The 57,671-nt window shown below is 39.4% G+C and carries 62 protein-coding genes and 1 riboswitch (2 of these 63 cut by a window edge); of the genes, 47 read left to right on the top strand and 15 right to left on the bottom strand.

What is annotated here, in order from left to right; translation table 11 throughout:
• Positions 1–32, top strand: partial view of a GntR family transcriptional regulator gene (locus J2S77_RS01170; RefSeq protein WP_306973879.1) — the final stretch only. It extends 703 nt beyond the left edge of the window; only the last 32 of its 735 coding nucleotides appear in the window; its start codon lies beyond the left edge, outside the window; the stop codon is at positions 30–32.
• Between the two features lie 45 nt (positions 33–77).
• On the opposite strand, the gene cshA is transcribed toward J2S77_RS01170, so the two are convergent.
• Positions 78–1,517, bottom strand: a complete 1,440-nt coding sequence (gene cshA, locus J2S77_RS01165; RefSeq protein WP_306974202.1) for a degradosome RNA helicase CshA — start codon at positions 1,515–1,517, stop codon at positions 78–80.
• A gap of 609 nt (positions 1,518–2,126) precedes the next feature.
• On the opposite strand from cshA, the gene J2S77_RS01160 reads away from it, so the two are divergent.
• On the top strand, positions 2,127–3,407 hold the full coding sequence (locus J2S77_RS01160) for a glucose-6-phosphate isomerase (protein WP_306973877.1): 1,281 nt from the start codon (positions 2,127–2,129) through the stop codon (positions 3,405–3,407).
• 2 nt (positions 3,408–3,409) lie between these two features.
• Here the strand turns inward: J2S77_RS01160 and J2S77_RS01155 are convergent, their stop codons facing one another.
• Positions 3,410–4,279, bottom strand: coding sequence for an ROK family protein (locus J2S77_RS01155; RefSeq protein ID WP_306973875.1), 870 nt, complete (start codon positions 4,277–4,279; stop codon positions 3,410–3,412).
• Positions 4,280–4,568: 289 nt separating this feature from the next.
• On the opposite strand from J2S77_RS01155, the gene J2S77_RS01150 reads away from it, so the two are divergent.
• From J2S77_RS01150 to J2S77_RS01130, 5 genes are all read left to right on the top strand, one after another.
• A complete protein-coding gene (locus tag J2S77_RS01150) occupies positions 4,569–4,988 on the top strand; it encodes a hypothetical protein (RefSeq protein ID WP_306973874.1) in 420 nt (139 codons plus the stop codon).
• Positions 4,989–5,066: 78 nt separating this feature from the next.
• Entirely contained in the window at positions 5,067–5,522 is a 456-nt protein-coding gene (locus tag J2S77_RS01145) for a GAF domain-containing protein (RefSeq protein WP_306973872.1), read from the top strand.
• 139 nt (positions 5,523–5,661) lie between these two features.
• Positions 5,662–7,173 (top strand): nitrate/nitrite transporter, encoded by a 1,512-nt coding sequence (locus J2S77_RS01140; RefSeq protein WP_306973870.1) that lies wholly within the window; start codon positions 5,662–5,664, stop codon positions 7,171–7,173.
• Positions 7,174–8,187, top strand: a complete 1,014-nt coding sequence (locus J2S77_RS01135) for a ThiF family adenylyltransferase (RefSeq protein ID WP_306973868.1) — start codon at positions 7,174–7,176, stop codon at positions 8,185–8,187.
• Positions 8,188–8,199: 12 nt separating this feature from the next.
• The gene (locus J2S77_RS01130; RefSeq protein ID WP_306973866.1) at positions 8,200–8,670 is read left to right on the top strand and encodes a MogA/MoaB family molybdenum cofactor biosynthesis protein; all 471 of its coding nucleotides are present in this window, start codon (positions 8,200–8,202) and stop codon (positions 8,668–8,670) included.
• Between the two features lie 6 nt (positions 8,671–8,676).
• Here J2S77_RS01130 and moaC read toward each other — a convergent pair whose 3' ends face one another.
• On the bottom strand, positions 8,677–9,165 hold the full coding sequence (gene moaC / locus J2S77_RS01125) for a cyclic pyranopterin monophosphate synthase MoaC (RefSeq protein ID WP_306973863.1): 489 nt from the start codon (positions 9,163–9,165) through the stop codon (positions 8,677–8,679).
• A gap of 70 nt (positions 9,166–9,235) precedes the next feature.
• Between moaC and J2S77_RS01120 the strand changes: the two genes are divergently transcribed.
• From J2S77_RS01120 to moaA, 6 genes are read left to right on the top strand one after another with little or no spacing between them, the layout of a single operon-like run.
• Positions 9,236–10,492, top strand: a complete 1,257-nt coding sequence (locus J2S77_RS01120) for a molybdopterin molybdotransferase MoeA (protein ID WP_306973861.1) — start codon at positions 9,236–9,238, stop codon at positions 10,490–10,492.
• Positions 10,480–10,974 (top strand): molybdopterin-guanine dinucleotide biosynthesis protein B, encoded by a 495-nt coding sequence (mobB, locus tag J2S77_RS01115; RefSeq protein WP_306973859.1) that lies wholly within the window; start codon positions 10,480–10,482, stop codon positions 10,972–10,974. Before J2S77_RS01120 ends, mobB begins: the two co-directional genes overlap by 13 nt.
• A complete protein-coding gene (locus tag J2S77_RS01110) occupies positions 10,961–11,407 on the top strand; it encodes a molybdenum cofactor biosynthesis protein MoaE (protein WP_306973857.1) in 447 nt (148 codons plus the stop codon). Before mobB ends, J2S77_RS01110 begins: the two co-directional genes overlap by 14 nt.
• On the top strand, positions 11,400–11,633 hold the full coding sequence (gene moaD / locus J2S77_RS01105; RefSeq protein ID WP_306973855.1) for a molybdopterin converting factor subunit 1: 234 nt from the start codon (positions 11,400–11,402) through the stop codon (positions 11,631–11,633). The genes J2S77_RS01110 and moaD overlap by 8 nt, the downstream gene beginning before the upstream one ends.
• Positions 11,633–12,208: a molybdenum cofactor guanylyltransferase gene (locus tag J2S77_RS01100; protein ID WP_306973853.1), complete on the top strand. Its 576-nt coding sequence runs from the start codon at positions 11,633–11,635 to the stop codon at positions 12,206–12,208. The genes moaD and J2S77_RS01100 overlap by 1 nt, the downstream gene beginning before the upstream one ends.
• On the top strand, positions 12,201–13,220 hold the full coding sequence (gene moaA / locus J2S77_RS01095) for a GTP 3',8-cyclase MoaA (RefSeq protein ID WP_306973851.1): 1,020 nt from the start codon (positions 12,201–12,203) through the stop codon (positions 13,218–13,220). The genes J2S77_RS01100 and moaA overlap by 8 nt, the downstream gene beginning before the upstream one ends.
• Before the next feature lie 62 nt (positions 13,221–13,282).
• Here moaA and J2S77_RS01090 read toward each other — a convergent pair whose 3' ends face one another.
• Together J2S77_RS01090 and J2S77_RS01085 are read right to left on the bottom strand one after the other, a co-directional pair.
• Positions 13,283–13,975 (bottom strand): Crp/Fnr family transcriptional regulator, encoded by a 693-nt coding sequence (locus J2S77_RS01090; protein ID WP_306973850.1) that lies wholly within the window; start codon positions 13,973–13,975, stop codon positions 13,283–13,285.
• Positions 13,976–14,039: 64 nt separating this feature from the next.
• Positions 14,040–14,327, bottom strand: coding sequence for a hypothetical protein (locus J2S77_RS01085; protein WP_306973848.1), 288 nt, complete (start codon positions 14,325–14,327; stop codon positions 14,040–14,042).
• Between the two features lie 216 nt (positions 14,328–14,543).
• On the opposite strand from J2S77_RS01085, the gene J2S77_RS01080 reads away from it, so the two are divergent.
• The 19 genes from J2S77_RS01080 (at position 14,544) to J2S77_RS00990 (ending at position 32,538) form a co-directional block, all read left to right on the top strand.
• Positions 14,544–15,029, top strand: coding sequence for a hypothetical protein (locus J2S77_RS01080; RefSeq protein ID WP_306973846.1), 486 nt, complete (start codon positions 14,544–14,546; stop codon positions 15,027–15,029).
• Between the two features lie 10 nt (positions 15,030–15,039).
• Positions 15,040–15,927, top strand: coding sequence for a prenyltransferase (locus tag J2S77_RS01075; protein ID WP_306973844.1), 888 nt, complete (start codon positions 15,040–15,042; stop codon positions 15,925–15,927).
• An 84-nt stretch (positions 15,928–16,011) separates the two neighbouring features.
• Positions 16,012–16,161: a cytochrome c oxidase subunit 2A gene (locus tag J2S77_RS01070; protein WP_306973842.1), complete on the top strand. Its 150-nt coding sequence runs from the start codon at positions 16,012–16,014 to the stop codon at positions 16,159–16,161.
• 31 nt (positions 16,162–16,192) lie between these two features.
• Complete coding sequence (locus J2S77_RS01065) at positions 16,193–16,657, top strand: cytochrome c oxidase subunit II (protein ID WP_306973841.1); 465 nt, start codon at positions 16,193–16,195, stop codon at positions 16,655–16,657.
• Between the two features lie 12 nt (positions 16,658–16,669).
• Positions 16,670–18,382, top strand: a complete 1,713-nt coding sequence (locus J2S77_RS01060; RefSeq protein ID WP_306973839.1) for a cbb3-type cytochrome c oxidase subunit I — start codon at positions 16,670–16,672, stop codon at positions 18,380–18,382.
• 24 nt (positions 18,383–18,406) lie between these two features.
• The gene (locus J2S77_RS01055; RefSeq protein ID WP_306973837.1) at positions 18,407–19,027 is read left to right on the top strand and encodes an SCO family protein; all 621 of its coding nucleotides are present in this window, start codon (positions 18,407–18,409) and stop codon (positions 19,025–19,027) included.
• The gene (locus tag J2S77_RS01050; RefSeq protein WP_306973835.1) at positions 19,027–19,581 is read left to right on the top strand and encodes a hypothetical protein; all 555 of its coding nucleotides are present in this window, start codon (positions 19,027–19,029) and stop codon (positions 19,579–19,581) included. The genes J2S77_RS01055 and J2S77_RS01050 overlap by 1 nt, the downstream gene beginning before the upstream one ends.
• Before the next feature lie 56 nt (positions 19,582–19,637).
• Positions 19,638–20,777 carry a TIGR04053 family radical SAM/SPASM domain-containing protein gene (locus J2S77_RS01045; RefSeq protein ID WP_306973833.1) on the top strand — a complete coding sequence of 380 codons (1,140 nt, stop codon included), beginning with the start codon at positions 19,638–19,640 and terminating at the stop codon, positions 20,775–20,777.
• Positions 20,778–20,839: 62 nt separating this feature from the next.
• The gene (gene ric, locus J2S77_RS01040) at positions 20,840–21,544 is read left to right on the top strand and encodes an iron-sulfur cluster repair di-iron protein (RefSeq protein ID WP_306973832.1); all 705 of its coding nucleotides are present in this window, start codon (positions 20,840–20,842) and stop codon (positions 21,542–21,544) included.
• 160 nt (positions 21,545–21,704) lie between these two features.
• The gene (gene modA / locus J2S77_RS01035; protein ID WP_306973830.1) at positions 21,705–22,436 is read left to right on the top strand and encodes a molybdate ABC transporter substrate-binding protein; all 732 of its coding nucleotides are present in this window, start codon (positions 21,705–21,707) and stop codon (positions 22,434–22,436) included.
• Positions 22,433–23,089, top strand: coding sequence for a molybdate ABC transporter permease subunit (modB, locus tag J2S77_RS01030; RefSeq protein WP_306973828.1), 657 nt, complete (start codon positions 22,433–22,435; stop codon positions 23,087–23,089). The genes modA and modB overlap by 4 nt, the downstream gene beginning before the upstream one ends.
• 221 nt (positions 23,090–23,310) lie before the next feature.
• Positions 23,311–26,991, top strand: coding sequence for a nitrate reductase subunit alpha (locus J2S77_RS01025; protein ID WP_306973826.1), 3,681 nt, complete (start codon positions 23,311–23,313; stop codon positions 26,989–26,991).
• Complete coding sequence (gene narH, locus J2S77_RS01020) at positions 26,981–28,525, top strand: nitrate reductase subunit beta (RefSeq protein ID WP_306973824.1); 1,545 nt, start codon at positions 26,981–26,983, stop codon at positions 28,523–28,525. The genes J2S77_RS01025 and narH overlap by 11 nt, the downstream gene beginning before the upstream one ends.
• Entirely contained in the window at positions 28,518–29,087 is a 570-nt protein-coding gene (narJ, locus tag J2S77_RS01015) for a nitrate reductase molybdenum cofactor assembly chaperone (protein ID WP_306973823.1), read from the top strand. Before narH ends, narJ begins: the two co-directional genes overlap by 8 nt.
• A complete protein-coding gene (gene narI / locus J2S77_RS01010; protein WP_306973822.1) occupies positions 29,084–29,764 on the top strand; it encodes a respiratory nitrate reductase subunit gamma in 681 nt (226 codons plus the stop codon). Before narJ ends, narI begins: the two co-directional genes overlap by 4 nt.
• A 34-nt stretch (positions 29,765–29,798) precedes the next feature.
• Entirely contained in the window at positions 29,799–30,248 is a 450-nt protein-coding gene (locus J2S77_RS01005; protein ID WP_306974200.1) for a GAF domain-containing protein, read from the top strand.
• A complete protein-coding gene (locus J2S77_RS01000; protein WP_306973821.1) occupies positions 30,248–31,309 on the top strand; it encodes a sensor histidine kinase in 1,062 nt (353 codons plus the stop codon). Before J2S77_RS01005 ends, J2S77_RS01000 begins: the two co-directional genes overlap by 1 nt.
• Before the next feature lie 12 nt (positions 31,310–31,321).
• The gene (locus tag J2S77_RS00995) at positions 31,322–31,969 is read left to right on the top strand and encodes a response regulator transcription factor (RefSeq protein WP_306973818.1); all 648 of its coding nucleotides are present in this window, start codon (positions 31,322–31,324) and stop codon (positions 31,967–31,969) included.
• 35 nt (positions 31,970–32,004) lie between these two features.
• Positions 32,005–32,538, top strand: a complete 534-nt coding sequence (locus J2S77_RS00990; protein WP_306973817.1) for a hemerythrin domain-containing protein — start codon at positions 32,005–32,007, stop codon at positions 32,536–32,538.
• A gap of 84 nt (positions 32,539–32,622) precedes the next feature.
• Here J2S77_RS00990 and J2S77_RS00985 read toward each other — a convergent pair whose 3' ends face one another.
• Complete coding sequence (locus tag J2S77_RS00985; RefSeq protein ID WP_306973816.1) at positions 32,623–33,756, bottom strand: tetratricopeptide repeat protein; 1,134 nt, start codon at positions 33,754–33,756, stop codon at positions 32,623–32,625.
• A gap of 196 nt (positions 33,757–33,952) precedes the next feature.
• Between J2S77_RS00985 and J2S77_RS00980 the strand changes: the two genes are divergently transcribed.
• The 3 genes from J2S77_RS00980 (at position 33,953) to rlmN (ending at position 37,689) form a co-directional block, all read left to right on the top strand.
• The gene (locus J2S77_RS00980) at positions 33,953–35,119 is read left to right on the top strand and encodes a TraB/GumN family protein (RefSeq protein ID WP_306973814.1); all 1,167 of its coding nucleotides are present in this window, start codon (positions 33,953–33,955) and stop codon (positions 35,117–35,119) included.
• A gap of 351 nt (positions 35,120–35,470) precedes the next feature.
• The gene (locus J2S77_RS00975; RefSeq protein ID WP_306973812.1) at positions 35,471–36,511 is read left to right on the top strand and encodes a hypothetical protein; all 1,041 of its coding nucleotides are present in this window, start codon (positions 35,471–35,473) and stop codon (positions 36,509–36,511) included.
• Positions 36,512–36,615: 104 nt separating this feature from the next.
• Positions 36,616–37,689: a dual-specificity RNA methyltransferase RlmN gene (rlmN, locus tag J2S77_RS00970; RefSeq protein WP_306973810.1), complete on the top strand. Its 1,074-nt coding sequence runs from the start codon at positions 36,616–36,618 to the stop codon at positions 37,687–37,689.
• A gap of 143 nt (positions 37,690–37,832) precedes the next feature.
• On the opposite strand, the gene cudC is transcribed toward rlmN, so the two are convergent.
• Positions 37,833–38,393 carry a choline uptake/conversion transcriptional regulator CudC gene (gene cudC, locus J2S77_RS00965; protein ID WP_306973808.1) on the bottom strand — a complete coding sequence of 187 codons (561 nt, stop codon included), beginning with the start codon at positions 38,391–38,393 and terminating at the stop codon, positions 37,833–37,835.
• Positions 38,394–38,630: 237 nt separating this feature from the next.
• Between cudC and J2S77_RS00960 the strand changes: the two genes are divergently transcribed.
• Positions 38,631–38,987 carry a hypothetical protein gene (locus tag J2S77_RS00960; RefSeq protein WP_306973806.1) on the top strand — a complete coding sequence of 119 codons (357 nt, stop codon included), beginning with the start codon at positions 38,631–38,633 and terminating at the stop codon, positions 38,985–38,987.
• 15 nt (positions 38,988–39,002) lie between these two features.
• Here J2S77_RS00960 and J2S77_RS00955 read toward each other — a convergent pair whose 3' ends face one another.
• The 7 genes from J2S77_RS00955 to J2S77_RS00925 all read right to left on the bottom strand — a co-directional run bounded on the left by J2S77_RS00955 (position 39,003) and on the right by J2S77_RS00925 (position 44,758).
• The gene (locus tag J2S77_RS00955) at positions 39,003–39,725 is read right to left on the bottom strand and encodes a C40 family peptidase (RefSeq protein ID WP_306973804.1); all 723 of its coding nucleotides are present in this window, start codon (positions 39,723–39,725) and stop codon (positions 39,003–39,005) included.
• A 64-nt stretch (positions 39,726–39,789) separates the two neighbouring features.
• Positions 39,790–40,509, bottom strand: coding sequence for a DUF421 domain-containing protein (locus J2S77_RS00950; RefSeq protein WP_370871758.1), 720 nt, complete (start codon positions 40,507–40,509; stop codon positions 39,790–39,792).
• A 94-nt stretch (positions 40,510–40,603) separates the two neighbouring features.
• Complete coding sequence (locus J2S77_RS00945; protein ID WP_306973802.1) at positions 40,604–41,842, bottom strand: ABC transporter permease; 1,239 nt, start codon at positions 41,840–41,842, stop codon at positions 40,604–40,606.
• Positions 41,835–42,767, bottom strand: coding sequence for an ABC transporter ATP-binding protein (locus J2S77_RS00940; protein ID WP_306973801.1), 933 nt, complete (start codon positions 42,765–42,767; stop codon positions 41,835–41,837). Before J2S77_RS00940 ends, J2S77_RS00945 begins: the two co-directional genes overlap by 8 nt.
• 16 nt (positions 42,768–42,783) lie before the next feature.
• On the bottom strand, positions 42,784–43,632 hold the full coding sequence (locus J2S77_RS00935; protein ID WP_306973798.1) for an ATP-binding cassette domain-containing protein: 849 nt from the start codon (positions 43,630–43,632) through the stop codon (positions 42,784–42,786).
• Complete coding sequence (locus J2S77_RS00930; RefSeq protein WP_306973796.1) at positions 43,629–44,018, bottom strand: GntR family transcriptional regulator; 390 nt, start codon at positions 44,016–44,018, stop codon at positions 43,629–43,631. The genes J2S77_RS00935 and J2S77_RS00930 overlap by 4 nt, the downstream gene beginning before the upstream one ends.
• 17 nt (positions 44,019–44,035) lie before the next feature.
• Positions 44,036–44,758, bottom strand: a complete 723-nt coding sequence (locus J2S77_RS00925; RefSeq protein ID WP_306973794.1) for a hypothetical protein — start codon at positions 44,756–44,758, stop codon at positions 44,036–44,038.
• A 145-nt stretch (positions 44,759–44,903) separates the two neighbouring features.
• Between J2S77_RS00925 and J2S77_RS00920 the strand changes: the two genes are divergently transcribed.
• The 3 genes from J2S77_RS00920 (at position 44,904) to J2S77_RS00910 (ending at position 48,187) form a co-directional block, all read left to right on the top strand.
• Positions 44,904–46,094, top strand: coding sequence for a multidrug effflux MFS transporter (locus J2S77_RS00920; RefSeq protein ID WP_306973790.1), 1,191 nt, complete (start codon positions 44,904–44,906; stop codon positions 46,092–46,094).
• A gap of 190 nt (positions 46,095–46,284) precedes the next feature.
• Positions 46,285–47,805 carry an acetaldehyde dehydrogenase ExaC gene (exaC, locus tag J2S77_RS00915; RefSeq protein WP_306973788.1) on the top strand — a complete coding sequence of 507 codons (1,521 nt, stop codon included), beginning with the start codon at positions 46,285–46,287 and terminating at the stop codon, positions 47,803–47,805.
• A 25-nt stretch (positions 47,806–47,830) separates the two neighbouring features.
• Positions 47,831–48,187, top strand: coding sequence for a DUF779 domain-containing protein (locus J2S77_RS00910; protein ID WP_306973786.1), 357 nt, complete (start codon positions 47,831–47,833; stop codon positions 48,185–48,187).
• A gap of 190 nt (positions 48,188–48,377) precedes the next feature.
• Here J2S77_RS00910 and J2S77_RS00905 read toward each other — a convergent pair whose 3' ends face one another.
• Positions 48,378–49,346: a sugar phosphate isomerase/epimerase family protein gene (locus tag J2S77_RS00905; RefSeq protein WP_306973784.1), complete on the bottom strand. Its 969-nt coding sequence runs from the start codon at positions 49,344–49,346 to the stop codon at positions 48,378–48,380.
• A 184-nt stretch (positions 49,347–49,530) separates the two neighbouring features.
• Here J2S77_RS00905 and J2S77_RS00900 point away from each other — a divergent pair, with 184 nt between their 5' ends.
• From J2S77_RS00900 to J2S77_RS00865, 8 genes are all read left to right on the top strand, one after another.
• Positions 49,531–50,514, top strand: a complete 984-nt coding sequence (locus J2S77_RS00900; RefSeq protein ID WP_306973782.1) for a LacI family DNA-binding transcriptional regulator — start codon at positions 49,531–49,533, stop codon at positions 50,512–50,514.
• A 129-nt stretch (positions 50,515–50,643) separates the two neighbouring features.
• Positions 50,644–51,624, top strand: a complete 981-nt coding sequence (locus J2S77_RS00895) for a substrate-binding domain-containing protein (protein WP_306973780.1) — start codon at positions 50,644–50,646, stop codon at positions 51,622–51,624.
• A gap of 72 nt (positions 51,625–51,696) precedes the next feature.
• Positions 51,697–53,202 (top strand): sugar ABC transporter ATP-binding protein, encoded by a 1,506-nt coding sequence (locus tag J2S77_RS00890; protein ID WP_306973778.1) that lies wholly within the window; start codon positions 51,697–51,699, stop codon positions 53,200–53,202.
• Positions 53,195–54,178, top strand: coding sequence for an ABC transporter permease (locus tag J2S77_RS00885; protein ID WP_306973776.1), 984 nt, complete (start codon positions 53,195–53,197; stop codon positions 54,176–54,178). Before J2S77_RS00890 ends, J2S77_RS00885 begins: the two co-directional genes overlap by 8 nt.
• 11 nt (positions 54,179–54,189) lie before the next feature.
• The gene (locus tag J2S77_RS00880) at positions 54,190–55,227 is read left to right on the top strand and encodes a Gfo/Idh/MocA family protein (protein ID WP_306974197.1); all 1,038 of its coding nucleotides are present in this window, start codon (positions 54,190–54,192) and stop codon (positions 55,225–55,227) included.
• 117 nt (positions 55,228–55,344) lie between these two features.
• Positions 55,345–55,459: riboswitch (SAM riboswitch) on the top strand.
• Between the two features lie 106 nt (positions 55,460–55,565).
• Positions 55,566–56,594: a methionine ABC transporter ATP-binding protein gene (locus J2S77_RS00875; protein ID WP_306973775.1), complete on the top strand. Its 1,029-nt coding sequence runs from the start codon at positions 55,566–55,568 to the stop codon at positions 56,592–56,594.
• Positions 56,584–57,246, top strand: a complete 663-nt coding sequence (locus J2S77_RS00870; protein ID WP_306973773.1) for a methionine ABC transporter permease — start codon at positions 56,584–56,586, stop codon at positions 57,244–57,246. The genes J2S77_RS00875 and J2S77_RS00870 overlap by 11 nt, the downstream gene beginning before the upstream one ends.
• A gap of 27 nt (positions 57,247–57,273) precedes the next feature.
• Positions 57,274–57,671: the beginning of a MetQ/NlpA family ABC transporter substrate-binding protein gene (locus J2S77_RS00865; protein ID WP_306973770.1), read on the top strand. 421 nt of this gene lie beyond the right edge of the window; only the first 398 of its 819 coding nucleotides appear in the window; its start codon is at positions 57,274–57,276; the stop codon falls past the right edge of the window.

Raw genomic sequence — 57,671 nt, 5'->3', positions numbered from 1 at the left:
AATATGAATTGACATCTGTTTTAAAACGTTAAAAAAGGTCACCTCATCTAAGTTAATTAGACGAGGTGACCTTTTTGTTATGAAGAGTGATTTTGGTTTTTACGTTGTTGGCGTTTCTGGCCGCCTTGTTTGTTGTGTTGTTTATTGCGATTGTTGCGGTTATTACGGTTTTGATTATAGTTTCGGTTGCGATTGCCACCTTTATAATTTTGACCGCGATTACGGTTGTTGTGTTGACCTTTGGCTTTCTTCGCGCGTAATGGTTCAACAGCCGTTAATTTAACCGGCGTTTGGCTTGGTTCTTTTGTAAGAAGTTTAATGGCTGATGCAACAACATCAACGGCTTCTTCTTCTGATAATAGGCGCTTCGCTGCTTCTTGATAGCTTTCGCCTTCATTAGCCCAAATCGCTTGGCGTAACTGTTCAACTGCACCTTCTTGCAGTCCTTCTAACACTGCTTCATAAGATGGAATTGGCTTTTTATCAATCTGACGCTTAGTCAGTTTTTCGATTGATTTCAAATGATCCATTTCACGAGGTGTGACGAATGTATAAGCATTCCCTTTTTCACCTGCGCGTCCTGTACGTCCTATACGGTGAACGTAACTCTCAGGATCTTGTGGTAAGTCAAAATTATAAACGTGTGTCACACCTGAAATATCTAAACCACGTGCAGCAACATCTGTTGCTACGAGGATATCAGTTGCTTGTTCTTTAAACCGACGAATGACTTTTTCACGCTTAGCTTGTTGGATATCACCATGAATCCCTTCTGCTGAATAACCACGTTTCATTAAACCTTCTACGAGTTCATCAACACGTTTCTTCGTACGACCAAAGACAATCGCTAGCTCTGGTGATTCGATGTCTAATGAACGGCATAAGACGTCGAATTTTTGGTTTTCTTTAACGTCGTAATAATACTGGTCAATATGGTCAACGGTTAATTCTTTTGATTTCACGCGTACAATCTCAGGTTGTTGCATGAATTTCTCTGCTAGAAGTTGAATGCGTTTTGGCATTGTGGCTGAGAATAATAATGTTTGGTGTTCAGCTGGGATCTCCGCCAAAATCGCTTCGATATCTTCGATGAAGCCCATATTAAGCATTTCATCAGCTTCGTCAAGAACGGCTGTATGAATGTTTTGTAGTTTAATCGTTTTGCGACGAATATGGTCGAGTAAACGACCAGGTGTAGCTGCAATAATTTGTGGGCGACGTTTTAACGCTTTGATTTGTCGATTAATATCTTGCCCACCATAAACAGGTACTGTTTTAACGCCTTTGTTTTGGCCGATACGATTTAATTCTTCGCCTACTTGGATCGCTAATTCACGAGTTGGCGCAATGACAATACCTTGGATATTTGGATTGTTTGGGTCAATTTTCTGTAGCATTGGTACACCAAATGCCGCTGTTTTACCCGTCCCGGTTTGGGCTTGCCCAATTAAATCCTTTCCTGCGATTGCTGTTGGAATCGCTTCTGCTTGAATAGGCGTTGTTGTTTCAAACCCCATATTCTCAAGGGCTTTAAGCACATCGCTTTCAATGTTCAATTCACTAAATGTTTTCAAACTTGTTCCTCCTAAAATGATTCTTTCTGATTTTATCTTTAACAATAATGTTGATGTCATTTACCATATAGCTTCGTTCATGAGCTAATAATATTTTGTTTATTTAATATTCATTTTATCCGTATACATAAAAAAAGTAGCCCATTGTAAATGAGGAAAAAAAGTGCCTTCCACCATTTATTAGTAGCCACGTAACTTTTCTTCATATCAATAGTTGTTAAGACGATTCATTATAACCCGTATTTTGGAAAAAGTCAATTAGGTTCAACATCCACCTTCTAGCCATCTCAATTTGCACTGCTGTTATTCCATATTTTTGGTATAATAGCATTAAATAAGAGCTTTGTTTTTATTGATTTTGCAGTGGGTTGTTGAATTGTGAGGAGCGAAGGTGGCGACTCCTGCGGGAATAGCACGAGTCTCGAGACCCCAGAGGCCGTGCCTTTTGGCCGAGGAGGCTCGAGCCGTGCCCGCTGAAAGCGTCCACCGATAGCGGATTACAATTCAACAACGGACATTAACAGAGCCAAATTATCCAAAAGGAGATTACATATGCTACAAGTCAACTATTCAGGCAATTTATCTGACGTTCTAACGGAAAGCAAATGGCAAGAGCTCGAATCCATTCATTATAACTTATACGAAAAACAAGGGAAGGGGAATGACTTCCTAGGGTGGTTAGACTGGCCAAGTCGTTCAACAGATGATTGGATTAATCATATTCAACAAACAGCTGAACAAATTCGACAGCAAGCGGACGTGCTGATTGTTATTGGGATTGGTGGATCTTATTTAGGGGCCAAAGCAGTAATTGAAGCATTGAGTCCATACTTTAATAAAGAGCAAGAGTTTGAAGTGATTTTTGCAGGTCAACATGTGAGTGGCGCTTATCTCAAACAACTTATGACATATGTTGAAGACCGTGATGTTGCTTTAAATGTCATTTCAAAATCAGGGACGACAACGGAGCCTGCGCTTGCTTTCCGTTTCCTACAACAATACATGGAAGAGCGTTACGGCGATGAAGCATCAGAAAGAATTTACGTCACGACAGATGCGAATAAAGGCGCTTTACTGGATTTAGCGACTCAAAAAGGTTATCAGCGTTTCGTTGTTCCGGATGATGTGGGTGGTCGCTATTCTGTCATGACAGCCGTTGGATTGCTTCCGATTGCAGCTGCTGGATTTGATATTCGATTACTACTTGAAGGTGGCCAAGCAGCGGAAGTTGAATTAAGTGAATTCAGTCAGGAGAATCCAGCTTTACAATACGCCGCTTTACGTCATCATTTATATGAACAAGGCTACACGAATGAAGTTTTGGCAACATTTGAACCGGTTTTAGCATACGTGCAGGAGTGGTGGAAACAACTCTTTGGCGAAAGTGAAGGGAAAGAGCATAAAGGCATTTTCCCTGTGTCTGTCACGTATACGACTGATTTACACTCTTTAGGTCAGTATATTCAAGACGGAAAACGTCATTTATTTGAAACATTCATGATTGTTGATGAAGTGGATGATGATCTTCAAGTTTTCGAAAAGGAAAATGATGCTGATCAACTCAATTACTTAGCTGGGACATCTCTTCATGAGTTTAATTTAGTGGCTTATCAAGGGACGTCGCAAGCCCATTTATCGGGTGGTGTCCCACAAGTGACTATTCGCATACCTGAACTAGATGAGTATCACTTAGGCTACTTGCTTTATTTTTATATGCTGTCATGTGCCTTTAGCGCTTATCAATTAGAGATAAATCCATTTGATCAGCCAGGTGTCGAAGCATATAAGACGAATATTTTCAAACTGCTAAAGAAACCTGGCTTTGAATCATAAATCTATAGATCTAAGACAAGTGATGCAGCGCCAAGCATGCCTGCATCATTTTCATATTGTGCTGTTTTGACTTCGATCGGGTTTAGTAAATGTTGATTAAGTTGTTCGTGCAAATAGTCGAACCACAAGCTCGCGGATTCGGATACTCCACCACCAATGACAACGGTATCCATATCAAAGATAGCTTGTAAAGAACTAATCACAACTGCTAAGTCGCTCGTATAAGCTTTGACTAGTGCTTCAGCCTGCTCGTCATGTTGAATATTTTCGAAGAACGTTTCAGGTGTATAAGGTAATCCAGCTTCCTCAATGCGACGCTTGAGCGCTGTTCCAGATACATATTGTTCGGCGCAACCTTTACGCCCACAAGGACATGGATGCCCGTGCGGATATAAAATCATATGACCAATTTCAGCCGCACCACCATGAGGACCACCGCTAACGACACAATTGTCTAAAATCACGCCACCGCCTAATCCTGTGCCTAGTGTTAAACAAATTGAGCGTTCTGAAGATTTAGCCGCACCTAAAGTCGCTTCTGCTAGCGCGGCTACATTGGCATCGTTATCAACAGCTACAGGGCGATTGGTAGCTGTCTCGAGTTGGGATTTCACCTCTGTGTTCGACCAACCAGGTAGTAAGTCAGTGGCATAAACGACACGACCACGTTTGGAATCAACAAAACCATGGGTACCAATGCCGATTCGTTCAATTTCGGGATGACTATGTAATAAGTTTAAAATCTCGCGTTCTAATGTTTCGTAAAGTGGGAATGATGTTGGAACTTTCGTATCGAGGTGAACATTAAATTGTTCATCAATCATACCAAAGCGGATTTTCGTCCCACCAATATCAACGCCTAGTACTTTCATGAATCAGACCTCCAGTAGCTTAAGTTTGGTGATGGTTGCGGTTTCATTGCGATTATTATAACACTTAAACTTGAGTTGGCGAAGATTTTTTCGAAAACAGGTAAGGTTATTTAACAATACAGTAGAAAGAAGTAACTGTTTAAAAATTATTTTGAAGATACGAAAAACTTATTTTAACAGTAGTTATATGCACGTGAACTGTCATAGCAACTCTATAAGAATAGGGAAATCCCTTATCATAAAACGTGAACCATATATGTTAAAATGATGAGAAAAGGAGGAGTCGAGATTGACAGGTCCAGCTTTACGAAAACAAGATTCTCATCATGCGATTCATGAAGGTGCTCGAGCAGGTGCGATCGCAAAAACTGAAGAACTCATTGAAACGATTCAAAAAGGTGATCAGAAGGCTACTCACGATGCCGCACTTGACTTGATCGACTTCTGGGAAACTCGCATTATTGCACATGCTGATGCAGAAGAAGAGGAAGGCGGCCTTTACGCTGAAATAGTCAAAGAACAACTTGAACGACAAGAAGACGTGACAAAATTGACGCGTGACCATGACTTATTACGTCAACTCGTTCAACAAATTAAAGACGAGCTAAATGAAAATGGATTTGCCATGTCGATGATTGATCAATTTAATGCACTTGTTGTAATTAACGAGATGCATAGTCGTGATGAAGAAGGGTTGCTACATGAGTAATTTACATTTTTTATATAAATTCCATTGTCATATGGAATGAGTTTTAGAGTATAGGTAAGTATGAAGGTGGCGGGGTTAGTGGAAGATTTTGATTTTCAAGAAACATTAGAACAATTACGTAATCAATTTAGAGTAGATGTAGCTTCTTTGGCATTAGTTATTCCTGAAGAAGATCATGTATTAAAATGGCATTATATGTCAGGTAATCAAAATGAACATTATAAACGAATTGTGTTGCAGTCTGGTCACGGGTTAGCTGGCGAAGTATACCGTACTGGAAAACCTATCATTATGCCATCGGTTAGTGATGTTATTCCACGTTCTGAAAAATACCTCTATCCGATTGTCCAATTCGAAAAATTAGCAAGCTGTTTAGTAATCCCTCTCTTTAAGCGACATAGGGTTGAAGCAGTATTACTACTTGCGACACGGAATACTGGACAGTGTAACGAACAGATGTATGATGATGTGATGGATTGGATCGGAGCACGTTTTGGCCCATTCCATGCAACAGAAATAGAGCCCAAATTATAATTTATTGAAGTGATAAGGGAGTCCCCGGTGAAGTTGAGGGGACTCCCTTATTTATGTATGGACGTCTGGCACATTAAAATAAAGATAGATGAAAATTCAATGTTATTCATTCTAAATTTAATTAAAGAAGGTGCGTTCCATGATTAAAAAAGTACAGTTGCCTCTGCAAACAATGAATCTATTAGTTGGTTTTATGGTTTGGGTTATTATTTCAGCTTTAATCCCTTTTATGCAAGAAGATATTCAAATTGCACCAGAAAGAATATCCTTATTAACAGCAGTTCCGGTTATATTAGGGTCTGTGTTACGAATTCCTCTCGGTTATTATGCCAATTTAATCGGTGCACGGATCACATTTATTGTTAGTTTTATTCTGCTATTATTACCAGTTTTTTACATTAGTGAAGCCTCAAGTTTTACAGACTTACTGATTGGTGGGATTTTCCTCGGGATTGGTGGTGCCATTTTCTCTGTTGGTGTTACCTCACTTCCGAAATACTATGAAAAAGAAAAACATGGTTTAGTAAATGGTATCTACTCTGTCGGTAATGTTGGTACAGCTGTGACAACATTTGCTGCACCCGTTATTGCATCTCAAATTGGTTGGTCAGCAACGGTTAAACTATATTTAGTTTTATTATTAATCTTTGCTGTTCTCAACATTTTTCTAGGGGATCGCAAAGAAGAGAAAGTAAAACAGCCAATTATCTCCCAGATTCAAGGGGTATATAAAAATGAAAAACTTTGGCTGTTCTCATTATTCTATTTCATAACGTTTGGTTCATTTGTAGCCTTTACGGTTTACTTACCCAACTTCTTAGTCACACATTTTGGTTTAGAGAGTGTCGATGCAGGTATGAGAACAGCAGGTTTTATTGTTGTTGCAACGTTTATCAGACCTGTTGGTGGTTGGTTAGGTGACCGTTTCAGTCCACAGCACTTGCTTGTCGGTGTTTTTAGTATCTATACATTTGCGGCTATTTTACTAGCTTTTTCACCATCCATTGAATTATATACGATAGGAACGTTAGCGATAGCAGTTTCAGCAGGTATTGGTAACGGGGTGATTTTCAAGTTAGTTCCAATGTACTTTAGTAAACAAGCTGGTATCGCGAACGGGATCGTTTCGATGATGGGTGGTTTAGGTGGTTTCTTCCCGCCAATTATTCTATCAACTGTTTTTGCGATAACAGGACACTATGCTATTGGGTTTATGTTGTTATCCCAACTTGCTCTAGCAAGTTTAGTGCTTGTTTTCTGGATGATCTTCCAAGGCAAACTTGAGATTCAAACAAGTGTGTTTAACTCAACGAATCAAGGGATCATGGTGACAAAGAAAGATAGTACCATTGTGTCAGTTAACCCAGCCTTTACTCGTTTGACAGGTTACACTGAAGATGAAATTATCGGTGAAACACCAAGTCTGTTAAAATCAGGAGAACAAGATCAATCTTTCTACGATCATATGTGGAGCGTCATCAATGAACAAGGTGAATGGCAAGGTGAAATATGGAATCGTCGTAAGAATGGAGAACTCTATTTAGAATGGTTAACGATTAGCGAAATTCGTGATGATGCAGGTGAGGTAACGCACTATGTCGGAACATTTTCAGATATTACGAACCATCAAGAAGAGAGACGTGAAGCATAAATGACTGATCGTTACGCAAGACAAGCGCGTTTTAAAGAAATTGGCCAATCAGGACAAAATTTAATAAAGGAATCAACAGTTACTATTATTGGTTGTGGAGCGCTCGGGACAGCCCAAGCGGAGATGTTAGTGCGTTCTGGTGTGAAAACGATCCATCTCGTTGACCGTGATGTTGTCGAATGGTCGAATTTACAGCGGCAACAGTTATTTACCGAAGATGATGCGCTTGAGATGGTTCCTAAAGTGATTGCAGCAGAAAAGCGGTTGCACGACATTCGTTCTGATGTGACTCTGCATACTTATCTCGAACATGCTGATGCTGATTTAATAAAACGTTTAGCTGAACAGTCTGATATTCTATTAGATGCAACAGACAATTTTGAAACGCGTTTAGTCATTAATGATGTGTGTCATCAATTAAATAAAGCTTGGGTATATGGCGCTTGTATTGGAAGCACGAGCGTCGTGTTTCCCATTTTACCGGGGGAAACAGCTTGTTTGCGTTGTATTGTTGAGTCAATTCCACTTAATCTAGCGACGTGTGAGAATGCTGGTATTCTTGCTTCGACTGTACAAATCACAGCTTCTAGGCAATGTAATGAAGTGTGGAAATATCTCACGGGTCAACGCGAACAAATGTTAAGAAAACTATGTATTGAAGATGTTTGGGAAATGGACCGACAATTAATAGGGATAAGTAAAGTTAAGCGGGACGACTGCTTAACATGTGGCGAGACACCAAGTTATCCAGCGTTAAAAGAACATGCTGATGTTGCCGTGCTTTGTGGGCGTGATACTGTACAACTTAAACCATCTACATCACGTCATTATAGCTTAGAAGACATTGAATCAAGCCTTAAAGAACAACATTATTCGTATCAAAAAACACCCTTTTTTATACAATTTTACGCAGAGAACCACCGTGTGATGGCTTTTCATAATGGACGGATTTTAGTTCACGAAACAAAAGACGAGAGAGTTGGACGAAAGATTTTTCATCAACTATTTGGCTAAGGAGAATGTGTGATGTTACGTGCAGGTGTGTTAACGATTAGCGATACACGGACAGAAGAAACAGATCGTGGTGGCCATATGGTTAAAGATCGTTTAACCAAAGCAGGACATCAAGTGGAGCATTATTCGATTGTAAAAGATGAGACTGATACCATCCAAGCTGAAATGGATTGGTTAACGAAACAATCTCATTTTGATCTTATTATTACAACGGGTGGGACTGGTATTGCAAGGCGTGATGTGACGTTAGAGGCAGTTGAACCATTTTATGAAAAAACAATTGATGGATTCGGTGAATTATTTCGTTATATGAGTTATGAATACGATGTTGGGACAAAAGCGATGTTAAGCCGGGCATCAGCAGGTACGTGTGGAGAAAAGGTGATTTTTGCATTGCCAGGTTCGGTTAAAGCAGTTGAGCTCGCGATGGACCGTCTCATTATACCTGAGGCTAGTCATTTACACCACGAGCTAACCAAATAATTGGCTTTAGTCACGAACGTAATCACCTGATTGCCCACCGCTTTTAGATGTTAAATAGGTAGGGCCAATGGTCATAGTCTTATCAACGGCTTTGCACATATCGTAAATTGTTAAAGCGGCAACCGAGGCACCCGTCAATGCTTCCATTTCAACTCCTGTTTGGCCAGTTGTTTTAACCGTACAGGTAATGTTGATTTGGTAAGGTGACGATTGTTGATCTGCCCAATCAAATTGAACAGATACTTTAGAAATAGGGATGGCATGGCATAGTGGAATTAAGTTGGATGTTTGTTTAGTCGCTTGAATGCCAGCTATTCGGGCAACGCCAAACACATCACCTTTTTTATTATCGCCACGTTGGATTTGCTCGAATACAGCATCATTAACTTCAATTGAGCTATACGCAGTGGCTTCACGTTTTGTGATGTCTTTGTCCGAAATATCCACCATTACAGCATGACCTTGTTCATCGAAATGAGAAAATTGTTGACTCATATGAGATCATTCCCTTATCAAAATTTTGTTAATTGTAATTATATCATGCGAAAGATTGGAGTTGTAAGCAGTGGTAGAAGAAAGACACCCAATTTCCGTAAATGAAGCGGTGGAAAAGTGCATGCAACATGCTATAACGAATACGGTTGAATCTGTGTCTCTTCACGATGCTAATGGGCGTGTGTTGGCGGAAGACCTTATCGCCACCCATGATGTGCCATACTTTGATCGCTCACCTTATGATGGTTTTGCGATACGTGCTGTTGATAGTTCTGAAGCATCTGAACAACACCCAATCGCTTTTCGAGTCGTTGATGAGATTGGTGCTGGTGATCGTTCAGAAGTGAAGTTAGCCCCATTCGAGGCTGTTCGTATTATGACTGGTGCACGGTTGCCTGAGGGAGCGGACGCGGTGTTGATGCTAGAAAGAACTGAAGAAACGGAAGAAGGTTTTAAGACTTCATCACAACTAAAACCAGGCGACAATTTATCATTAACAGGTGAGGACCTTCGTGAAGGTGAGTTAATTTTGCATAAAGGTGAGACTATCACGCCCGGTGTGATTGCTGTACTAGCGACATTTGGTTATGCTCAAGTATCTGTTTATCGAAAACCTATTATTGGTTTAATTGCAACTGGTTCTGAGTTATTAGATGTTGACGAACCGCTTGATGGGCAACGTATTCGTAATTCAAACGGGCCGATGATTCAAGCTCAAGCCAACCAAATCAACGTTGAGTGTCGTGTCTATCAAGCTACTGAAGATCATTTGTCATCACTGACTCATCATGTGCAACAAGCCTTAAAAGAGGTTGATTGTGTTGTAACAACAGGTGGTGTGTCGGTAGGGGATTTTGATTTATTGCCTGCTGTTTACGAGGCGATTGGAGCAGAAGTATTATTTAATAAAGTAGCCATGCGACCAGGAAGTGTAACAACAGTGGCAGTAAAGGAAGGTCAATTTTTATTCGGTTTATCTGGTAATCCATCTGCTTGTTTTACAGGGTTTGAATTGTTTGCACGCCCTGTTTTAAAAAAGATGATGGGGGACGGAAAGCCTTATCTCCCGCAAAGTACTGCGACATTAGACGAGCCTTTTAAGAAATATAATCCGTTCACACGGTTTGTTCGAGCGATTTATCAGGAAACAGTTCATGGTGGTCGAATTGCGCCAGCTGGTTTTAATAAATCAAATGCTATATCTTCCATTGCAAGGTCGAATGCGATTCTCGTTTTACCCGATGGATCAGAAGGTTGGCAAACTGGGGATAAAGTTACCGTTTTACATACAGACCGTATGCAAGGAGATGCGACATGGACGAATTAAATAATGTTTTACAAATTGTCGGCTTTAAAAATAGCGGAAAAACAACAATCACCAATCTATTAATCGAAGAGACGAAACGCCTTGGCTTAACGGTGAGTGTCATTAAGCATCATGGCCATCAAGCGAAACTCAAAACGCCAGATCCCTCGGTTGATAGTATGCAACATCTAGAGCATGGAGCGGATTGTAGTTTAGTCTATGGAAATGGATTATTACAAATTCATGATAGGCTGGGAGAACAAGATGGCCTAGCTAGTATGTTAGACTATGTACAAAAGTACCCAACAGATATCATATTAATAGAAGGCTATAAAGAAGCACCTTATCCGAAAGTCGTGTTATATCGTGATGAGGAAGATCGCCAAGTGTTACAAGATTTACAACAAATCGAACACATGCAATGGTCACACGCTGAACAATTAGGTGAGACCATGCGAATGTGGTATCGAACATGGTTAGGTGAAAATAATGAAACGGTTTGAAGTTGTAACAGAACCAATTGATCCAGAACGATATCGAGAATATGTTGTCCGTCCTGAAGCGGGAGGAGTGACCGTTTTTACAGGTCATGTCCGTGAATGGACCAAAGGCATACGAACGGTTTATTTATCATTTGAGGCCTACACCTCGATGGCGGAGAAAATGATGGAGCAAATAGGTAGAGAAATAGAAGAGAAATGGCCAGAGACAAGAGTAGCAATGGCGCACCGTATTGGTGAATTGCATATTTCAGACATTGCTGTTGTCATAGCTGTTTCTTCACCACATCGTAAAGCTGCGTATGAAGCTAATGAGTATGCAATTGAACGACTGAAAGAAGATGTTCCTATCTGGAAAAAAGAGCACTGGGAAAATGGTGAGTATTGGGTTGGTCATCAAAACCAGAAGCCAAAAGGGGAGGACATAAATGAATAAAGTGCTATACTTTGCCAATTTGAAAGAAGCAACAGGTCGAAAAGAAGAAGCGATGGACGTAGCGGGAATGACACTAGGTCAGTTAGAAGAAAATCTGGCTGAACGTTATCCGAATATGACGATGACAGGTGTTCGTTTTGCCGTTAACGAGGAATTTGCGCTGCGTGATGAAGTGATTGAAACGCATGATACGATTGCTCTTATTCCACCTGTGAGTGGCGGTTAATGAGTCGTGTTGGAATATTACTAGCTGGTGGAGCTTCCCGTCGTTTCGGTTCACCAAAGGCATTTGCGACAATCAATGGTCAGTATGCTTATGAGCGCGTTTATGCGACGTTACAAGCAATAACGGATCATGTTGTTATTGTAACGCGTGAAGAGTTGATAAATAAGTTTCCAAATCATTATGATGTCATCACAGATGCTACCGATTTCAAAGGAAACGGTCCATTAGCTGGCATATGGACTGCGATGACTGAACATCTTGCTTCTGAGTATATCGTGGCGCCATGCGACATGCCATTATTGAGAGTGTCTTTATATAGGATGTTACAAAGTACTGAAGAAAATGCACCTGTTATTTATGCCCAATATGAAGGGCGTGGCCACCCACTAGTCAGTATTTGGCAGTCACGAACTAAAGTTGAAATTGAACGTCAGCTAGAAATGAACGATTTTCGGGTCTTTGCATTTGTTGAAAAGGTCAAAGGAAAAGCTGTTGACATCCATTCAAGTGATGCCTTTCAGCTCACGAATATGAATACTCCGGAGGATTTAGAAAGGATGATCACGGATGACTAACACAATCGTTGATCAATTTAATCGACCGATGCGCGACTTGCGTATCTCTGTAACAGACCGTTGCCAATTTCGTTGCTCTTATTGCATGCCGAAAGAAGTTTTTGGTGATGACTATCAATTTTTAGAACCTCATCTATTATTATCGTTTGATGAAATTGAGCGGGTTGCCCGTGCTTTTGTCGCATTAGGTGTGCGTAAGATTCGGCTAACGGGTGGTGAGCCTTTAATGCGAAAAGGGTTAGTCGATTTAATTAGACGCTTAAATGATATTGATGGATTAGATGATATTGGGCTAACAACGAATGCTATGCTACTTTATAAGCAACATGCCCAAGCCTTATATGACGCTGGTTTAAAACGACTAAATATTAGTCTGGACGCATTGGATGATTCTCTATTTCGGGAATTAAACGGACGAGGCATCGGACCGCAAAAGATTTTAGAAAACATCGATCACGCTAACGAAATTGGTTTTCATATTAAAATCAATATGGTCGTACAAAAAGGAGTCAACGAGCAAGAGATTGTTCCCATGGCGCAATATTTTAAAGACCGTGGTATGACATTGCGTTTTATTGAATTCATGGATGTGGGCAATGATAATGGCTGGAGCTTTGAAAAGGTCGTGACGAAGAAGGAGATTGTGGACCGTTTAGCGGAACATTTTGATCTGGAGCCTGTTGATAAGGACTATTTTGGTGAGGTAGCGTCACGCTATCGTTATCAAGACACACAACATGACGTTGGCTTTATTACATCAGTTTCAGAATCGTTCTGTTCAAGTTGTACGCGGATTCGCTTATCATCTGATGGTAAACTGTTTAACTGTTTATTCGCTGTATCTGGACGTGACTTACGCGGCCCATTACGGAATGGAATAGATGATGAAGAATTAGCTTCATTAATTAAGAATAACTGGGAAAGCCGAACAGACCGTTATTCTGACGAACGTGTTGAACAACGTAAAAAACGACAAAACAAAAAGATCAACATGAGCTACATTGGTGGATAGGTGATGTTGGATCACGATTTAAAAAGCACTCCAATGCTGTGAAGAGCATTGGAGTGCTTTTATTATGTCTCGATTGTTTCTAGAGCATTCTGGTCTTTAACGTGAATAGTTTTGTTTTCAATTAACTCAATCCAACCGGCTTGTTGAAATTGGCCTAATTTGCGGCTCAATGTTTCAGGAGTTGTTCCAAGAAACGAAGCTAAATCTTTTTTGGATAATTTCAGGTGGATGGTATGGTTTTCTTCGCGTTTTATTTGATTCAATAAATAGTTTGCTAGACGTGTATCAATGTGTTCAGCTGTTAAATCACTTAATTGCTTTTCAGTTGCTTCTAGTCTTAGTGTGTAAGATTTAATCATCTTAAGTCCTATTTTTGGATAATTTTCAATGAACATTTCAAGGCTAGAACGATCGATTACACATATACGTGATGGTTCTAATGCTTCTGCAAAATAATCAGAAGGTGTTCCAGCAAAAAGTGATATGTCGCCTGTGAAGTCACCAGAATAAAGGATGCGAATCACTTGTTCTTTGCCATTTTCAGATAAACGATAAACTTTGACTGCCCCGTTGTACACAATATATAACTGTTCTGATTCATCATCAGGGTGAGTTAGCCATTCACCTTTTTCGTATAAATAATGTTGTGAGGCGCTGGCGATTTTTTTCATTTCATTCATATCTAAATGGTTGAAGATCGGAACACTTTGAATACAAACGTTTTGTCCGCCACAACTGCATGAGATTGTTCTCATCCATCATTCCCCCTCGACTACAACTCTCTTATTTCAGTTTATGACGAAGAAGAATAAACATCAATTAAAATCTCTTCTTAATACTATGATGACCATTCATCGTAAAATAACGTTCTTTATTCCCGATTTTTTCTTCGATTAATTCGTAATTATAGTGTGCAGCGTAAACCACACGATAAAGAGCGAAGCCCGTAATCAATAATTGAAGAACAGCACCCCATATCGAAATACCTAAATTTATTCCCAATATTAACACCACTAGTTGGCCTGCTACAAAGTAAGAATGTCGCAACATGATGAACAAAGCTGTAGCAATGATAGATAAGATCATAAACCAAGTAAATGCAACCATCATTAACACACCTTTCATATTATTAATACTTTATGGTTTTAACTATAACGAGTCAGCGACTAAAAGAAATTGATAAATATCAAGTTTCTAACATTAAATATCTTTGTCACAAATCGTTAACAAACAAAGCGATGATTTTGGCTATTTCTTGATATGAATCAAGGTTTTAAAGTTCGCTGCTATTTATACTGTAATTAGAGAAGGAGGCGAAGTGAGATGCTGTACAATTCGATCTTATTTCTGCACATCTTCTTTGCCATCTTATGGGTGGGAGGCGTGATGTTTATTGGATGGGGAGTTTTCCCGGCAACAAAGAACTTATCTGGTCTAATACGACAGAAAGTGATTAACAACATTATGTCTCACGCCCATCTCCCCCTTGCGTTGTTAGGTTTAGCTGTTATTACAACTGGTGTATTACTAGGTGTTTGGGTAGGACCCATTAATTCGGTTAATAGCTTAATAACAACGAACTATGGTAAGAGATTTATGTTGGCTGGAGTTATAGGTGTTGCGACCTTAGCTTGGGGTACTTGGGTTAGTTATCCGATGATGAAACGAGTACTAGCTGATTCATTTATTTGGCAACAAGCTGAGAAGGGTCACGAGTTATTTATGAACAGGCAGCTATTTAAAGCTCAATTTGTTGCCAGTATAGAAGGGATAGGGTTTATGACATTACTTTATCTTATGGTGTTTTAAGGAGGTGTGAATGGTGCAAGCAGTTTATTTATACCGTCGTCACTGGTTTGGCTTATTTAGACCAATGACACTAATCGCATCAATAGCACCACTTACTGTCGCCACTTATGCAGCAACAGAAGGAGATTTTTCCATACTATTGTTATGGGTGCTACTAGTTATTGGTTTATTGATTCAAGGGTCGATGAATATGTTGAATGACTATTTCGATTTTAAAAAAGGGCAAGATGTTGATCGCTGGAAAGTTTGTCATAAGCGACCGTTGCTAGGCCCTTCACTTGAGCAAATACCATTTGTCGCTTTGGCTTTAACCACTTTAGCTATCAGTTTAACACTCGTTATAGCTGATCATCATTATGGTCTTATTGCTAGTTTAGGCTTACTGGGATTGCTTATAGGTTTCTTTTATTCAGCAACAAACCGTTCATTAGCTGCAATCGGTTTAGGCGAGATCGCAGGGTCAATCAGTTTAGGTCTTTTACCCGTCAGCATTGCCTTTGCTCTATATGTGGATCAGTTCACGATGGATGCAGTATTTATTGCCATACCGTTCATGCTACTTATGGCCACAATGGTTATGGCTAACAATATCCGAGACATTGAGAAAGATGCTGGCTATAGGATGACAATCCCTATGCAATTAGGACGCTATACCAGCGCATGGGTTTACTTAACCATTCTCATCATGCTTTATATGTATATGCCATTAATGGCTGTTTTAAATGTTTTTCCAACTGTGTCACTCTTGATTTTCATTGCGTTGCCAGTCGCTTTAAGGTTAATCAAAAATTTATTAACTGCTAATCAATTTAAAACGATTCAAGCAATGAAACTAGCAGCTTATCATTATTGGGCTTTTGCAATGGCCTGGATGATTGCTCTTATATGGAATTATTAAAGAAATGGGTATCACTTTTGTTAGAAGCAAAAGTTTATTATAAAATGTGAAATTTATCACAAGACGTGGAAGGGAGGGGCTAACATGGCAAATCAACATGAACACAAAACAGAAACATCTTATGACCAAGTAGAAGCAGGTAAAGGTGCGATGTGGGCAAGTTTAGTGTTTGTTGGTCTGTTTATTGTGTTGCTTTGGTTCGGGATTTGGGGATTATATATGATTCGCCTCTAAAAGTTGAAGATGAAAATAATAGGGAGGATTTATGATGCATCGATACGAAAAAATTTGGCTCACCGTTTCTTCTGTTCTTATTATTGGCTTCACGTTAATTGTTGGTTATCAGGCGTTCGCAATGGATTTAGGGCCTCCAAGTGATATGGAAACAATCGATCCTCAAAAGGTAGATTCGACAGCACCGTTTGACGAACCAGGAATCACGCAAATTGGTGATAAGGAATATGAGGTTGTAATGACATTGCAGGCATTTAGTTTTACACCAAGAGATTTAGAATTTCCGGAAGGGTCAACTGTTCATTTCATTATGACTTCAAAAGATGTCGTTCACGGTATGCAAATTGCAGGAACGAACTTTAACGCCATGATCACACCAGGTCATGTGACACGAATGACGCAAACATTTGATGAAGCGGGAGATTTCCTTGTCATCTGTAATGAGTTTTGTGGAACTGGTCACGAGATGATGTCAACGGAAATTAATATTAGATAGGGAGGTGAGGTTATGACTAATCAACAAACTATAGAAGGAATACCGCAAACTGAAAAGGGTCATGTGAAAGATCGTTTGAAAAAGTTTATGGGTGTTCAACGAAAGGATGCAACATTAGCAAAGGCATACATGATTGTCTCATTTGTATCGCTTTTATTGGGTGCCTTATTAGGATTGGTACAAGGGCTCAATCGAGCTGGGTTATTCGAATTACCTTATTGGTTTAATTACTACCAAGTCTTAACATCCCATGGGTTACTGCTCGTGTTGATATTCACATCATTTTTTATGATTGGCTATTTCTACGCGGGAATATCTAACACATTAGATGGTCTGAGTAATGGGGTTAGAAAGTTGGGTTGGTCTGCTTTTTGGACAAAAATAGCAGGTGCATTATTGGCTGTCTCTCAGGTTCTAATAGGTGAAGCAACCGTTTTGTATACTTTCTATCCACCCATGGCAGCATCTGTATGGTTTTATCTCGGATTAACACTAATTGTATTGGGTATTTGGCAAAGTTGTTTTGGAGTATTCATTAGTGCAGCGAAATGGCGTAAGGCGAATAAAGGTCAGCGCTTACCAATACTAGCTTTCTTCGCTGTCGGCGGTTTTGTTCTACTATTCTTTTCAAGTTTGTTTGTAGCCGCTGAAGTTCTGTTTATGATCATACCTTGGACATTAGGTTGGGTCGAAACAATTAATGTCATGGTAGCACGAACTCTATTCTGGGCATTTGGCCATACTTTAGTTAATATTTGGTATTTAACAGCTGTATCTGCTTGGTACGTGATCACACCTAAAATTATCGATGGTCCTCGTTTCAGTGATACGTTAACTCGGGTTGTCGTTGTATTATTAGTCGTCCTTAACATTCCAGGAGGTTTTCACCATCAAATTGTAGACCCAGGGATCTCAGAGCCGATTAAATATATGCACGTTTATATGAGTCTGGTGATTGGTTTCCCATCACTAATGACAGCCTATGCGATGTTCTACATTTTTGAAAAGTCGGGCCGCAAAAAAGGTGCCAAAGGATTGTTTGGATGGTTTAAGAAATTACCTTGGAAAGATGCTCGCTTCCTAGCGTTATTCATCGCAATGGCATCATTTATCGTCGGTGGTGCTGGGGGAATTGCTCAAACGATGCATCAATTAAACCAAGTGGTACACAACTCACTGTGGGTTGTTGGTCACTTCCACGTCACTCTAGGGATGACAGCTGCGATGACGTTTTTCGGTGTATCATATTGGTTAATTCCACACATTTCCGGACGGCAGTTAACACCGAAAATGAATCGATTTGCATGGTGGACGACAATAGTTTGGGCGATCGGAATTTCAATTATGTCACTCGTCATGCACTACGTTGGTTTACTCGGTGCACCAAGACGAACGGCATTCACTGAATATATGGGGAATGCAACAGCCTCTTCATGGGATCCGTATCTACTATTAATAGCGGGTGGCGCAACCATTATGACCATTGGAATTATCATGCAAGTCTACACCGTTTTTCACTTAATGTTCCGTGCGCCAAAAGGAGAAGAAGAATTCCCAATTGGTGAAGCGGAAGAAGGTAATGCAATTAAATTACCTTATTGGACGGAAAGATGGAGTGTATGGATACTGCTCATGTGGGCGACAATCGCAATGGCCTATGTGGTACCGCTCGTAGAAATGATGATAAATGGAGCACCAGGTTCACCGCCACAACGAACGTGGTAAATTTGATTGAAAGGAGGAGAGGATATGTTGAAACGCAAAACGATTATAGCGATTGCCATTGTGTTAGTAGTGAACGTTGGGATCTATTTTGTGGGGACAGATGGATTTACAGCTTTTACAGCTGAAGAAGCACGCACACAGGAATTAACAGATCATCAACCTTTGTTTCCAGAAGTCACTTTGGAAGATTCGCAAGCAAGAACATATCCTTTCTCCGAATTTGAAGGACAATATGTGTTTATGACGTTTTTCTATTCAGCTTGTTCCGATGTTTGTATTGAGTTAGAAGAAAATATGGCAGAGGTATTCGAAGCAACGGAAAATCTTCATGACCAAGTTCAGTTTTTAAGTATTAGTTTTGATCCAGAACGAGATAAGCCAGAGGTTCTTGATAATTACCGCCAATACTTTGGTAGTGATGGGGAAGATTGGCGGATGGCTAGGATAAATAATCAAGACGAATTACAATCATTACTTGATGCCTTTGAAGTCATTGTCATTCCTGATGGAAATGATCATTATACACATAATTCAGCATTCTACCTCGTCAACCCTGATGGTCGTCTGATAGATGTGATGGATTTTAGAGATATAGATGGTGCGGTTGATCGGCTTGAAAATGTGTTAGAAAGCGAGGGAGGCTAATGCAAAGTCTTATCGGATTACTGTTATGGATTTTCTTATTCCTCCCGCCTGTGCGTGACTTTTTAGAATCAATGATGATTTTGCACATGCATATGCAGATGCCACTCATCATTTTAGCCGGGTTTTTGATGGCTAAGCCAATCATTAAACGTTTTTCTAGCTTTTTTGAAAAATGGAATGAAGATGGTTTGCCTGGCATTGTGCTTTTCGTCTTGATTTTAGGTTATTGGATGATTCCACGAACAATGGACGATGCGTTGTTATCGGTTAATGTTGAGTTATTTAAATTTATCAATTTAGCTTTTTTAGCAGGTGTACCATTACGTGATAGCTTTCCAAAACTTTCAACGACGATTAAACATAGTATACTACTTATTCTATTTATTATGGTCACGAGTGTTGGGTCGCTTTATATATTTTCTGATAGCCAGCTTTGTAACAATTACTTGCAAGTTGAGCAGCTGACACTAGGTTGGAGCTTTCTGATTATGGGTTTTGCTATTACTGGCTATTTAGCTTATGTATGGTTATTTGATCCAGATGCTTATGAATAGATGTTGAAGAGAATGTCCATTATGATCATCCAAAATAAAGACTAGAGGTGTTTGACATGTTTGATCGAGATTATAATGAAGATCCGTTTATCGTTATTTGGGAATTAACGCGTGCCTGTCAGCTGAAATGTTTGCATTGCCGAGCAGAAGCTCAGTATCACAGACACCCCTTGGAAATTGATTTTGAAGAAGGTAAGAAACTAATTGATGATATCTATGAGATGAACAATCCGTTACTTGTGTTTACTGGTGGAGATCCACTAGAGCGTCCAGATGTCTTTGATATTGCTGAATATGCTGTTCAAAAAGGTGTGCGCGTGTCGATGACGCCTTCAGCAACACCAAATGTTACAAAAGAAGCCATGCGTAAGGCGAAGGATGTTGGGTTAGCGCGCTGGGCTTTTAGTATTGATGGTCATAACAAAGAAGTACATGACTATTTCCGTGGAACGAATGGTTCATATGATTTAACGATGAATGCTATTTCGTACTTACAAGAATTAGAGATGCCGCTTCAAGTCAACACCGTGATTTCACGGTATAACGTCGATTATTTAGAAGAAATGGCTGACTTAATGGAAGAGTTGGGCTGTGTATTATGGAGTGTGTTCTTTCTTGTCCCAACAGGGCGTGGAAAGGAAAGCGATATGATTTCACCGGCCGAACACGAGAAAGTATTAAGATGGTTGTATGAAAAATCAAAACATGTTTCATTTGATATAAAGACAACTGCTGCACAACATTATCGACGTGTCGTTATTCAAAATAAAATGCGCGAGAATTTAAATGAACACGAACAAATTAATTATGAAGATGCGTTGATGTCAGGTAAAACAGGACAATTGGATGGACTTGGCCGTGCCCCGAAAGGTGTTAATGACGGAAATGGATTTGTGTTCATTTCACACACAGGGGACGTTTACCCGAGTGGCTTATTACCAGTAAAAGCAGGCAATATTCGCATGCAGTCATTAGCAGATATTTACCGACACTCGGATGTATTTAAACAACTGCGTGATCCCGATCAATATAAAGGAAAATGTGGTGTATGTGAATTCCGGTATGTGTGCGGAGGGTCACGTTCTCGAGCTTATAATGTCACAGGAGATTATTTAGAAAGTGAACCGTATTGCGTTTATATTCCAAAAGCCTGGCGAGAAAAAATGAAAGCAGACCGACAAAAGAATAAAAAGTGAATTGTGATGATTGATTTTAGGGTATTGTTCTTAATAAATAAAACACTATGGGAGGTTGTTTTATGAAAACGATAACGAAAGACATGCATGTAGCTGATGTTGTAAAGGAAGTACCGCAGTCGAGTGATGTGTTCCGTCAAAATCGAATTGATTTCTGTTGCGGTGGTAAAATTCCAATTGAAGAAGCGGCAGAGAATAAATTCGTGAATGTTGACGAGCTATTAGCTGAAATAGACAAAATCCAAACATCTAATCAACAATTTGATGGTATCGATCCAGATAAATTAACGGATGAAGAATTAGTGCGCTATATCCAAATGAAACACCACCGATTTTTGCGTGACGAATTACCAGCCCTTGAACCTTACGTAGACCGTGTAGCAAAGGTTCACGGCGATGGTCAACCACACCTATTACAAATTAAAGAAATATTCGATAATCTCAAAGTCAATTTAATGCATCACCAAGATGATGAAGATGAAAATGTCTTTCCGAAAATAATCCGTTTTGAACAAGACCCAAGTGACGAATCACGTAAAGCCTTAAATGAAGAAATGGATCATTTAGTCGATGAACATGATGACGCGGGTCAGGCGTTTAAAACGCTTCGTGACATCACGAACGACTTCACACCACCTGAATCAGCATGTGGCACTTATCGCGTTGTGTATGACCGTCTTCAAATGTTAGAAAAAGACACATTTAATCATATTCATTTAGAAAACCATGTTTTATTCGATCGTGTTCGGTCAAAATTAGCTGATTAATCAATTTAACAAACATCATAGACCGTAAAAAACCATTCCTTTACAATTGGGGATGGTTTTTTGATTTTGAATTAACGAACACAATTGAGTTGAATTTGCAGCCTATTAATCATATTGCTCATGGTATAATGCGGATAGATTTATAGAGGAGAGGTGTGTTTTGGTACGTAAACTATGGTTGGTCATGTGTTTGATTGTACTGATCTTAACAGCTTGTCAAAACACTGATAAGAATGATGAAGACAATTTGACGGTTGCTGTTTCTTCTGGGTTGTACCATCCGATGGAACAATTGATAAATGAGTTTACTCAAAAAACAGATATCGATGTCTCTGTGACGTATGGGGCAACTGAAACGTTAGCGGTTCAACTTAAGCGTGGTGCGCCGTATGACGCTTTTCTAGCAGCTGATTATCAAGTGATGGAGCGATTAGCTGATGACGCGGTTGACATGCCGGAAGAACCAACTTTTGCCTTTGGTCGCTTAGCATTCGTTTATCAGTCTAATTTTGATTTTGAACAATTTCAATCGATTGTGATGGCAAATCCGGAGACAGCCCCTTTTGGTCGCGCAGCTAATGAAGTGTTACAGCATAAATCTTGGTGGGATGAAGAGCAATATTCTATTATATATGGAGCGAATATGCGTGCTACCATTTATCAGATGAAAACAGGAGATATTGATGCGGGTTTGATTTCATTGTCATTTATGAATGATTTGAACTTACCATATGAAGTCATTGAAACCAGTCAACATGAACCAATAAAACATGTGATGGGAAGGGTAATTGATTCAGAGGTTCCAGAAGCCACTATACAAAAATGGTTTGAGTTTTTAAAGAGTAATCAAGCGAAAGAAATTCTACAGGAGAATGGGTTTGATGTGCCATGAATTCAATTGATCTATCAGCATTATGGTTATCATTGCAGGTGGCGTTGTTAGCAACGGTGTTTGCATTTGCAATGGGAACAATTTTAGCGTGGTGGTTTGCGACGTCTAATAGTCGTTTAGCTCGTTTATTATCGATTTTAGTGACTGTTCCTTTGATCCTTCCACCAACAGTTTTAGGTTACTATATACTTGTCATACTTAGTCATCAATCTTGGCTAACAACACTGATTGGAGGACAAATATTATTCACATGGAAAGCTGCTGTGATTGTCGCGACAATCGCTGCATTACCTTTAGTTATTCGTCCGATTCAGGTTGCGTTTGAGTCAATTGATTCAGAGTTACTACGTGCGTCTGAATTAGATGGAGCTAGCAAATGGCAACAGTTATTATGGGTGATTATACCATTATCTTATCGAGGAATTATTGCTGGGGTGACTTTAGGGTTTGCCCGAGCGATGGGAGAATTCGGTGCGACATTAATGGTTGCTGGGAATATACCTGGTGAGACACAAACGTTATCCATAGCGATTTATGATGCGGTGCAAGCGAATCGTATGACTGAAGCTAATATTATGGTCGTACTCCTAACGGTGACCACACTATTATTGCTATGGTTCGCACAGACAAAATCAAGATCAAAACCCTATTAATGTAAATGTTACGAGAAGCCTCAGATCATATCTGGGGCTTATTTTTGTCTTGCAGCAGCTTCATAGTCATTAATCATTTTTTAGAAAAATAGACTTAGATTTAGACTACAGGGATTTCCTTAACTAGAATAGGCTTTTCCCTAATGGTTGAAAAAAGCTAATTCTATCATAATGAAATTAAATCATACGAAGTTGGATCAGAAGAGGAGTGACGAGCAGTCATGTTAGAGAAGTTAGGGTTGAGATACTTTAAGCCGACGGAAAAGTACTCGGGTAATTGGTCGATTTTAGAAGAGCGCAATCGTGATTGGGAGAATATGTACCGTCAAAGATGGTCGCATGACAAAGTGATTCGTACAACACACGGGGTTAACTGTACAGGATCATGTAGCTGGAAAGTATTTGTGAAAAACGGCATCATTACATGGGAAAATCAACAAATTGATTATCCGTCATGTGGTCCTGATATGCCAGAATTTGAGCCGCGAGGTTGTCCGCGTGGTGCTTCTTTCTCATGGTATGAGTACAGCCCGCTTCGCGTTAAATATCCATATATGCGCGGTAAACTATGGCGCTTATGGCGTGAAGCAAGAGAAGAATTTGACAGCTCAATTGATGCATGGGCAAGCATCGTAGAAGATCCTGAGAAAGAAAAAGCTTATAAGCAAGCGCGCGGTAAAGGTGGTCATGTACGTGTCCATTGGCAAGCGGCTTTAGAAATGATTTCAGCTCAACTCATCTATACGATTAAGAAATATGGTCCTGATCGTATAGCAGGTTTTACACCAATTCCTGCTATGTCAATGGCAAGCTACGCATCAGGTGCTCGTTTCATCAGTCTGTTAGGTGGAGAAATGTTAAGCTTCTATGATTGGTATGCGGACTTACCACCATCATCCCCACAAATTTGGGGCGAACAGACAGATGTTCCTGAATCATCAGACTGGTTCAATACAGGTTACTTAATGATGTGGGGCTCGAACGTTCCAATGACACGTACTCCAGATGCACACTTTATGACAGAAGTTCGTTACAAAGGGGCTAAAGTCGTGTCGGTCGCTCCAGACTATGCTGAAAACGTCAAATTTGCGGACAACTGGTTAGCGCCAAACCCTGGTACGGATGCTGCTGTTGCTCAAGCGATGACACACGTCATTCTCGATGAGTTTTATGAACAACGACAAGAACCATTATTTATTGATTATGCGAAACAATACACAGACTTACCGTTCTTGATCATGTTAGATGAAAATGAACATGGCGAACTAACAACAGGTCGTTTTGTGAGAGAAAGTGATTTAACAGAAGAAACAAGTGAAAATGCTGATTGGAAGCCGGTATTATTTGATCAACAAGCAAAAGAAATTGTAGTACCAAATGGCACGATGGGTCAGCGCTGGGAAAAAGACCAAGATTGGAACTTAATTTTGGAAAATGAAGATGGTACGTTTATTGACCCTTCACTGTCGGTTACTGAGGATGATGCAGAATGGACAGAAGTGGTCTACCCTTACTTTGATGATGATGGTAATAGTACCTTTAAACGACCTATTCCGGTTAAAACGATTACTTTAGCTGATGGTACTCAAAAATACGTATCAACTGTTTATGACATGATGATTAGCCAATATGGAGTGAAGAAGTCAGATAGTCCTTATGAGGCGAAAGGTTATGATGACGAAGAGTCCATTTATACACCTGCATGGCAGGAGCGAATTACAGGAGTAAAAGCGTCGCTTGTCACTCAAGTGGCACGTGAATTTGCGCAAAACGCTATCGATACTGATGGTCGCTCCATGATCATTATGGGAGCTGGTATTAACCACTGGTTTAACAGTGATACGATTTATCGTTCGATCTTAAATTTAGTAGTTTTGACAGCCTCACAAGGTAAAAACGGCGGCGGTTGGGCTCACTATGTGGGTCAAGAAAAAGTTCGTCCAATTGAAGGTTGGAATAGTATTGCATTCGCGAAGGATTGGCAAGCACCACCACGTTTGCAAAACGCGACATCATTTTATTATTTTGCAACGGATCAATGGAAATACGAAGAAATGGGTACAGAGTCGTTAAAATCACCAACCTATCAATCTGTTCGTTATCAACACCCAGCAGACTACAACGTATTGGCAGCACGACTTGGTTGGTTACCTTCATATCCACAGTTTAATAAGAGTAGCTTACAAGTAGCTGAAGATGCTAAAAATGCTGGCAAAATGACAACAGAAGAGATTATTCAATATACCGTCGATCAGTTGAAGTCAGGTGAGATGGATTTCGCTGTATCTGACCCAGACGCTGAAGAGAACTTCCCAAGAACACTATTTGTTTGGCGTTCGAATTTAATCTCAAGTTCAGCAAAAGGTCAAGAATACTTCATGAAGCATTTACTCGGTACATCTGATGGCTTGTTATCATCACCTAATGAAAACGAAAAACCTGAAGAAATTGTTTGGCGTGAAGATACTGAAGGTAAACTCGACTTGCTTTGTGCACTCGACTTCCGTATGACATCAACACCAATTTACGCAGATATTGTATTACCTGCTGCAACATGGTATGAAAAAACAGATTTATCATCTACTGATATGCACCCATTTGTAAATCCGTTTAACCCAGCAATTAATCCCCTATGGGAAGCGCGTTCTGACTGGGATATTTACCGATCACTAGCGGATGTATTCTCACAAATGGCGAAAGATTATTTGCCTGGTAAACATCAAGATGTCGTAACCACACCACTAGGGCATGATTCAAAAGATGAAATTGCGCAACCTAATGGTTTGGTGAAAGATTGGAAAAAAGGTGAGGTCGAAGCTATTCCGGGTAAAACAATGCCAAATATTAAAATTGTAGAAAGAGACTACACCGAAATATTCAATAAATATGTCACCTTAGGACCTAATGTTGGTACAGGTAAACTTGGAGCTCACGGTGTCTCTTTCTCAGTCAAAGAAGAATACGAAGAATTAAAACGGATTAACGGTTCTTATTTTGACGATAGCGTTAAGAACGGTAAACCAAAATTACACACAGCCCGTCAAGTGGTGAACGCGATGTTGCACTTATCATCTGCTACAAACGGTGCTGTTTCACAAAAAGCCTATGAGTCAGCTGAGAAAGATTTTGGTGTTCCATTAAAAGACTTATCATCTGATCGGGCTGGTGAGAAAATTACTTTTGATCAAATCACAGCTCAACCACGTGAAGTCATACCGACACCTGTCTTCACGGGTTCTAATAAAGGTGAGAAACGTTATTCACCATTTACAACGAATATTGAACGTAGAGTACCATTTAGAACGTTAACAGGAAGACAACATTTCTATATCGACCATGAGATTTTCTTGAATTTTGGCGAAGCCATGCCTGTCTACAAACCGACATTACCGCCAATGGTATTCGGCTCAAATGATAAGAAAGTTGTCGGAGGAAGAGATGCACTTGTCTTACGTTATCTAACACCTCATGGTAAGTGGAATATTCACAGTACTTATCAAGATAACTTGCATATGTTGCAATTATTTAGAGGTGGTCCTACGGTTTGGCTTAGTGATGTAGATGCTAAGAAACATGATATTGAGGATAATGCTTGGGTTGAAGTTTATAACCGAAATGGGGTAGTAACAGCTAGAGCTGTTGTCAGTCACCGTATGCCTGAAGGTACGATGTTTATGTATCACGCTCAAGATAAACACATCAATGTTCCAGGATCAGAAATCACAGGCGAGCGTGGAGGTAGTCACAATGCACCAACGAGAATTCATGTGAAACCAACACAAATGGTAGGTGGCTATGCACAAATAAGTTATGGGTTTAACTACTATGGACCTATTGGTAATCAACGTGATGAATACGTTGCTGTAAGAAAAATGAAGGAGGTTGACTATCTTGAAAATTAAAGCGCAAGTAGCAATGGTGATGAACTTGGACAAATGTATTGGGTGCCACACGTGTAGTGTGACGTGTAAGAGTACTTGGACGAACCGCCCGGGTGCAGAGTATATGTGGTTTAACAACGTTGAGACGAAACCAGGAATTGGTTATCCGAAGCGTTGGGAAGACCAGGAAGAGTACAAAGGCGGTTGGACAATGCGTAAAGGTAAGCTCGAGCTGAAATCGGGTAATAAGTTGTCTAAAATGGCTTTAGGTAAAATCTTCTATAACCCTGACATGCCAGAAATGAAAGATTACTATGAACCTTGGACTTATAACTATGAGCATTTGACAAATGCTGGTGAGCAAAACAACCCACCTGTTGCAACACCTCGTTCAGCTGTCACAGGTGAGAAAATGGAACCTGAATGGGGTCCTAACTGGGAAGATGACTTAGCAGGTGGTCACGTTACAGGTCCAGAAGACCCTAATATTCAAAAGATTGAAGAAGAGATTAAATTCAACTTTGAAAATGCCTTTATGATGTATTTGCCAAGATTGTGCGAACACTGCTTAAATCCAAGCTGTGTTGCATCATGCCCATCAGGTGCGATGTATAAGCGTGATGAAGATGGTATTGTATTAGTTGACCAAGAAGCATGCCGTGGTTGGCGTTATTGTATGACGGGTTGCCCGTATAAGAAAGTATATTTCAACTGGCAAACAAACAAAGCGGAGAAATGTACATTCTGCTTCCCGCGTATTGAATCAGGTTTACCAACTGTTTGTTCAGAGACTTGTACAGGTCGCATTCGTTACTTGGGTGTTTTACTATATGATGCGGACCGTGTCTTAGAAGTTGCAGCGACACCTGATGAGAAAGACCTTTACGAAGCACAACTTGATTTATTCTTAGATCCACATGATCCAGATATTATTGAACAGGCACGCCAAGATGGAATTGCAGATGATTGGATTGAAGCGGCACAAAATTCACCAGTATACAAACTCGCTATTGATTATAAACTAGCATTCCCGTTACACCCAGAGTATCGTACACTACCAATGGTTTGGTATGTACCACCATTGAGCCCAATCATGAGTTATTTCGAAGGGAAAGATTCTATTAAAAACCCTGATATGATCTTCCCTGCAATTGAAGAGATGCGTACACCAATTCAATATTTAGCTAATATGTTGACAGCTGGAGATACCGAATCGGTTAAGTTCTCATTACAACGAATGGCGATGATGCGTTCTTACATGCGTGCGTTATCAAGTGGTAAAGAATTTGATGAGTCTCGCTTAGAACTATTAGGTATGACAGCACATGGCACGCAAAAGATGTATCAACTATTATCCATCGCCAAGTATGAAGACAGATTTGTTATTCCAACATCACATAAAGAAGGGCATAAAAATGCTTATCATGCCCAAGGTTCTGAAGGGTATGATGGTATGGACTGTGATGGTTGTGGACCAGCGATGCCAGTTGGTGCTCAGAAGACAGGTAAAGAAATCTATGAAGATAACTTCTATGGAGGGATTTGGCGTGATTAATCTCGACCGGTTACAAGAACTAAAGCCGTCGTTCAGCTATTTCGCGACGTATCTCTCTTATCCAGAAGAATCATTTAATGATCGTGAAAAAGCCCATGAGGTTTTATGGGAAGATCACCCAGCTTCTTCAAATGTTGCGGCATTTGAAGAAGCAATCCATCACTGGGATGACCACCTTGCACGTGAGAAATATATTGATACATTTGATTTCGAAAAAGACTGTGCATTATATATGACCTATTTTAAATTCGAAGATAGTAAAGAACGCGGGCAGATGTTAGCGCGTTTGAAAGTCGCTTATGAAATGTATGGATTAGATATGCCTAAAGGTGAGCTATCAGATTACTTACCATTAATGTGCGAATTTATTTACGCTGCTGACTGGTATGGTGATGAGCGTTCCCCTCAATCATTTAAATTATTATTTGCTGTTTTAGAAGATGGCACTTATCACTTATTGAAAGCACTAGAAGCTAAAGATAACCCTTATCAACATTTGGTTAAGGGGTTAAGAGAGACATTGAAGGCTTGTGTAGTGATGGAGGAGGTTGAACAGACATGATTGACCAGCTTTTGTGGGTGATCTTCCCTTATGTATGTATTGCATTTTTTGTGTTTGGGCATTTTTATCGCTATAAACATGACCAGTTTAGTTGGACAGCTAAATCAAGTGAATTTATAGAGAAAAAGCAGCTCATGATTGGTAGTTTGCTATTCCATATTGGAATTATTCCAGTCATTCTCGGTCACATTGCTGGACTAGGGATTCCTAAAGAATGGATGCGTGCTATTGGTGTAAACGACCATTTATACCATTTAGGAGCGATGTATGGTGGAGGCTTCTTCGGGATTGTGACATTAGCAGGAATGCTGTTATTAACAACAAGACGTTTGACGAAGAGCAATGTTCGTAAGTTGAGTAGTTTTTCAGATATTGCAGTTAATGCGTTATTATTATTTATCGTTTTTATGGGGATTTATGCTACTTTAGTAACGAATAATGTTGTACATGATTTTGATTATCGATCAACCATTTCGGTATGGTTTCGTGATCTCTTGATTTTACAACCGGACCCTAATTTAATGACAGGGATTCCATTAACGTTCAAGTTACATGTTTTATTTGGGTTTCTAATCTTTGCTTTTTGGCCATTCACACGCCTTGTTCATGTGTGGAGTGTGCCACTCAATTATGTCGGTCGAAGCTATATCTTATATCGCCGACATAAAGCAAGATAACGATGTCAGATTAGGTGAAAGGATGATCATGTTGGTGACGTCATTTGATTTTCAAACAGCTGTCGAACAATTGAAAACTGATCTAGAAGTGGACATCGTTTTACTTGCTTTGGCTGAACAAGAAGATAGTTTCTGCTTGAAGTGGAAATGTGCAGCTGGTAACAGTAATGATAGATATCGTCGAGTTATGTTAAAATCAGGTAAAGGCGTTGTGGGCAATGTTTTTAAAACAGGAAAACCAGTAGTGATTCCTGATGTAGACGATCATCCGATTAGAAATGAATTGTACAATTATCCTATGATACAATTTGAAAAAATTAAAAGTTTCATAGCACTTCCTCTATGGCAAAGTTATCGCGTAAAAGCTGTTCTTTTGATCGGATCGAGAACAGCCTCTCAGCTGCAAGATATAGATTATGATGCTGTTATTAAGAGGATAGGTTATGACTTCGGCCCACTTCAAGTACAGGAGCTGATGACATAATGATCCAAATGTCGAATTCACAGATGATTGATTTTCTAGTGAAAATGTATGAAAACAGCACAGAAGCTATTTTCTTCTTAGATCAAGAAGGAAAGATTCTAGCTTTAAATCCAACAGCAAGAGAGATTGTTGATGATCGTTTGTTAGAATCTCTTCAACAAGGTAATCCAAGCATGCTATGTACATTTTGTCGAGGCTATACCAACGATCAAAATGAAATGACATGTTTTGATTGTCACATTCAAAATGCTGAAGATGATTTCTCATCTTTTCAGGTATATTTAGAAACTAAAAATAAGGGAACTGTCCCGTATGCAGCCAGTTACCATCCAATAGATGAAGAGAAGTCGACTTATGTATTTATGTTGCGCGATTTAACGACACAATTTAAAACACAAGAAGACCTATATAAAAACAAATTGATGAAACAAACAATTGAAGCACAAGAGAACGAACGTAAACGAATTTCTCGTGAGCTACATGATAGTGTCGTCCAAGAGTTGATTAGTATGCTAGTAGACTTGCGATTAACGAAATATATGGACGATCCTGCTGAAGTTCAAAAGCAAACCCAACAAATGGAGGGGACGTTGAATCGACTCGTTGAAGACGTCCGCAATCTATCAGTTGTGCTACGTCCAGCTTCTTTAGACGACTTAGGTTTAGAAGCAGCTTTTCGTTCTCATTTTAAATGGGTCGAGAAAAATTATGGATTAGATGTTAACTTTTCCTCAACCTTGAATAATCGTCGTTACCGCCAAGATATAGAAACAGCCGTATACCGAATCGGACAAGAGGCGATTTTAAATGCTATTAAGTATGCTGAAACGTTTCAAGTCTCAGTCTTATTAACAGAATTAGAAGGTTACATTGAAATGTACGTTCGAGATGAAGGGATTGGATTTAATAAAGAAAAGCCAGATGTTAAAGGCTCTGGCATTGGATTAAGTGGTATGGAAGAGCGAGCAGAGTTAGTAGGCGGAACAATATCGATTGATACTGAAGTTGGTAAAGGGACGACTGTCTATTTATCAATTCCAGTAAAACGAAGCCAATCATAGGGGGTTGAGCAAATGAAAATTGTCATTGCCGATGATCACGCTGTTGTTCGTAGTGGGTTTTCTATGATTTTGAATTATCAAGAAGATATGGAAGTTGTTGCAACTGCTGCTGATGGTCATGAAGCTTTCCAGAAAGTCTCCGAACATCAACCAGATGTTATTCTAATGGATTTAAGTATGCCTCCAGGAGAAAGCGGCTTAATTTCAACTGGTAAAATACATGAAACCTTCCCAGAAACCAAGATTCTAATTCTCACAATGCACGATGATGAAGAATACTTATTTCATGTTCTTAAAAATGGTGCAAAAGGCTATATTCTAAAAAATGCACCAGATGAAGAACTGATTCAGGCTGTTCGAACAATTAATAATGGTGAAACTTATATAGCCCCGAAGATGGCGACATCACTAGTGAATAAATTTGTTAAAAGTGATGGCGAAGTTAATACTTCAGATCCTTTGCAAATTCTATCACAACGAGAGCTTGAAATATTACCTCTAGTGGCTAAAGGTTACGGGAATAAAGATATCGCCGAAAAATTATATGTATCCGTTAAAACAGTCGAAGCACATAAATCAAAAATTATGGAAAAGCTTGAATTAAACTCTAAACCAGAACTTGTGGAATACGCTTTAAAGAAGAAGTTAATAGATTTTTAAATAGTACATAAATAGCAAGTTTTGAGGAGGATTTTATGTTATCGTCGCAATTTAATAATAAGGCGATGCAAATTTTAGAGAATGAGCATCGTTATTTGCAATACTTAATGGAAGATTGGCATCAAATTGTGCTTAGGTTCGAACGGAATGATTTTGAATCAAATGCTGAGGCATTAAGTGAGTTTAAACAATTGCGTAAGAAGTTAATAGAATTTCTAGACCCCCTAAAGAATCATACAGATAAGGAAGAACAGTATTTCTTTCCGATGCTTGGCATGTATATTGGGAAAGAACAAGGGCCGATTGTTGCCACTGAAGAAGAGCATCAAGAAATAGACGGATATATTGGTCATTTCTTACATCATACTATGCAACTAACGGATGATATAACATATGCGGAGATGCAAAAGCGAGTACAAGATGCGGCAGAGGCTTTTGAAGTTTTAACGGTTCACATGATGAAGGAAGAGACTGTGTTGTTCCCAATGGTCGACCGTGTGATGTTGAAGAAGGATTTAGATCAATTAACAGAAGAACTTAAGACGTTGATTACGGAACCATCGTCATAATCGTATATTAAAAGTAGTTTTACTTAAATAGACAAAAATGGCCGAACGAATCTTGTGAATTCGTTCGGCCATTTTTTTAGTTGCTTAGTTTGGTTGATTGTTTGTTAATCTGACTGCTTTTTTTTCGTAATAGGATTTCTTTCGTTGGTTGCCGCGACGATCAAAGAAGTTAATCACATCAACGAGTGCATTTTCGAGTAACGAATCATCAGTTGATTCTTCTAATTCACTGATCGCATTTTCATATTGAATACCTGCTTGAGCTAGTTCAGGCTCATCCTTTTTCTCCAGACAATAGGCATATTGCATATGAATCATGCCTACCTCACGCTTCGAATAGCCGTTGATTTGTTTATGAAGTTCAATAGCTTTCGGATAATAGAGAACAGCTTCTGTTAATTGTGACAACGCAAAATAATCATAAGCTAGCTCAGTGTATGCTTCAGCATGGACATATTGATTGGCTAGCGATGAACGATCGAGTAAAGGAAGTGCTTGTAATAAGTAGTTAATGGCTTCTTGGTATGACTCTTGAGCACTGTACATACGCGCGATGCTTACAAGACTGTTCGCTTTGATGTCGAGATATTCGTCCCCTGCAAGTTCTAGTGTTGTATTTAAATGATTAATAGCTTCTTCAATATCATTTTGTCTAGAATGTAAGGCTCCCAATTTGTAATGTAAGAACAAGACGGTTTCACGGTCAGGGTTGTCCATTTCGCCTAAATAAGCTAACGCTTTTTCATTATAGCGTGTAGCTCGTACATAAGCCTCGAGCTGTTCTTCTACTTCACCTAATAGTAAATAGCCATGAGCCGCTTTGTCATGATCAACCTCTTCTTCTGCTTCAAGCAGTTTGATAGTATTAGACATTATTCGGCGCGTTAATTTGTAGTCATTCATATAAGCGATATTACTTAATAAGAAAAGGTTATCAATTGAAAGGTCCTGCTGTTGATCATAGAGTGCTTTTAATGCATCACTTGCTTCATTGGTATCGCCTGTTTGAGCTAAACATGTTCCTTCAATCAATGTAAGTGTGTAATGTAGACGTTCGTTCATCTCATAGTTGTATCGAAATGATTGAATGGCTTGGAGCGTTTCATCAAATAAATTATGTTTGTAAGCAACAATAACTTTATTTAAGTCATCCTGGTTTGCCTCAGTCAATTCATGTTCTAAGTCACGTACTAAATTAACATCTTGTAGCGTTGACATAACTCGACTCCTTTTGAAATCTATTTAGTTTATTATAACATGAAATAAGTAAATCTTAGGAGGTTAATTAGATTTTAATTGGAATTTGGATCATTTGTAATTCAATTATAATTTGTAAGAAAATTGTTACCATAAATAAGTTCAAATAATGTTAAACTGTTAGATAGAGTTAAATTCGTTGAAAAGGAAGTTCGGGATGACGGAAGCCAATATAACGAGAATTCAATTAGATGATAAAGAAGTTGTCTTAATCGGTACAGCTCACGTGTCTAAACAGAGCGCAGAGCAAGTAAAAGATGTGATCGAAGCTGAGCAACCTGATTCAGTTTGTGTTGAACTCGATGAACAGCGTTATGAATCTGTTCGTGAGGGAAACAAGTGGAAGAATATGAATATTTTTAAAGTCGTTAAAGAGAAGAAATCAACGCTATTATTAATGAATATGATGATTTCTTCGTTCCAAAATCGTGTCGCAAAACAATTCGGCATTAATCCAGGGCAAGAAATGGTACAAGGAATTGATTCAGCCGAAGAAATCGGAGCTGAACTTGTCTTAGCTGACCGTAATATTCAAACGACATTTGCAAGGGTGTGGCGTAGCATTGGTATGTCAGGTCGTGCAAAGTTGATGATGTCGGTGTTTTACAGCATCTTTAACAGGGAGACGATTTCAGAAGAAGAGCTTGAAAAAATGAAACAACAAGATATGTTGAATTCAGTGATGCAGGAATTCACTGAAGCATTCCCGCGTTTGAAAAAGCCATTAATTGATGAGCGAGATCAATACTTAGCTGAAAAGATTAAGCAAGCACCTGGTGAAAAAGTAGTTGCTGTCTTAGGGGCGGCACACGTACCTGGCGTGAAAAAGGAAATTCATCGTGAGCAAAGTTTAGAGCAACTAACAACGGTTCCTCCAAAATCCAAAGTGCCTAAAATGATTGGCTGGGCGATTCCGATTGTCATTGTATCGATCATTTTATTTACATTGATGAACAATCCTGAAGCAGCGTATCAACAGACTTTAAGCTGGATTATTTGGAATGGCTCACTTTCGGCGATTGGAGCAGCTGTTGCTTTGGGTCATCCGTTAACAGTCCTTACTGCTTTCTTAGTTGCACCGCTAAGTTCTTTGAACCCGATGCTTGCAGCGGGGTGGTTTGCAGGACTGATGCAGACATGGATCCGGAAACCTAATGTGTCACATTTTGAGAATTTATCAGAAGACGTACAATCATTAAAAGGCTTTTGGCAAAACAAAGTCACTCGGATTTTATTGATTGTGGTTTTAACGAATATTGGTAGCTCACTCGGTACGTTTATCGGTGGCGCTGATGTGATTCGCGTTTTCTTTGAAAATCTATAAATGAATCTGAAACATGTCGTCTTCGTTACGGCATGTTTTTTGTTGGAAAGCTCTGTTAAAGTTTAATGTTGTTATTCAAATGATGTAGCACTGAGTTGTTGAATTGTGAGAAGCGAAGGTGGCGACTCCTGCAGGAACAGCACGAGTCTCGAGACCCCGCAGGCCACGCTTTTCGGCCGAGGAGGCTTGAGCCGTGCCTGCGGAAAGCGTCCACTGATAGCGGATCACAATATCAACAACGGATTTTAACAAAGCTTATTGGAAAAATTTAAAAAACTACCTATTATAAATCTGTGATTTTGTTATGATAGGAATTGATTGAATAGGATATAGTTTGTGAAGGAGATTGAGATGAAGCACAATTCTAAACGAACAATTATTAAAATGGGAATTTTTATTGGCGTCATAGTCACAGTCGCATTTTTAGTAGGGGCTCTAATTTTACAGTCACGAATCACAACTTTCCAAGAAGATCAAGCGAACACAGCTTTTAATAGTGTACGAACGGCAATGGAAACGTCACAAGAGTCTACTGATACTATTGAGCATATGATAGAGCAGCGACTTTATACATCGTCTAAAGGTATTATGACCGATTTAAGAGGGCTCAGTATTGATGAAATTCAACAAGAAGAACTTAGAGAGATTGCAGATGAATGGGATGTTAAAGAAATTTCTTTATGGGAACGAGATGAAAATGATATAACAGTGACGCAATCGACTGATGACTCGCAAATTGATCTATCCGCTCGTGATTGGGGTTATTGGTATCAGGCATTTGACCAACTGATGTCTGGTGAAACTGTAACCATTGATGAAGGATATGCGCGCGAAAATTTTTGGGTAGGTCCGATATCACAAGCTGAGTTATTTGAGGGGCTCTATTATAAGTTTGCTTATTATTATGATGGTACGACTGATTACATGGTCAATGCTTATATTGAAGATGAAGATATATACAGGATGACGTTTGAGGCTGGACCATCTGAAATAATTTCACATTTACAGGCAAATTATGACGTGATTGAGGAGATTGCGGTTGTTAATGGACCTGCTTGGTTGGCTGGTGATGATCATGAGGTCATTGAACCAGCAACGGACATTCCGGTTTTATATGGTCATTTAACACTTGATGTAACAGAAGATGAACCGAATGTTGAAGCGGCTATGGAAGAAGATACTCAACAGTCGTTTGATTTTGAACATGAAGGTGCATCTTATCGGAAGTTATATCAACCGATGGATCAAGATCGTGTCATGGTAATGGCCCTTAATCTTGATAGTGAAAAGCAATTCACTGCTCGATTTTTATGGTTATATATAGTAACAGGAGTGCTTACAATATTGTTGGTATTGTTTGCACTGAGATCGGCTGCAAAGAAAATGAAATAATTCTGTAGCAAACCTGGGAGAAATCGTCAATAGTTTTAGCTTGAATGATTGGCTTCTATCCCTTACGATATACAAAGTAACTAGGTTTGAAATGAGGTATAAACATGAAACCATCAATCTATGGTTTAACACAAGAACAATTACAGAATTGGTTGGTCGAAAACGGTGAAAAACGTTTCCGTGCTGATCAAGTTTGGGATTGGTTATATAAAAAACGCGTTAAGTCGTTTGATGAGATGAAAAACGTTAATCAGGCTACGATTGATTTATTGAACGAACATTATCAAATTCAGTCGCTAAATGAAACGATCAAACAAGAATCAGTCGATGGCACGGTTAAGTTTTTATTCGAATTACCAGATGGCAATCATATAGAGACGGTTTTAATGCGTTTTGATTATGGTTTATCTGTATGTGTCACGACTCAGGTCGGTTGTAATATTGGTTGTTCATTCTGCGCTAGCGGTATTTTACGTAAGAATCGTGATTTATCAAGCGGTGAAATTGTTGAGCAAATCATGAACGTGCAACATGATTTAGATGCGCGTGGAGATGGTGAACGCGTTAGTCATATTGTGGTGATGGGAATCGGCGAGCCGTTTGATAACTATGACAACACGCTTGACTTTATTAAGGTTGTTAACGACCAAAAAGGCCTATCGATCGGAGCACGCCACATTACCATTTCAACAAGTGGTATAGTACCGAAAATGTATGATTTTGCGGATGAAGGTCTGCAGGTCAACTTAGCATTATCCTTGCATGCGCCGAACAATGAGCTGCGTACGAATATCATGAAGATTAATCGTGCCTACCCAGTTGAACAATTAATGGATGCGGTCGATTATTACTTGGAGCAAACGAATCGTCGAATTACGTTTGAATATATTTTGCTACACGATGTGAACGATCAACGTGAGCAAGCTCTAGAGTTGGTGGAGTTGTTGAAAGATAAACGTCACTTATCCTATGTGAACTTAATTCCGTATAATCCGGTAGCGGACCATCCTTATGAGCGAAGCAGTAAGCAAAATATCTTAACATTCTATGAGACGTTGCTTGAGAACAATATTAATTGTGGCGTCCGTGTTGAACAGGGCAGTGACATTGATGCAGCCTGCGGACAGCTAAGAAGTAAGCAGATGAATAAGAAGCAAAAAGCGAAAACCAATGCCTAAATAACGAAAGCACCCAGCTGTGGCTGGGTGCTTTTTATTAGAATTTAACTGGAGATTGTTTAAAAATCTCCATGTATTGTTAGATTATCTAGGTAGAATGTTAAACAATGTGGCCACATTGTTTAACAATCCTGGTTTTGTTATCATTTGGATTCGTCTTGTTCAGGAGGCGGGAAGCATTCAAAGATCTTCCCGTTTCGAATGCCTTCTACAAGCTGTTCTAACCAGTGAAAATAGGCTTTGGAATTTTCTAATTGATTATAAATTTCCCGTGCATCTTCACGTATTTCTTCAGACACATTCTCATCATTCATCACATCTTCCAAAATAGGCTGTGATTCAGCAATTGCACTCAAGTTAAGCGTGTATTCACGCTCTAACTTTTTCGTAAAAAACTTATTAAAAAAGTTAAAGAAATTTTTCTCAGCAACAAACGTCTGTTTACGTGATCCCCGTCTAAACGATTGTTTGACGATATCGTACTCTTGTAATTTCTTAACGCCTGTGCTCATACTCGGCTTACTCATTTGTAATTTTTCACGCATTTCATCTAGCGTCATACTATCTTCAAAATACATGGTTCCGTAGAGGTTTCCGATACTTCGAGTGACACCGTACAAATCCATTGTTTCACCAATTGATTCAATGACGAAGTCTTTAGCTTGATCAACTGATTGTCGTGCTTGTTTATCGGATTGTGCCATGAAAGACCTCCTAATTATTCCATTAAGTTTATTAAGTATATATTTATCTTATTTAACTATACCATATTTTTGTAAATAAACAAGTTAAAAAGATACTACTTGAGCCGTTCAAGTGTTGATTTGTTGACATTTTAAAATGAGTTATATAAAATGAAAGAAAATTAGCAATATTATGATAATCTAGTTGAAGAGTAACATATAATAATTAATACAACTTGATATGGGAGGAGGGATTATATGTCTGGTCATCAGCCGTCGAAGAAAGATATTGATGATCATAAAGGCTTAGCAATTGTCGCTTATATTATCTTCTTCATTCCACTAATCGCAGCAAAAGAGTCCTATTATGCGATGTATCATGCGAATCAAGGATTATTGTTACTCATTACAGCTATTATTATTAATATCATCGGTTCAGCAATTCCAATCATTGGCTGGCTATTTATTTTACCACTCGGAAATTTATTCGTCTTTGTACTATGGGTGATTGGTATTTTAAACGCAGCCAAAGAAGAGGTCAAACCATTACCACTGATTGGACAGTATGAAATTATTAAACCACCGGAACCAGAAGAAAACGTCTCTAACGAATAGTTAGAGACGTTTTTCTTATAGTTTTAAGTTAATTTTAAAATCAAAATCTGGATGTTTATAAAGCACTTCGAAACGGTCATCGTCTTCTAAATTGGCTTCTAAATCAACCGGTGCAAACAAGAAAAAATTATTGTCAAACTCGATGTTCGCGCCGTAATAGTAACTAAGCCATACGAGTTTTGAACAATAAATCGCTTCATTCGGGTCATTTAGTGGGACTTGTGTCGTAAAGGAGAACTCGGGTACGGATTCACCATTATTTAAGTTAGTCGTATATGCATTTAGGAATTCTTTGGCGTATGCTGCAGCGGCCTCTCCAACTTCAGGGTCTTTTGGACGAGCATGCATGACTTGTGTGTGTACGGACAAGAAATTATTCGCTGGTGATTTGCGTACTTGTGGGTGTGATGTCACAGATTCAATAATGTGACGATCATCCACAACAATGGCTGAATGGCCGATATAACCAGGTGGATATATATCGCCGAAATTATCACTAGCGACTAAAATATCACCCGGACGAAAATCATTAGGACGTCTTGTTGTAACAGGTAGGCTAAGAGTTTGACGGGTTCCATCTCTAGCTCTAGTGACAATCGTCAAGTCATGAATGCTTGAAGGATCACGTGTATCTTGAGGATTCACGGTCGTCATGTACTGATTATTCAAATACAACTCAGCTTCATTCAATTGTTTACCATCTAATTGCAACTCGGAATATGGATGAAATTCTGACATAAGTAACACCTCGTGAAATTTGGGTTACTGTATCATATCCTTTTGCAGGGTAAGTTGTGCATCGTTAGTGTAAAATATTTGGTATTCGTTGATGATCGTAATACAACGAAATGTGTAATTTCTGTTGCTTATTTAACGTTGCGTAAAAAATATCATCGACTTTTACGGCTCTTAAATGCAATTGGTTCATCAGCCATGCTTGATCAACACCCACTTCAGCCAAAGTTTGCTCGTAAATTCTCCCTTCGACGATAACAGGTAAGGCAATTTGGGCTGGTTGATTCGTAATGGACAGATCTTCACGTGTAACAGGACTATCAGCTGAAGTCTTTAAAACACTTAGGTGACCGCTGGATTCGATAACGGCAGTTTGAACCGTACTAATATCGAAAACATCTTTCTCTCGTAATAACTGTAGGACATTATCAATGGAATAGCCGATTCGTTTCATATTTCGCTTTAATAATTGACCATTTTGAACAACCACTGTTGGTTCAAAGGTGATTAGGCGTCCAATTTTTCGAAAACGTAATTTCAATGCTGTGATAGCCTTCTGAAGAAAGGCAACAGCAACAATCGCAACGGCAGTATAAATATGACTAATGGACGGATCAGCTAAATCGGCTCCAACAATGGACCCTAGCGATATGATGATTAGAACATCAAATACGGGCATTTCGCCAATCGTTCGTTTACCCATAAATAGTGTCATCAATAACAACAACGGCAAAATTGTTACGACCCGACCAATGACAACGAGGGACTGTTGTAAAGTTTCCATCATAGTTGATTCTCCTTGAAACATATTTACTGTTAGTATGTGACAAAATTGAAGAAAACATAAAAAAACGGACGCCAAATTAGACGTCCGTTTTTCATTAAGCTCTTAACCACTTCCAAATTTCTTGTGGTGTTGCATTTTTTCCGTAAATTAAAATACCGACTTTAAAGATCTTACCAGCGAGTTTCATAAATAACCAGATGCTGACGATTAAGATCGCTAGACCAATCAAGATTTCAACCCATGGCCATTGGTCGATTAAAGCTAAACGTATCAATAAGACAGCTGGGGATGTGAATGGTATAAATGTTCCGATTTGCGCTGCTAAGCCATTTGGATCGGCAAGAATAGGGCCGATTAATACAACTGGCAAGAATGGAAGCATCATCACCATACCTTGGAAGTTGCTACCTGAACTAGCATCTTCTAATGTTGCACCTAAGCCAACAAATAATGATGCGAATAATAGATAACCTAGAATCGCGATCAAGACAAATAGCAATAGCTGAGGTGTTAGGAGATATTCCATAATTGGAATGTCATCCACTAAATATAATGCTAATGGAATAATAAACACCATCCATGCCGTCACTTGAATGAGGCCAAGTGCGAAATATCCGATGATTTTACCTTGCATGAGTTCATTAGGTGTTACAGAAGATAGAACGATTTCGGCGACTTTTTCTTTCTTCTCTTGTGAAGCACTTTGGAAAATCATCATGCCCGTGATGACAATTGAGAATAAGACAATACCTCCGAATAAGGCAGGGATACCATTTTCAAATGGGTCTTCAGCAAACGGACCTGAACTCATGTTACCTTGTTCTGATTCTGCGCTTGCTTCTTGAGCTTGGAATTGAATCGGGCTAGACACTAATGCCATTTGTTCTTCGTTTAAATCTGCCTGTTGGATTTGCATCTGTTTAATGGGTTGTTCTAGTGTTTGGAGTTGAGTCGTGAATTGATTACTGACATCATCACCTGTCACATAAGAGACCACACCATTTTCCAGTGTTTCTTCGTTTAACTGAATGAAAGCATCTTCACTACTAATAGCTGATTGAGCTTCATCTATGCTTTGATCAGTTTCTTCAAGGTTCCACGATAGAAATGACTGTTCTTGAGTAATTGATTCAAGCATGGAATAAGCACCGATTGAATCATTCACATAAACAGTTGTTCCGTTTTCATCACCACTTCCATCATCCATCAAAAGGTTAGGAACGGTGGCAAAGAAGATAAAGATCAAAGGCGTTAGAAATAACGAAATTAAGAATGATTTACTTTTGAGATTACGTTTCATTTCCCATTTACCGACTTTTAAGCTATTACGCATCTAAAACACCTTCCTTTTCCGCAATTGAACGACCTAAAGCAACATCAACGAATATTTCGTGTAGTGAAATGCGGTCGACAGAGATTTCTTGAACATCTAAATCTTTCGGAATATTGTTTAGCCAATCAGGTAATGTGGCGCTTGGTTCTAAATATAAAACAGATGTATCACCATCTTGTTCCACTCGGGTTACCTCAGGAATGGCTTCGAGAGTTTGAACGTCATTCTCTCCATAGATCATACATTTGAAGTTCGCATACTCTGCTTTCACATCTTTCATATAACCGTAAATAACGCGTCGCCCTTTATTAATTAAAAATAAGCGGTCACACATTTCCTCAACAAGATTCATTTGGTGTGAGCTGAGTAGTATAGCGGTGCCATTTTCAGCAAGCTCACGGATCTCACGTTTGAACACATCTTGGCTTAATGGGTCTAGACCAGAAAATGGTTCATCTAAGATCAGTAGTTCTGGTTCGTGAATAATCGAGCCAATAAATTGGACTTTTTGGCCCATCCCTTTCGATAATTCATCAACGGAAACATTTTCCTTGCCTTCAAGGTCAAATTTCTTCAAATAAGTCAGCGCACGTTCTTTCGCGCTGTCAAGTGGATAATCTTTTAATTCTGCGAAATAAAGTAAGATATCCATGACTTTGACACCTTTATATAATCCGCGTTCTTCAGGTAAGTACCCGACTTTATGGCGTGGGATTGTGGTACCTTCATGATTATGAAAAATAACCTCTCCTTCATCTGGATACATAATTCCCATGATGTTTCGGATGGTGGTCGATTTTCCGGCTCCGTTAGGCCCTAAAATTGCCATAATTTCACCTTTTTGAACAGAAAAAGAAATGTCGTGTAGGACTTGGGTGTCTTTAAATGATTTTTGCAAGTTTTGTACAGTTAAAACTGATTCCATAAGGTTCTCCCCCTTTTTATATGGTTAGCATGAAAGCTAAGGTGTCTTCCAAACTAAGTGATTCTTTTTTAAACCATGATCGATCATGTTGATTTAAATATTGTTCTAATGATGCTGGCTGATCTGTAATAATCGATTGTTCATGTCGTTTCACTTCACCAGGTAGTGTCTCATTAGGTAGCTCCCCAGTTAGCCAGTATTGTGTGTAGGTTTGAGCTAAGCTGTCTTTATCTTCGTGTGCAATTAATTGACCAGTTTTCATCACAGCGATTATATCGGCTAATTTACGAATGTCTTCAATGTGATGTGTGGCAATGATTAACGTGCGCTCTCCGTCTTCCATCCATTCACTAAGCACATCAAATAGTATATGGCGTGAGGTAAGGTCGATATGAGCGCTGGGTTCATCTAAAATCATGATCGGTGTGCCGCGTGAAATGGTAAGTGCTAAAGCTAATTTTTGTTGCATACCAGGTGACATGGAATGAAACTTCTTAGACAATGGGATGTTCCAATCATGAACAAGACGATGAAATAATTCGTCTTCCCAGTTCGGGTAAAGATTAGCGATTAATTCACGTAATTGATGCCCGTTGAATGGTCCAAAGCCAAGTTTGTCTTGAGGTAAGTAAGCAATCTCTTTTTTCCAATTCTCAGATTGTGTGATGTTTGTATCAAGGACTTGGATATCACCTGAAGTCGGTTTGACAAGACTCATGATGGATTTCAGCAAGGTACTTTTACCAGAGCCGTTATGTCCGACGAGAGCAGTAACCAGGCCAGGTTCAATCGCAACATCTAATGGTCCTAACGTAAAGTCATCGCGTACTTTCTCCAATTGATGTGCTTCAATCGAGGCGTTCATCTATCTCCCTCCTTACTTAAAATGGTTTGGATAATATCCTGAATTTCAGCTTTCGTATAGTTATGCTGATAGGCTGTATCAATCGCCTGTTCAAAAGCTTTGGTAACCGTATCGTGTTTGATTTCTTTTTTAAAAGAAGCTTGAATATTAGCGACGAATGTTCCTTTACCTTGTGATGTCTTGATAAAGCCTTCGTTTTCTAAGTTTTGATAAGCTCGGCGTGTTGTGATGACGCTGACTTCTAAATCCTTTGATAAAGCACGGATGGACGGGAGCGATGTACCAGCTTCTAATTGTCCACTAGCGATCAGTGCTTTAATCTGATGTTCGATTTGATGATAGATTGGTTCTCGTGATTGTTCGGATAATTTGATCGGTAGCTGCACATCAACAACTCCCTTCGTTAAATGTCAAAGTCGACTTGTTTCATCTTGCTCATGGCGTAATTAATCCATAATTTATTGGCGATAATCGCCGTAAAAACAGCGATCGCAATTGAAATGAATGGCCAACGATTCGCTATCTCGATTGATAAGTTCATGATTCCGTCATCGTAGAATATATAAGATGGCAATATGGCTAAAGTAATAGCTATAATCAAGCCGATTGTAATAGCTACGAGCTTCATATTTGTAATGCCACGGTCGCCGAGATCACTAGCTGGAAATAAGGCACCGACACTTAGACCAAAACTCATCCAGATTGCTGCGAAGGCCACGAATCCATTTGTTGAAAGGACTTGTTGTAATTCTGGAATAAAGGTGAACCCAATAAATAATAGAGTTAAGACTGGAATCGCATTAAGATAAAATATAATGAATCGACTGCGCACGAGTACATGGTTGGCAATGGGTAGTTTATGAAGCATAAAAAATATGGGTGATGCATAAGTTTCGGCGCTTATTTTCTGGTATTGAAATGAGCGCGGTACTAGCCATCCGTAAATGAGGCCGAACATAGCAAGATAGAAATAATCTAACCCTATTCCACCACCATCTAACACGCCTTCCATCATGCCGAATGAAAACATTAACAATCCGTAAGTAAGCAAGCATTGCAAAAATAGTCGCTTAAACCATTCGATCTTCCATTCGAATAGAGCCAGGCGCGTTGCTTCTTTCCACATGATATTGACCTCACTTTCACTGTTATACTGTGTATATGTTTATAAACAGTATAACGGAGGAGTCAGATGATGTAAACACATTTCTTTAAACTTTACTAGATTTATAATACGATAGGCTTTGTGACAATAGGAAGAGGTGTTCAATATGTCAGAACAGAAAACTAATTTAAGATTGCTACTTATGCTGGGTGCGTTTACAGCGCTTGTACCATTGACAATTGACTTATATCTACCCGCTTTTCCGGAAATGTCTGGTGACTTAGGAACGTCAGCTTCCTTAATTCAGTTAAGTTTAACAACATCACTTTTCGGAATTGCGTTCGGACAGTTAACTGTCGGGGCGTTGAGTGATATATTTGGACGAAAGAAACCATTAATTATTTCGATTTCTATCTATGTGATCGCATCGATTGTCTGTGCTATCGCGCCTAATGTTTGGGTGCTTGTCGTCGCTCGCTTTATTCAAGGCTTTTCAGGTGCCGGCGGAATCGTTATTTCACGTTCGATTATTCGTGACTGGTATTCTGGCAATCAACTAACGAAAATGTTCTCATTACTTGTTTTAGTAATGGGGCTAGCTCCTATATTAGCACCAATGCTAGGCGGGCAAATCCTGCTTTTCACAGGTTGGCGCGGATTGTTTACTATTCTATCTATAGTTGGGATTATTTTAACGTTTATAGCCGTTTTTCGTTTACGCGAATCATTGCCACAGGAAGAACGTTCAAGTGGTGGTTTAAAATCAACCGTACAAATGTTTACTGCACTGATTAAGCATCGACGTTACATGGGGTTTGCGCTGATTCAAGGCTTTGCATCAGCTGCGATGTTTTCATATATATCTGGTTCATCTTTTATTTTGCAAGATATCTTCAACTTGTCTCCACAAGTTTACGCGATGCTATTTGGCATGAATGCGGTCGGGTTTATCACGATGAGCCAAGTGGTTGGTCGGTATTCTGGTGTGTTCTCTGAAGAGAAATTACTAGTAACAGGATTTGTTATTGCGATCACAGGTGGGTCAACATTAGTCACGGCATCCTTAATTGACGGTGGTTTAGTCATGGTTGCGATTGGATTCTTCTGTCTGACCTCGAGTACGGGTCTAATTAATCCTACCAGTCTATCATTAGCCATGCAGACGCAGGATAAAAATGCTGGAAGTGCCTCAGCCTTATTAGGGTTATTTCAGTTCGTTTTCGGAGGAGCAGCTGCGCCTCTTGTCGGGTTATTTGGAACGGATGTCATCTTACCGTTAGCGATTATCATTTTAACAAGTCAAATTTTCCTTGTTGTGAGTTATCTCGCGTTTGTTAAGCAACCCAAAACAGGATGATTTTTTAAGAGCCACAGTTAATAGCTGTGGTTTTTTAAAAGCGTTTTGTTTTGAATATTGCAATTTTTCTGATAAAATAAAAGTTAAGCTTGAGCGGTGAAGTCTGTCGTCATATAACTCAATGAAAGCGCATACATTTTAAAGTGGACAACCATCGAGCTATTTTAATCGCTAAAGGGAGGAATAGGTTATGACGTATGCATTTCCGAATACGGATGGTGCAGTGATTAATTTCAAATCGCGCTATGGAAATTTTATTGGCGGGGAATGGAAAGAACCAGTTAACGGTCAATACTTTGAGAATGTGACGCCGGTTACAGGTAAGACGTTTTGTGAAATACCTGCCTCAACAAAAGAAGATGTTGAATTAGCATTAGATGCAGCTCATGCTGCAAAAGAATCGTGGGGCAACACGTCTGTAGCTGAGCGAGCGAATATCCTCAACAAAATTGCTGATCGTATTGAAGAGAATTTAGAAATGTTAGCGGTGGCTGAAACTTGGGATAACGGAAAAGCGGTTAGAGAGACTCTCAACGCTGATCTACCTCTTGCAGTTGATCACTTCCGTTATTTTGCTGGAGCGATTCGAGCTCAAGAAGGATCGATTGGTGAGATCAACCATGATACCGTAGCTTACCATTTTCATGAGCCGATTGGTGTCGTTGGACAGATTATCCCGTGGAACTTCCCGATTTTAATGGCGACTTGGAAGCTAGCGCCAGCCTTAGCAACAGGCAACTGTGTTGTTTTGAAACCAGCGGAACAAACGCCTACTACAATTCTAGTGTTAGCAGAGTTGATTCAAGATCTATTACCTGCTGGTGTGTTAAATATTGTGAATGGATTTGGATTAGATACAGGTAAACCTTTAGCATCGAGTGATCGTGTCGGTAAAGTCGCGTTCACAGGGGAAACGACGACAGGTCGAATGATTATGCAGTATGCGTCGCAGAACATTATTCCTGTCACATTAGAGCTCGGTGGTAAATCACCGAATATCTTCTTTAAAGATGTGATGGATGAAAACGACGACTTTTTAGATAAAGCCATTGAAGGGTTAGTGATGTTCGCCTTAAACCAAGGGGAAGTCTGTACATGTCCATCACGTGCGCTGATTCATGAAGATATTTATGATGAGTTCATGGAACGAGCGCTGAAGCGGGTGAAAGAGATTGCAACAGGTAATCCACTTGATCCGAATACAGCGATGGGTGCTCAGGCTTCGAGTGAGCAGATGGAAAAGATCCTATCGTACTTAGACATTGGTAAACAAGAAGGTGCGGAATGCTTAGTTGGAGGCGAGCAGAACAAGAAAGACGGCGATTTTGCGGATGGTTTCTATGTGGAACCAACTGTCTTTAAGGGCGATAATAGCATGCGCATTTTCCAAGAAGAAATCTTTGGTCCTGTTTTAGCGGTGACAACGTTTAAGACAGATGAAGAAGCACTCGAAATTGCCAATGATACGTTGTACGGCTTAGGCGCAGGTGTGTGGACGCGTAATATTAATACGGCATATCGCTTTGGACGCGGTATTCAAGCAGGTCGTGTATGGACGAACTGTTATCATGATTATCCAGCGCACGCAGCGTTTGGTGGTTATAAGATGTCAGGTATTGGTCGTGAAAATCATAAGATGATGTTAGAGTATTATCAACAGACTAAGAACTTACTCGTCAGTTATACACCACAGAAATTAGGATTCTTCTAAAATTGAGAAGAAAGGGGGTATGATCATGGTCGAAAGAGTTACAGCGACAGATGCTGCCCTTGATTTGATTGAAAGTATTAAAGCGGAGCACGGAGATGTGATGTTTCATCAGTCAGGCGGATGTTGTGATGGCAGTTCACCGATGTGCTACCCTGATGGTGATCTCATGATTGGGGATCAAGATGTCTATTTAGGCGAAATAGGTGGTGCGCCATTTTATATGCATAAAAGCCAATATGATTATTGGAAGCATACACAGCTTATTATCGATGTCGTCGATGGACGTGGCGGTATGTTTTCGCTTGAAGGCCGCCATGGGAAACGGTTTCTTACGAGGTCACGCGCATTTACGGAAGAAGAATACCAAATGCTTAAAACATGAAAAAACGCCGATGACTGAGATCATGCCAGTCATCGGCGTTTTTCTTTGCCTTTTGAGAGATTGTTAAACAATCTTCCGATATTGTTTAACAATTCGATTCAAGTGTTTAACAATCTCCGAAAGTGTTAGATATTTGGTTCAGATTGTTAGACAATGTCTAGACATTGTCTAACAATCTAAATGGCTAAGGCTAAGCCCACCACATTTCCCCGACGGATTCTTTAACCATTAGAGGCTGTAGAGTATCAACAGCTTTTGCAAAACCTTCATCAATCGACATCAAGCCGTCTTCGTGTTCGATGCTCACAACGTAATCGTAATCCATCAGACGAAGCATGCTGATCATGTCTGCCCATGTTTTAGCGTCGTGACCGAAGCCAACTGTGCGGAAATACCAGGCACGATCCTTCATTTGCGAATAATCAGTCATGTCGGTTAAGCCATTACGGTTCATATTACCTTGGTCAATGATCGTATCTTTCGCATGAAAATGATGGATCGCATTTTCGCGTCCTAAAATTTTAATCGATTCAACGGGATCAATACCTTGCCACCACATGTGAGAAGGATCTAAGTTTGCGCCAATGGCTGGACCACATGCTTCACGTAACTTTAGCATATTGTGAGGCGTATGTACTGAGAATCCACCATGTAATTCAAGTCCAATTTTTACGCCGTAAGATTCAGCTAAATCATTTTTCTCTTTCCAATAAGGGATTAACTTCTCTTCCCATTGCCATTTTAAAACTTCTTGAAAGTCGTGTGGCCAAGGGGAAACAGGCCAATTTGGGTATAAGGCGCCTTCATGGTCACCTGGGCACCCTGAGAATGTATTGACGACAGGCACTTCAAGTTTAGCAGCTAATTTAATTGTTTTTGTTAATAGCTCATCATTTGGTTCTGATATTTGTTTTTGTGGATGCAAGGGATTTCCGTGGCAACTCAAAGCGCTAATGCTTAGATTGTACTGATCGATTTTAGCTTTAAAAGATTGTAAGGCTTGGTCGTCCTCTAGTAGCTCATCAATAGGGCAATGGGCGTTACCTGGGAATCCTCCAGTTCCTAATTCGACTGCTTCTAATCCTCGATTAGATACATACTCTAACATGTCATCTAGCTCTAAATGTGACAATAAGACGGTAAATACACCTAATTTCATATAAAAAACCTCCTAAAATTATTTTCAGAAAATACAAACATGTAATCCTTTACATTATCAACATAAAGAAAAAATGATGAATAATCAATAGTTTTAAAAGAATTTTGAAAAATAGTTGACAGAAAATTACGGTTAATATAGCATATTAATTGAAAACGATTACACTTATGGAGTAGTTGAAAATATGGCAAACATCAATGAAGTAGCAAAAAAAGCTGGCGTGTCTGTCGCGACGGTATCAAGAGTGCTCAATAGTCCTAATGTGGTCACTCCGAGAACTAAAGCGAAAGTCGAAGATGCCATCAAAAAATTGAATTACGAGCCGAGTATGTTAGGGAGGAATTTACGGAATTCCGAAAGTCGATTATTGCTCGTATTAGTCCCATCGATTTCGAACCCTTTCTACATTGATATTATTAAAGGGATCGAACAATCAGCATTAGATCAAAATTATAATATTTTATTATGCGAAACGGATTCTAATCCAGAACGTGAAGAAATTTATTTTGATTTAGTACGTAAAAAGATGGCAGATGGCATTATATCAATGGACCCAGCGGTTAATATTGAGACGTTGAAAGAACTCTCAAAACAATATGCCATTATACAGTGCAGTGAATATTCGGAGGAAAGTGATATACCGTATGTCACGATTGATAACGAGGAAGCGGCTTATCGAGCGGTCAAACATTTAATTAAATTAGGTCATCAAGAAATTGCGTTGTTTAATTCAAATGAAAAATATCTTTATGCTAGAGAACGTAAAGAAGGTTATATGCGAGCACTTCAAGAATATGGCCTGCCGATTAATGATGAATTTATAATCATGACGGATCAATTAAATTTCGACAGCGGGATTGAAGCGACGAAACGGATTATGAATTTAAAAGATCGACCAACAGCTATCTTTTCTGTATCAGATTTGCTTGCAGTTGGTGCGTTGAAGGAAATGAATCGTACCGGGGTTAAGGTTCCAGAAGAAATGGCTATTATCGGTTTTGACAATATTGAATTCTCAAACATGACATATCCGACGCTAACCACGATTGCGCAGCCCATGTATCAATTGGGGACAGTTGCGGCTAATATGTTAATTGAAAAAGTTAATGGCGGAGAGGTTACTAATACCATCTTAAATCACGAATTATTAATCCGAGAATCAACTTGATGAAAACTTGAGGTTAATGCTCTGTTATTAATAGCATAGACTTAATAGCAGAGCATTGCTCTTAAGTGTAAATGAAATCGATTACATTTGAGACTTTAAATTTTAAACCACTCTAAGGGGGATTAAGCTTTGAAGAAACTGTTGTCGTTTTTGATGGTGTTGGTTGTAATTGGTGTTTTAGCTGCTTGTGGTAGTGAATCTGAAGGAGAAGGATCTGGATCTGATTCAGGTGGCGATGAAGATACGTATACAATCGGCATTTCACTTCCTTCTGCAACGCATGGTTGGATGGGCGCATTAATTGATAATGCCGAAACAAAAGCTCAAGAAATTCAAGAAAACCAGAACGTTGAATATGTAATGACGAATGCTGAGGATCCAAACCAACAAGCGAACGATGTGGATGACTTAATTTCACAAGATGTTGACGCTATTGTGATGTTACCAATCGAATCGGCAGCGTTGTCTCCAGTTGGTCAAAAAGTAAAAGATGAAGGTATTCCGTTAGTGATTGTAGACCGCGAATTAGAGAACGACGCAGCTGATGTTGTTGTTAAAGGTGACAATGAAGGTATCGGCGAAAACGCTGGTGAATACTTCACGAATCAACTTGATGAAGGTAGTAAGGTTGTTGAAATCACAGGACCACCAAGTTCTGTAACAGAACAACGTGGTGCTGGTTTTGATGAAGCAATGCAAGCAGCAGATGGCATTGAAGTAGTTGCTTCGCAAAGTGGTGAATTCTCCACTGAAACATCCTTATCAGTTATGCAAAATATTTTGCAATCAGAAGAACAAATTGATGCTGTCTTCACACAAGATGATGGTATGGCATTAGGTGTTGTGCAGGCTATTAAAGAAGCTGAGCGTGATGATATTCAGTTCGTAACAGGTGCTGGTGGTGCTAAAGAAGTTTTCGAAAGTATTCAAGATGGTGGCTTAATTTCAGCGACATTCTTGTATTCACCAACGATGGTTGAAGATGGGGTTGAGATCGCATCACAGCTAGCGCAAGGTGAGGAGCCAGAAGAAGATACGGTGATTAAAGAAGCAACGGAGATCACTGAAGAAAATGTAGATGAATTCTACGATCCTGATTCGAAATTTTAGGTTAGTAAAGAAGGATGCAATGGCTTATGAAGCCATTGTATCTCTTCTTTTTTCTAAAAAGAGGTGACTAAGATGGCATTATTGGAAATGCAAAATATTGATAAATCGTTCAATCAAGTGCCTGTGTTACATGATGTTAGTTTAGAGGTCAATCAAGGTGAAATCCATGCTCTACTTGGAGAAAATGGTGCTGGTAAGTCAACGTTAATGAATATTTTAGGTGGGATTCATCACCCCGATAAGGGCACGATTAACGTGAATGGTCAATCTGTTCAAATGACGACACCGAAAGTATCGCAACAACATGGTATTAGCTTTATTCATCAAGAACTGAATCTCGTCTCGGATTTAAAAGTCTATGAAAATATGTTCTTAGGCCAGGAATTGCGAAAACCCTATGGATTTCTAGATGTAAAAGAAATGTGCCTACAGACTGAAGAAATTCTAACAAAGCTAGGTGTCCATATTGACCCACAAGAATATGTACGAAACTTAGGAACATCGTATAAACAATTGATCGAGATCTCACGCGCCTTACTACATAAATCAACTATTATCATTATGGATGAGCCTACGACGGCTTTGTCAGATAGTGAAGTGGAGCAGTTGTTTGAACTAATGCGTCAATTGAAACAGGATGGAATATCGATCATCTATATCTCTCACAAATTGAAGGAAGTTAAATCAATTTGTGATCGCATGACTGTCCTTCGTGATGGTTACGTTGTTCATACAGGTCCGTTAGAAGGACAGTCATTAGATCAAATCACGACCTATATGGTAGGTAAATCAGTGTCAGAAGATCGCCTAGTCAGTCATGCTCACACAGATGAAGTTGTTTTATCGGTCGATCACTTAACTTTGGAAGGTTCTTATCATGATGTTAGTTTTCGGATTAAGCGTGGCGAAATTGTCGGTTTCACGGGACTAGCTGGGGATGGACGTACAGAGTTGTTTGAAAGTTTATTTGGTTATCGCCAGAATTTTCAAGGTGATGTTCAAATTAACGGAAAACCTGTGCACTTAAATCATCCTAAAAAAGCGCTTCGTGCTGGACTTGGTTATGTTCCGAAAGACCGAAAAGAAAATGCGATTATTCAAGACATGGATGTTGTGCAAAATATGAGCATTTCCTCTTTAGGTCATTTTGAGAAGAATGGATTTATTAGCAATAAGCTCGAGCACGAAACATTCATGAATTATAAAAATCAACTCAATATCAAGGTGAACAATCCTAAGGAAAATATCGATAAGCTAAGCGGTGGTAATCAACAAAAGGTGATGATTGCTAGGTGGCTTGAGCTGAATACTGATATTATTATTTTCGATAATCCAACACAAGGAATTGATGTTGGTGCCAAACAAGAAATCTATCAACATATTATTCAATTAGCTGAGCAAGGGAAAGCGGTCATTATATTGTCATCTGAAGCGCCGGAAATCATGAAAGTATGTCATCACGTGTATGTCATGTATCAAGGTGAGATCGTCGGTTCATTCGATGGGTCAGAAGCAACTGAGGACAATATATTGAGTTATGCTACGGGCTCTAAGAAGGAGGCTGTTTCAGTTGGGTGAACCAAAAATAACTGATCAACATTTGGAAGATTCGCAACCTAATCGTTTTAAGCGTTTCATGAAGTGGGTGTGGACGGATTATAGTGTCATAATCGCCTTTTTAATCATGTTCGTTGTTGCTTCATTTATGAGTCCGAGGTTTTTGGAACTTGGTAATCTATTAAACATTGTGATGCAGGTTTCAATTATCGGAATCATTGCTTTGGGTATGACGGTTATCATGCTGTCTGGAGGTCTTGATTTATCCGTTGGTTCTGTATTGGCTTTAGTCGGTGTCTTAACGATTATGGCTTTGAATGCGACGGGGAGTATCACGATGGCATTATTAGCTGCCCTACTTGCTGGCCCCATGATCGGCCTATTAAATGGGCTTATGATTGCAAAAGGACGCATTGCTTCGTTCATTGCCACGCTCGGCATGATGGCTGGGGCGCGTTCCATTGCACTTTATTTGGCTGACGGGGGTAGTATGTCAGGGGAAGTTCTGGCGTTCGCTAATATCTCAAATAGTGATTTAGGGATCATTGATGTTCCAATCATTATTTTCATCGTGATGACGGCTTTAGTTTTTATCTTAATGCATAAAACACGCTTTGGTCGTTATGTGTATGCGATTGGTAGTAACGAAAAGTCAGCACGCTTATCGGCGATCAATGTTGAGAAAATGAAACTGGCAATCTATAGTTTAGGTGGCTTAATGGTAAGTGTGGCTGCGATTATTGAAACGTCGCGGTTAAACTCGATTTCATCTTCTAGTTCAGGTCAATTGTATGAACTCGATGCTATTGCCGCAGTTATTATTGGTGGTACGCGCATGACAGGTGGTCGCGGTAAAGTCATGGGTACATTCTTTGGTGTGTTAATCTTAGGCATTCTTAATAACATGATGAACTTAATGAATGTATCACCTCACTTACAAGGATTTGTGAAAGGTTTAATTATTATTATTGCTGTTGTGTTCCAAAAACGTGAATAGAGAAGGAGTGACTGACTATGAAAGTAGGTATTATTGGATGTGGATCGATCACGAAATTCCGTCATGCTCCGGAGTACTATGAGAATCCATATGTAACCGACATCGTGTTTTATGATCGAAATCCAGAGCGCTCACAAGCTTTAGCTGAATTGTTTGAAGGGCAAGTGGCTAATTCAATAGAAGATTTATTGGAAGATGACTCGATCGTCGCGATTAGTGATTGTTCGTCAAATGAGTCTCATCATGTGTTTTCGACACAAGCTTTATTAAGTGGCAAACATGTGCTGACTGAAAAACCGATTGCATTATCTGTAGAAGAAGCGGAAAAAATTATTGATGCTCAGAAACAGTCGGGTAAACTGCTAATGGTTGATCATAATCAACGATTCACGCGTGCACATCAAAAGGCAAAAGAATTGATAGCAAGTGGTGAGTTAGGTAGTGTGTTGACGTTTAAGACGAATTTCGGCCATGGTGGTCCGGAAAGTTGGGGCGTGAATAAGAGTAATTCTACCTGGTTTTTCAAAAAGGACCGTTCAGGTTATGGTGTGGTTGCGGACTTAGGTATTCATAAATTGGATTTAATGCATTATTTACTTGATGATCAAATTACTCAAGTAAGCGCTTTTCAAGGAGCCTTAGATAAAGTCGATGAAAATGGTAATCCAATTGAAGTGCCAGATAATATCGTTTGTAATTTGCGTACTGCTGGTGGACGTTTAGGTACAGCCTCTTTCTCGTGGACATACTATGGTGAGGAAGATAATAGCTCAACGCTATATTGTGAGAAAGGCATTATGAAAATTTATCATGATGATGAGCATCAATTAGAGGTACTTACTCATGACGGTGAACGTGTACGATATGAATTAGAAGCTATACAAACAAATGATAACCAGACGAACACAGGCGTGATTGATTCGTTTGTCGATAGCGTTCGTGGTGAGGAAGATTTAGTTGTAACAGGTCAAGACGCGCTCGACTCTTTGAAAGTGGTCGTGGCATTAATTGAATCAGCAAAATCAGGTTACGTGAAGGATGTCTTTTAATTTTTGAAATAAGTCAGAACAAGATGAAAAAATTTTCAAAAGATAATTGACAATTAAATCGAGTATTTGTATTATTGTGACTATCATTTAAAATTAAATAAATTAACCATATTAATCTTCTTATCTAGAGAGGTGGAGGGACTGGCCCTACGAAGCCTCGGCAGCGGATCTGTTAAACGTGCAGATACTGTGCCAATTCCAGCGAATACGACATGTATTTGATAGATGAGAGGAGAAGGATCGGCTATTAATGTATGTCATAATAAACGAACCCCTCTCTTCTTATCTGTTTTTAGATAAGAGGAGAGGGGTTTTTTGTGATGGGAGGAGTTTTGGCCATGATTGAATTTAATAATGTCTCAAAAGTTTATGAACATGAAGGGCAACATTTAACCGCTGTTAAAGATGCTAATCTTCAGGTTGAACGTGGTGAAATTTTTGGTGTGATCGGCTTTAGCGGGGCTGGTAAAAGTACCCTCGTAAGACTGGCCAATCAGTTGGAAAGGCCGACGTCTGGTGAAGTGTTAGTCGACGGTTTTGACATGACTAATTTATCAGCTAAGGATTTGAGGAGTGTGCGTCGCCAAATAAGTATGATCTTTCAGCATTTTAACTTACTGGAATCAAAGACGGTTTATCATAATGTGGCATTCCCACTCATATTAGCAGGGGAATCTAAATCGACGATTAAGGAACGTGTTGAAGAAATATTAGATTTTGTTGGCTTAAAGGATCGCGCCAATTACTACGCAGATCAGCTTTCTGGCGGTCAAAAACAGCGCGTTGGAATTGCCAGGGCTCTTGCGACATCACCGAATATTTTACTTTGTGATGAAGCGACTTCTGCATTGGACCCAGAAACGACGCAGTCCATCTTAGAGCTGCTGAAACGTATCCGCGATGAGTATAACATGACCATTTTAATGATCACTCATGAAATGGATGTCATAAAAGACATATGTGACCGTGTTGCCGTAATGGAAGGTGGTGAAATTATTGAACAAGGTGCCATTTTTGACTTATTTACCAATCCAAAACATTCGACAACAAGAAAATTCGTTGAAAGTGTAATGAAAGCGGATGTCCCGAAATCAATATTGGCTGACATTGAAACTTATAACGATTCTCGTCATATTTACCGAGTAACATTCTTACGTAGTCGCGCGGGTGAGCCCGTGTTATCACGTGTAGCCAAAAAGTTTAATGTTGAAGTGAATATTTTGTACGGACAAATTTTAGAAATTCAAGACACACCGTTTGGGAACTTAATTGTGGAATTACAAGGTGGTGATGATGAGGTGTTAAAATCACTTAATTACATAAAAGAAACCGTGTCTGTAGAAAGGGTGTTAGTTGATGCAAGTTAATTTACTAGAGTTTTGGCCAAGGATTTTAGAAGCGACGCAAGAAACGTTGATCATGGTTTTAGTATCATTGGTGCTCGCAACATTAATCGGGTTGCCGCTTGGGATTGCTTTGGTTGTAACACGTGAAGATGGCCTGATGGAAAATAATTTTGTTTTCAAAATGATTAATGCGGTCGTTAACACCTTCCGCTCAATTCCATTTATTATTTTACTCGTTGCGATATTGCCATTCACACGACTGATCATTGGTACAACGATCGGAACAGTAGCGGCAATCGTACCACTCGTCTTATTTTCAGGACCTTATATCGCTCGATTAGTTGAAAGTAGCTTGCTCGATGTGAATCAAGGGGTGATTGAAGCAGCTCAATCAATGGGAGCGACTAATTGGCAAATTATCTATCGCGTTTTTCTACCAGAGTCATTAAGTACGATAGTTTTGAACTTAACGATCGCTTCAATCGGCTTAGTAGGTGCTTCAGCGATGGCTGGCTTTGTCGGAGGTGGCGGTCTTGGTGACTTAGCTATTTCCTACGGTTATCAACGATTTGAAACAGATATTATGATTGCGACTGTCGTATTGCTGGTCGTGATTGTGCAAGTGTTCCAAGCAATAGGCAATCGTTTGTCTAAGCGATTGAAACGTTTATAAATTTAAAAATAGAGAGGGAGTTTCAAAATGAGTAAAAACATTAAAATAGTATTAGGTGCATTATTAATTACGGTTATTTTAGCAGGGTGTGGGTCTGAAGATGAAACAATTAAGGTAGGATTAAACGGTTCTGGGGTACCATTATGGGAAGAAATAGCTGAGATTGTCGAGGAAGAAGAAGGTGTCGAAGTTGAGCTTGTTGAGTTCTCCGATTATGTTAGGCCGAATCAGGCGCTAGCGAATGGTGATATCGACATTAATGCTTTTCAGACGGTATCTTATTTTGATGAATTTATTGATGAACATGACCTAGACTTAGAGCCTGTTGCGACGACTTACATAGCACCCATGGGAATCTACTCGGAGAAACATGAGTCAGTTGAGGACATTCCAGAAGGTGGCACGGTAGCCTTGCCGAAAGAAGA

Source organism: Alkalibacillus salilacus (assembly GCF_030812915.1).
Lineage (GTDB): Bacteria > Bacillota > Bacilli > Bacillales > Alkalibacillaceae > Alkalibacillus > Alkalibacillus salilacus.
Note: the sequence above shows the minus strand (reverse complement) of the source record. Positions and strands in the feature narration are given on the sequence as shown.

Bases quoted from the DNA above. Each gene is read 5' to 3' on its own strand.
- cshA (WP_306974202.1), bottom strand. From the start codon at position 1,517: ATGGGGTTTGAAACAACAACGCCTATTCAAGCAGAAGCGATTCCAACA.
- J2S77_RS01160 (WP_306973877.1), top strand. From the start codon at position 2,127: ATGCTACAAGTCAACTATTCAGGCAATTTATCTGACGTTCTAACGGAA.
- J2S77_RS01155 (WP_306973875.1), bottom strand. From the start codon at position 4,279: ATGAAAGTACTAGGCGTTGATATTGGTGGGACGAAAATCCGCTTTGGT.
- J2S77_RS01140 (WP_306973870.1), top strand. From the start codon at position 5,662: ATGATTAAAAAAGTACAGTTGCCTCTGCAAACAATGAATCTATTAGTT.
- J2S77_RS01135 (WP_306973868.1), top strand. From the start codon at position 7,174: ATGACTGATCGTTACGCAAGACAAGCGCGTTTTAAAGAAATTGGCCAA.
- J2S77_RS01130 (WP_306973866.1), top strand. From the start codon at position 8,200: ATGTTACGTGCAGGTGTGTTAACGATTAGCGATACACGGACAGAAGAA.
- moaC (WP_306973863.1), bottom strand. From the start codon at position 9,165: ATGAGTCAACAATTTTCTCATTTCGATGAACAAGGTCATGCTGTAATG.
- mobB (WP_306973859.1), top strand. From the start codon at position 10,480: ATGGACGAATTAAATAATGTTTTACAAATTGTCGGCTTTAAAAATAGC.
- J2S77_RS01110 (WP_306973857.1), top strand. From the start codon at position 10,961: ATGAAACGGTTTGAAGTTGTAACAGAACCAATTGATCCAGAACGATAT.
- moaD (WP_306973855.1), top strand. From the start codon at position 11,400: ATGAATAAAGTGCTATACTTTGCCAATTTGAAAGAAGCAACAGGTCGA.
- J2S77_RS01100 (WP_306973853.1), top strand. From the start codon at position 11,633: ATGAGTCGTGTTGGAATATTACTAGCTGGTGGAGCTTCCCGTCGTTTC.
- moaA (WP_306973851.1), top strand. From the start codon at position 12,201: ATGACTAACACAATCGTTGATCAATTTAATCGACCGATGCGCGACTTG.
- J2S77_RS01090 (WP_306973850.1), bottom strand. From the start codon at position 13,975: ATGAGAACAATCTCATGCAGTTGTGGCGGACAAAACGTTTGTATTCAA.
- J2S77_RS01085 (WP_306973848.1), bottom strand. From the start codon at position 14,327: ATGGTTGCATTTACTTGGTTTATGATCTTATCTATCATTGCTACAGCT.
- J2S77_RS01080 (WP_306973846.1), top strand. From the start codon at position 14,544: ATGCTGTACAATTCGATCTTATTTCTGCACATCTTCTTTGCCATCTTA.
- J2S77_RS01075 (WP_306973844.1), top strand. From the start codon at position 15,040: ATGGTGCAAGCAGTTTATTTATACCGTCGTCACTGGTTTGGCTTATTT.
- J2S77_RS01070 (WP_306973842.1), top strand. From the start codon at position 16,012: ATGGCAAATCAACATGAACACAAAACAGAAACATCTTATGACCAAGTA.
- J2S77_RS01065 (WP_306973841.1), top strand. From the start codon at position 16,193: ATGATGCATCGATACGAAAAAATTTGGCTCACCGTTTCTTCTGTTCTT.
- J2S77_RS01060 (WP_306973839.1), top strand. From the start codon at position 16,670: ATGACTAATCAACAAACTATAGAAGGAATACCGCAAACTGAAAAGGGT.
- J2S77_RS01055 (WP_306973837.1), top strand. From the start codon at position 18,407: ATGTTGAAACGCAAAACGATTATAGCGATTGCCATTGTGTTAGTAGTG.
- J2S77_RS01050 (WP_306973835.1), top strand. From the start codon at position 19,027: ATGCAAAGTCTTATCGGATTACTGTTATGGATTTTCTTATTCCTCCCG.
- J2S77_RS01045 (WP_306973833.1), top strand. From the start codon at position 19,638: ATGTTTGATCGAGATTATAATGAAGATCCGTTTATCGTTATTTGGGAA.
- ric (WP_306973832.1), top strand. From the start codon at position 20,840: ATGAAAACGATAACGAAAGACATGCATGTAGCTGATGTTGTAAAGGAA.
- modB (WP_306973828.1), top strand. From the start codon at position 22,433: ATGAATTCAATTGATCTATCAGCATTATGGTTATCATTGCAGGTGGCG.
- J2S77_RS01025 (WP_306973826.1), top strand. From the start codon at position 23,311: ATGTTAGAGAAGTTAGGGTTGAGATACTTTAAGCCGACGGAAAAGTAC.
- narI (WP_306973822.1), top strand. From the start codon at position 29,084: ATGATTGACCAGCTTTTGTGGGTGATCTTCCCTTATGTATGTATTGCA.
- J2S77_RS01000 (WP_306973821.1), top strand. From the start codon at position 30,248: ATGATCCAAATGTCGAATTCACAGATGATTGATTTTCTAGTGAAAATG.
- J2S77_RS00995 (WP_306973818.1), top strand. From the start codon at position 31,322: ATGAAAATTGTCATTGCCGATGATCACGCTGTTGTTCGTAGTGGGTTT.
- J2S77_RS00990 (WP_306973817.1), top strand. From the start codon at position 32,005: ATGTTATCGTCGCAATTTAATAATAAGGCGATGCAAATTTTAGAGAAT.
- J2S77_RS00985 (WP_306973816.1), bottom strand. From the start codon at position 33,756: ATGTCAACGCTACAAGATGTTAATTTAGTACGTGACTTAGAACATGAA.
- J2S77_RS00980 (WP_306973814.1), top strand. From the start codon at position 33,953: ATGACGGAAGCCAATATAACGAGAATTCAATTAGATGATAAAGAAGTT.
- J2S77_RS00975 (WP_306973812.1), top strand. From the start codon at position 35,471: ATGAAGCACAATTCTAAACGAACAATTATTAAAATGGGAATTTTTATT.
- rlmN (WP_306973810.1), top strand. From the start codon at position 36,616: ATGAAACCATCAATCTATGGTTTAACACAAGAACAATTACAGAATTGG.
- cudC (WP_306973808.1), bottom strand. From the start codon at position 38,393: ATGGCACAATCCGATAAACAAGCACGACAATCAGTTGATCAAGCTAAA.
- J2S77_RS00960 (WP_306973806.1), top strand. From the start codon at position 38,631: ATGTCTGGTCATCAGCCGTCGAAGAAAGATATTGATGATCATAAAGGC.
- J2S77_RS00955 (WP_306973804.1), bottom strand. From the start codon at position 39,725: ATGTCAGAATTTCATCCATATTCCGAGTTGCAATTAGATGGTAAACAA.
- J2S77_RS00950 (WP_370871758.1), bottom strand. From the start codon at position 40,509: ATGATGGAAACTTTACAACAGTCCCTCGTTGTCATTGGTCGGGTCGTA.
- J2S77_RS00945 (WP_306973802.1), bottom strand. From the start codon at position 41,842: ATGCGTAATAGCTTAAAAGTCGGTAAATGGGAAATGAAACGTAATCTC.
- J2S77_RS00940 (WP_306973801.1), bottom strand. From the start codon at position 42,767: ATGGAATCAGTTTTAACTGTACAAAACTTGCAAAAATCATTTAAAGAC.
- J2S77_RS00935 (WP_306973798.1), bottom strand. From the start codon at position 43,632: ATGAACGCCTCGATTGAAGCACATCAATTGGAGAAAGTACGCGATGAC.
- J2S77_RS00925 (WP_306973794.1), bottom strand. From the start codon at position 44,758: ATGTGGAAAGAAGCAACGCGCCTGGCTCTATTCGAATGGAAGATCGAA.
- J2S77_RS00920 (WP_306973790.1), top strand. From the start codon at position 44,904: ATGTCAGAACAGAAAACTAATTTAAGATTGCTACTTATGCTGGGTGCG.
- exaC (WP_306973788.1), top strand. From the start codon at position 46,285: ATGACGTATGCATTTCCGAATACGGATGGTGCAGTGATTAATTTCAAA.
- J2S77_RS00910 (WP_306973786.1), top strand. From the start codon at position 47,831: ATGGTCGAAAGAGTTACAGCGACAGATGCTGCCCTTGATTTGATTGAA.
- J2S77_RS00905 (WP_306973784.1), bottom strand. From the start codon at position 49,346: ATGAAATTAGGTGTATTTACCGTCTTATTGTCACATTTAGAGCTAGAT.
- J2S77_RS00900 (WP_306973782.1), top strand. From the start codon at position 49,531: ATGGCAAACATCAATGAAGTAGCAAAAAAAGCTGGCGTGTCTGTCGCG.
- J2S77_RS00890 (WP_306973778.1), top strand. From the start codon at position 51,697: ATGGCATTATTGGAAATGCAAAATATTGATAAATCGTTCAATCAAGTG.
- J2S77_RS00875 (WP_306973775.1), top strand. From the start codon at position 55,566: ATGATTGAATTTAATAATGTCTCAAAAGTTTATGAACATGAAGGGCAA.
- J2S77_RS00870 (WP_306973773.1), top strand. From the start codon at position 56,584: ATGCAAGTTAATTTACTAGAGTTTTGGCCAAGGATTTTAGAAGCGACG.